We start from the raw sequence: 48466 nt of genomic DNA on the forward strand, positions 1-48466 counted from the left end.
TGGGTGAGTACTGGATCGGATTCAAGGGACTGGCCGAGCGGATGGGTTGTGACGTTGTCGTGCCGCCGAAAATGACCACGCGCACGCTTGAGCTGGGCACCCGCCACAGCCCTGAGTTCGTGTGCGTCCCGTTCAAGTACAACCTCGGCAACTTCATCGAGTCCATAGAGCTTGGCGCGAACACCATAATCCAGGCGGTCGGTGGTTGCCGCTTCGGCTACTACGCAGAAGTCCAAGCGGCGATATTGAAGGACCTCGGGTACGACGTGCAGTTCATCAGGCTTGACGCCGGACGCAACCCGATCGATTTTATCAAAGGCTTCCGAGACAAACTCGGAGCGAACCTCTCTTTGCGCGAAGTCAAAAACGCATTTGTCTATGCGGCCAGACTCGGACTTGCGATCGATGAAGTGCAGGACTACATTCGCAAAAACGGCGGCTTTCAGGTAAACCCGGGAGAGCTGGAGCAGATAGAGGTAAAAACCCTCAGGTTGCTCGTGGACGCAAAGACCACGCGTGAAGTCGACGTGATACGGCAGCAGGCAAAGAGCGAACTGGCCGCAGTCGAACTCGACCGCCCCGAGCACCCCTTGCGCGTCGCGGTGGTCGGAGAGATATACCTTGTGCTCGAGCCGTTTTCGAACTACGACATCGCTCGTCAGCTATCGCTAAGAGGCATTGAGGTCCACCAGCCCATGACGATCACAGAGATGATCAGTCACTCCATCAAGGGTTTCCGGCACGTGGACGAGCTGATAGCTCACTCCGGTGACTGGGTGCGGTATCACATGGGCGCACACGGAACAGAATCGGTATCCGCGTCATACAACTACATGAAGCAAGGGTTTGACGGAGTGATCCATCTCAAGCCTTTCGGCTGCATGCCCGAGGTAAGCGCGATGGCACCCATGCAGAAGCTGTCGCGAGAGCACACCTTCCCGATTTTGTTCATCAGCTACGATTCGCAGACAGCGGAAACTGGCGTGAAAACTCGTATTGAGGCATTTTGTGACATGTTGGAAATGCGCAAGAAAGGGGCAGCGCGTGTCTAAAGGCTACCTTGGCATCGACATCGGTTCAATTTCTACCAAAGGAGTCGTCATCTCGGAGGACGGCTCGATTCTTGCCAGCGCGTATCTGTGGACGGAGGGCAATCCCATCGGAGCGGTCAAACGACTGCTCGAAGAGCTGGAGGAGGGCCTGCCCGATCCGAAGTGTGAGGTCATGGCGGTCGGAACAACCGGCTCGGCACGAGAGCTGATCGGGGCTATCCTCGGCGCGCAGGCGGTAAAGAACGAAATCACGGCGCATGCGATGGGCACACTCTCCTTGCACCCTGATGTTCGCACCATCTTCGAGATCGGCGGACAAGACAGCAAGATCATTATTTTGCGCGATGCGGTACCCGTAGACTACGCGATGAACACGCTGTGCGCCGCTGGAACCGGGTCGTTCCTGTCCTCGCAGGCCAAGAGGCTTGGTATCCCTGTAGAGCAGTTTGGTGATTACGCGCTGCGAAGCCAGCGTCCCACAAAGATCGCCGGCCGGTGCACCGTGTTCGCGGAATCCGACCTGGTTCATAAGGCTCAAATGGGCTACGCGACCGAAGATATTGTGGCTGGCCTTTGTAACGCAATCGTCAGTAACTACCTCAACAACGTGGGCAAAGGAAAGAAAATCGAGCCGCCGATTGTGTTTCAGGGCGGAGTGAGCAAGAACGTCGGTGTGGTTCAGGCATTTCGCGATGCCACTGGTCACGATGTATTTGTCGATGACTGCGGCCATCTAATGGGCGCACTGGGGATAGCATTGCTAGCGAAAGCCTCTGGCCTGGAGGAACCTTTCGACTTTTCGATACGTTCAATGTCTTTCAAGACCACAGGCGTGGAGTGCGACCGCTGCCCCAACAACTGCGAGATAGTCTGTGTACTAAAGAACGAGGAGTTTCTGGCCGGCTGGGGTAATCGCTGCGAGACCGGTTTAGAGCAGGCGAAACAAGCCCGCTAAAAACTTTTTCTTGAGTGTTAGGACTTTGCCGGTTATTGTACTTGGTCAACCACTCAAGGAGGTAAGTGCATGGAAGCATATAAGGTGCTGCCTGGTCCCGAGGGCTACTTGCCGCCCGCTGCAGTTCTGCACGGGGTGCGAATGCCCGAGGTGGGCGAGGCGATCGTAGAGGGCGAATGTGTTCCAGTCGAAGTGGCGGTCCGGCTGATGGCGAGCAAGCTCGTCTCGGCGAAAAACCCCACATTCTTCCCGGGGCCACTGTTGCTCTGGAAGACCACCGAGTACGCGCTTGAGCGCGGGCGACTCATCCGGGAGATCGCTGCCGAGGTAAACGCCAAGGTTATCCCGATGCCCGACTACCGGCCGAAATATCCGATGATCAATCCGGAGGTCGAGATCAATCCGAACCACCCCAACCTCACGATCTGGCACAACAAGATCGATGTCGGGGTCTTCATCGGAGTTCACTGTCACCAGGCGAACCTCGCCCTAAAGATCATTCGTGGCGGCACTGACTGTTTCACGATGGCTCTTTGCGCCGAGGACGGGCACGAGGAAGCCAACGCCTCCTTGCGTGACGCCAACAACGACGCACTGAAAATGGTACTCTCTGCCGTTAGAGAGCTAAAAAGCCAGGGAGGAGAGTAGCCAGATGACACGACCAAAGCCAGAACTCAAGGAAGTCTCCGCCTCTTACATGCTCTTCGAGGCCGAGCGTGAGGAGCGCTTTATCACCGGAAGCGAGGCTGTGCGCGAGGCTGTGCGCCGAGCCAACATCGACCTCGCGATCTCGTATCCGATCACTCCACAAAGCGAAAGCATGCACCTGGTAGGCGACTTGTACGCGGAAGGCTACGTCAAGGAGTACTTCCGGGGCGAAAACGAATTCGCGGTCATGTCGCAGGTGGCAGGCGCCGCGATGGCCGGCGTGAGAACTTTCACCGCGACATGCGGTCCAGGAACCCTTAGGGCATTCGAGAACTTCCCGACGTGGGTCGGCTCACGGTTGCCGGTAGTCATGGCTTTCATGACCAGAGGCATCAACGCGCCTTTGACGATACAGCCAGACACTATCGAGATGGCGTTTCTGCTCGACACCGGCATGATCATGCTCCATGCCGAAAACGCCCAGGAGCTCTACGATTACCTGCTCTTTAGCTTTGAAGTCGCCGAGCAGACCACCGTACACATCCCTATCGGCGTTTTTGTCGACGGCTTTTTCGTCACCCACACCAGCCAGAAGGTCAGCGTGGTAAAGGAGGACGTGAAGCTCAAGGGGTACAATCCGGGCCTGTCCCCCGTTCCTCACATCGACATGGAGACCCCGCCATTTCGCCTGATGCGCGATCCGTTCGTGATGAAGAGTAACTTCATCAGCTACGCGGCGCACGCAAGCTGGCAGCAGGAGACTATGGCCGCCGCAACTCGCGCGAAGAAGCACATCAACAAGTACCTCGGCGGCTTGATCGATCAGGAGAACCCGGACGCAAAGATCCAGATAGTCGCTTGCGGTACTGCTGTCGCGCAGTCGCGTGAGGCAATCACTCTCCTGAAAGAAGAAGGCATCGAAGCGGGCCTCATCAAGGTCAAGTGTCTCCGCCCCTTCCCTGCCGAAGAGATCCGCGCCGCGCTTGCCAACGCCGAGACGATCGTGATTCCAGAGTTCAACCGGGTAGGATGGCTTGCCCGCGAGGTCGCTTCCGTGATTCCCGACAACGACAGGATCGTTTTAGGCCCACGGGTTTATGGTGGTATGACCATGCCGCCGCAAGTCATAGTACAGGTTGTAAAAGACAGAAGCCTGGTGGGCGTCTAACTCGAGTTCCCGGCAGACAGGTATAATTGGAGGCACTAAATGTCCCTTGAGATCACTAAAATCAATCCACACTTCGAAGATGTGATGCCTGCGGAGTACAAGGACCTCGTTGAGAACGGTCCGTTCGGAAACCCGAAAGGCGTCGGTGACCTCGGCAGCTTCAAGGAGCTTATCGAGGAGCACCCGCTGTGCGCAGGCTGCAACCTCGCATTGGCGCTGCGTCTTGTCATCGCTTCGCTCCCCAATCCGGAGGACACGATCATCGTTGGTTCCACCGGATGTAACAGCTTGGCATACACGCAGCTTGCGCTTCACAACGTTCACTCGCTTTTCGGCAACCAGAACGCCGTGGCAACCGGACTGAAGCGCGCTCTGACCCTGAGGTTCCCTGACAAGGTCAAGGATGTCATCGTCATGGCCGGAGACGGCGCGACTGCCGACATCGGACTCGATATGACGCTGCACTCATGGTTCCGCGGCGAGAACATCACGACCGTCATGTTCGACAACGAGCTTTACGCGAATACCGGCGGCCAGGAAAGCGGCATGAGCTTGCCGGGTGCGGTTCTCAACATGGCCCCGACCGGCAAGAAATTCAACAAGGTCAACATGTTTGATCTGGCGGTCGCCTCCGATTGCGCGTATGTGGCACTGGTCTCGACAGCAAAGCCCAGGCAGATTGGCAAGTGCTTCGAAAAAGCGGTGCGCATCGCCCGGGAGGTCGGTCCGACCTACGTGCAAATACACACCCCTTGCCCGACAAACATGAAGATCAAGCCTTCCGAGGGTCTGAACTTCGCCAAGGAACGCCTCAAGACCGACTACGCATTCCGCGAGCATATCTCCAAGGAAGCCGAAGAGTACCTGAAAGTCACTGATTCCGCGGAGGTGACCTCGTGACAAGGAAATACGTCAGAATGTCCGGTCTTGGCGGACAAGGAGTCGTGACCGCCGCCAGCATCCTTGGGAGCGCCGCGGTGCTTGACGGCAAGAACGTCATCGTCAACCCCTTCTTCGGCGCCGAGAAAAGACTTGCGCCGGCCGAGAGCTACGTACGGATCTCCGATGAGAGCATCTTCGACTCAGGCGAGATCCTCTATCCCGACATCATCATGGTCTTCCACCCCGACGTAATCCTGCAGGGCAAGTCGTACACCATGCCCTTTTTCTCCGGAATCAAAAGGGATGGCGTCATCGTGGTCAACTCTGCCTCCGAGCTGAGTTTTACCGATGACGAGAACCATCGCCTCGCCGAGCTCAATGTTTCTGTTCACTTCTTCCCTGCGACCGATACAGCTCGCGAGATCGCGGGCACGGAACTTGCCACAAACGTTGCGATGCTCGGCGCTCTTCTGGGAGTGACCGGCCTCGTGAGCTACGACTCAGTCGAAACCTCCCTGCGCCAGCGCTTCGGCGGCAAGGCCAAGTTTGTCGCTTCCGGAACCACGGCTGCACTCGATGACGCCGTGAAAAAGCAGTACGACAAGATCGAGAAGCTTCTTGATAGCAACAGCAAAGTCTTGAAGGTGTCGTACGACCGCGCTATGAGCTCCGTGGCCGCGGCCACGGGCGCCTAACCTGAGAAGGAGTCGATGAATGTACTCAGCCGGTTTCGTTGATGAAAGCAAGTGTGTCGGCTGCAGGCTGTGCACTCAGGTGTGCCCCGAGCCCAATGCCGTCCGATTTCTTGCAAGCAGAAAGAAAAGCTTTGTAGTGGCCGCCAGATGCAAAGGCTGTGGCCTTTGTGCGGTAATGTGCCCCAAGCAGGCGATAGAGGTTCGTCAGATAACGATGGCCGAAGTCAACGCCTGCGAAGTTTCCTGCATGGAGTAAGCGTTGGTAAGGGGGGCTCGCCTGATCGATCGGCCTGGGTCGCTTGATCAGCCCAGGAAGCGGCGTATGCGAGCCCCCTGCACCACGAGATCGGTGACCTGCTGTTCTCGGCCGGCTTGCCTGGCAGCCGCAATCGCGCGCACCACCTCGAGATGCGCCTCGTTCGGTACCCAATCATGTCCAAGCCGGTGCACAGCCGAGCGCAACCCATCGCTTGCATAGGGACCGTCGAGATCGCAGTAGACAAGCGCATCGGCGATCATCGCATCGAAAGAGGGTAGCGCTTCGCGCAAGTAGCTGACATCATCGCTGCTCAGCGCCTCAAAGCCCAGCAGCTCCGGCGGCATGCCCGCAGAGTGCAGCGCGCAAGTAAAGCCTATAGCCCGCGGCAAAGTAAGTCCTTCTACTTGGCGCGCATAGCCGAAGAGCCCCACGTGCAGCTTCCTCGCCCTCCTTTGTGGCATGAAGCGAGCCAGGGCATTGATGGTGTCCGCGAGCTCGACAACCCTAAGGCGATAGGCCTCACTCGAGCGCTCAATCACGGGCATCGCGCGCTCAGTGTCGACAGGCGGCGCCAGTCCGATCTCTCGGGCCTTCAAAAGCTCGATGGCCGCTCTAACCTCATCAACCGGGTAGTCGAACTTGAATGCCGACTGAATGGTGAACGTTACCACGCTCGGGTAATCTTCTCCGATGCGCTGCGCGGTCCGAGGAGTAAGTCCGCCTCGGAAGGGAGCCGAGCCCATGCCGAGAATCGGATGCAGGCGCACTCCGATGCGACTTGCGAGCTCCTGAAGCCGATAGAGCGCGATCTTGTTGGAAAGAGCCGCCGAGACGAAGCCGTAGTTCATCGCGGTGTCAGAGCGAGCGAGAAACACGCGTTGATCGACGATTTCCTTATTCCCAAGGTACTGCTCGACTATCTCCGCGGCAGAAAGCATGCTGGGCAGGTCCTCGAAGAGCGGAATGACGTCTACGTGATCGGGGGAAAAGTCGCCGATCCACTCGGCGATGCTGATGTCATCGTCGCTGAAGCGAAGCTTCTGGCGCCCGGCGATAAAATCTCGATAGTAACGGTAGACACGCTCGATGCACTTCGCGGACGTGGTCATCGGCAGGATGACCTCGAATATGGGCGACACCTCCCGGTCGTAGAAAAGCCTGGCCGCGTCGTGCGAGCGAGGAATGCTCTCCAGCGTCTCTAGCAGGATCTTGGCCTCGGTCGTCTCGACTGTCGGGTTGGGCACACGTAAGGTCAGCCGAAGATCTTCGCCAAGCACGTTCTCACGAAAGTAGTCCTCGTAGAATGAGAGCAGCTTTTTGACGACATAGGTGTCGATCTCCTTGCCCTCGGCATCCCACATCTGCTCGTCGCAGCCAAGGTGTGAGTAGGCGTAAAAGGCCTCTCGGATTTCATCCTCCCCCGCCAGCACCGATGAGGACGCAAAGAACGGGACCGCCGCGTTGTCCGGATGCTGAGTGCTCATACATCTAGGTATTCTCACCATATTCCACCTGCCTAAACGTCATTTGCTAAGCCACGAGACAGGCCATAGCGATCGGTCTGCCTCTCCCTGATGCGCTTGACTGTCTCGACGTAGCTTCGCTGTCGGTCCAGAAGCTCATTATGAACGTGTACCGCGGCGTTATGCTCCTCAACAAGACGATTGTGTCGTGGCACCAGCTCGTTGAATCCCGCTACGCTCCCCTCGGCGGAGAACTCCTCCATCCGACGCCTCAGGTCGGCGACTTCGCGCTCCCTGTCCTTTAGAGCCATCTCCGAGGATTGCGCTTGCTCGCTCAATGTCGCGGCTTGCGCCAAAGACACCTCAAAAGTCTTGCGGATGGCGTCTACCTCGCGCCCGGAGCCATACGCGCGCGTTCCCTCGCCTATCCTGATCACGTCCGGCTCGGAAGTCAATTGTTGCCCACCGACCAGCTCCTCGGGTACGAAGCCGATGAGCGAGGGCGCGGTCATTTCGACATACATGTAGCCACTGCTTTTGTAGCTCTCGCCATCGCCCCTGATGCCGAGAGCTACGTGTCGTTCCGGCGTGAAGAGCAAGAGTGCGACGTCGTAGCCTTCACGCGCAAGAAGCGCCGCGGCCAGCAGGGACTTGTCATCGCAATCTCCGGCCATGTCGACGACAGTTTCTATCGGGAACTTCGGCTCGAGGTTTACAGGATCCGTCCTGTACTCCAGCGCCTGGGCAAAAGAGATGATGAGCTCCGCATATCGATCGTCATCGAGCCCGAGCGACTCGCGCAAGGCGCGCAGGCGCGACAGGAGGCCATCGTAGAGCGGATCCTGCTGCGGATCGTCGATAAACGCCCTGAAGTACCCAGAGGCCCAATCGCTCTGCTGTTTGTCGCGATCCACAAAAATCGCGGACTTTTGCGCTTCTCTCGCGCCATGGTACACCGCTGAGTCAACGGGGATCTCGATCCTGTGCTTGGCACCCTCAAAGCGCCACTCGATCGCCACAGGGGGCATCGGAGGGCTTTCGGCCTTGGGGGTGATGCTCGGGTAGATAACGCCCTCCGAAAACGGCAGATGGGCAGCAATCTGCTGGCACCCTGTCAACACCAACAGGGTGGCGCACATACAGAGTGCCAGCGCTTTTCCAAGCATAAGGTTAGGCCCCGAGGCGTCTCCTGATCAGCTTTTCAATACTGATGACTGGCAAGATTATAGCTCCGACCGCCGCGCTAAGCAGAATGTCGCTTAAAGCCAACGGCGCTGAGCCGAAGATCGCGTTCATAAACGGCGCGTAGATGAAGAGCGCCTGCAGCAGCAGTATCGAACCTATGCCTATAAATATCGTCTTGTTGCTGAAAACTCCGATCTCGCGAATCGAACCCATCAAAGAGCGGCAGTTCAGCAAATAGAAGATCTGGAACATGATTACCGTAGTGACCGCAACTGTCTGGGCAGTGGCGAGCGCCTCGCTTCCGGAGGCGTTAGCGAGCACATAGCTGAAGAGCGAGACAGCACCAGCGGCCATAAGCACAGCGACCATAACAAGCCGCATGATGACGAAGCCACTGAGCACGGGTGCCTCTGGATCTCTCGGTCGACGGCTCATGATGCCCGGCTCCTTCGCCTCGAACGCCAGGGGCAAGGCAAGGGCAACGGCTGCCACGAGATTGATCCAAAGTAGCTGGGTGGGCGCCATCGGAAGCAGAAGCTCGCGCACGGTCGTTGCAACACCGTCCACTACCTTTGTCACCTCAACGAAGGGGAAGAAGATGACAGCCCAGATGAGTATGAGCGCAAGCCCCAGGTTGGTAGGCAGCACGAAGGCGAGCGACTTGATCAGGTTGTCATAGACCCTTCGGCCTTCCTCTACAGCCGCCGCGATGGAAGCGAAGTTGTCATCTGCAAGCACGATCTCCGAGGCCTCCTTGGAGACCGCGGTTCCGGTGATGCCCATGGCCACTCCGATGTTCGCCTGCTTGAGGGCGGGCGCGTCATTGACGCCATCGCCGGTCATGGCGACGACATGACCGCGACTCTGTAGCGCATTGACGAGATTGAGCTTGTGCTCCGGCGCGACGCGAGCGAAAACATTGCACTCGCTTGCGGCGACCACCAACTCCGCCTCGGACATCTCCGCGAGCTGCAGGCCAGTGATGACTCTGGGAGCGTTCGGGTCTTTCGGAAGAATGTTGATCTCGGCAGCGATCGCCTGGGCGGTACCCTTGTGATCACCGGTGATCATCTTGACATCGATGCCGGCCTGATGACAAAGCGCGATAGCAGCTATCGCTTCGGGCCTGGGCGGATCGATCATGCCTTGGAGGCCGAGGAAGGTGAAGCCCTCCTCCGTATCACTCATCTCGACTGAAGAGCTGCCAGGCACCGCCTTTACCGCGACGGCGAGCACTCGCATGCCCTTTGCGGCAAGTGCCTCGACCTCGTGCAAAACCGCCGAGGGATCGAGCTCTACGCCTTCGGCGACGCTACAGCGCTGGAGCACCACTTCCGGCGCCCCCTTCAGATACAGGCGGCCACCATCCTGTGAGTGTAACGTGGCCATAAACTGGTTCTCGGACTCGAATGGGATGGAGTCCAGGCGCTCAAAGGTACGCCGGACCTCCTCTACCGCCACGCCAGCTTTCTCGGCGGCGACGACCATCGCGCCCTCGGTGGGATCACCATGTATCTTCCAGACGCCTTCGTCGTTTTCGAGTGAAGCGTCGTTGCACAGCGCGCCGGCCAAAAGCAGGTCGGAGACATCCTGGGGAAGTTGCGTCACTTCGGTTCCGGAACGCTGTATGGCTCCGGCAGGCTCATATCCAACACCGGAAACAGCAAGTGCGCCGGTAGCGGGAGTCCATAGCTCCTGCACCGTCATCTCGTTTCGAGTCAGTGTTCCCGTCTTGTCGCTGCAGATCACGGTTGTCGAACCAAGAGTCTCCACGGCAGGCAGCTTACGAACCACCGCATGTCGGGCGGCCATGCGCTGCACGCCGATTGCGAGCGCGATCGTGACGATCGCGGGAAGTCCCTCTGGAATCGCTCCTACGGCCAACGCGATCGCGAAAATAACCGTCTCACGGAAAGCCGAGAACCAATCGGCGCCTGTTTCCATCACAGTTCGCCACGTGCCCACCGCAAGCATAACCACTGAAATACTTACGATAGCAACGGTGATGATATGACCAATCTTTCCGAGATCCTTGGTCAAAGGAGTATCGAGATTCGTGGTTTCCTTGAGCATCATCGAAATGCGGCCAAGCTCGGTGTCGTCAGCGGTCTCGACCACTACAGCTGTCCCGGTGCCGTATGTAACCAGCGTTCCGGCGAACGCCATACAGGCGCGATCCCCGATTCCGGACTCCTCGGAAACAGGCGCGACTTCCTTGCTGCTTGGAACGGACTCACCGGTGAGCGCGGCCTCCTCAATCTGGAGGTTTTTCAGCTGAACCAGCCGCATGTCAGCCGGAACCCTGTCGCCACTCGCCAAAAAGACCATATCTCCCGGAACGAGGTCGATCGCGGGAAGGGTAATCTTTCTTCCCTCGCGCATAACCGAGACATTCTCGGGAACCATACGGCTGAGAGCCTCAATCGCCTTGCTTGCCTTATACTCCTGAACAAAGCCGATGAATGTGTTGATAATGACGACCGCCAGAATTACGAGACCGTTTTTCATGCCATCCTGCGGATCAGCAATCATGGCTACCGCGGCGGCAACGATAAGCACCCATATCAGCGGATTGTTGATCTGCCGCCAGATGAGATCCAGGGCCGTATCGCCCTTGCCGCGCGAAATGATGTTCGGCCCGTGTTTCGCGAGCCTTTCCGCTGCCTCGGCATCAGAAAGCCCTTCCGGATTAGCCTTTACGAGCTCGAGCACTTCATCAGCGGGAATCGCATGCCACAGCCGTTTGCCTGCCACTTCTCCTGAAGCGCTGGAGGTGCCAACGGAACCAGAGTTTCGCTTTACAGACATGTCTTTGCTTCCTTTTGATCGGCAACAAGGTAAGTTTTCCTATGATACCTTATGCTGATATGTGGCGCAAAAAGGGGATATATCAACTAGTAAGCTCCTGATATTTGGTATGCGATGGAGGGGTCAACGATGACCAGCAGTAGCAACCGTGACGCTCCGTTCCCGGATGACAAGGGCATCCACGACCGGCGAACATTCCTCCTAGCACTCGGGGTCCTTGCGCTTGGAGCCACCGGATGCGCGCCGAGGACGCCAGGAGAAGGCGCCACTGCGCCCGTACAGCCGCCCACCCCAACCGCGCCCGCGGCCACAGATGACCTGCAAGCGCCCGAAGCCGACGCCCTGTTCTCGGCGATCGAGCTAAGACGCTCGATTCGCTCGTTTACCGGAGAGGCCGTCTCGGACGAGGACATCATGCGGATGCTTTGGGCGGCGCAAGGAATCACCGCTCCCGAACGCGGATTTCGCGCCTCCCCCTCGGCCGGCGCGCTCTATCCGCTCGAAACGTACGTGGCGACCGCGCAAGGAGTTCGCCGCTATGTTCCCAGAACGCACACGCTGGAAAGTGTAGTCGACTCCGATGTGCGGGGCCGTTTGGCCGTCGCCGCGCTAGGGCAGCGCTTTGTGGCGGAAGCGCCAGCTGTCTTCGTGATCACCGCCGTATACGCGCGCTCCGAGGTCAGATACGGCGACCGTGCGGCACGCTACGTACACATGGAGGTCGGCCATGTGGGGCAGAACATCTCGCTAATGGCGGTACACCTTGGGCTGGGAAGCGTAATGGTCGGCGCATTCATCGACGAAGACGTGCGCCACACCATCGGTGCGCCTGCCGAGGAAAGCGCTCTTTACATCATCCCAGTCGGGACTCCGGGGTAAAGTTAGCGCCGAGGAAACGCGGATGTCTTTACCCAGGAAAAAAGACGGTGTGCTCTGGGTCGAAAGTGACTTTCACCCTCGATCCCTCGGGAATCAACGAAGTTGATGACATCAGCGAATGAAGAAGGATGCCTTCCGGCAACCCCAAGGTATATAGTGCGTCCGCGCCCAAAAATCGCACGCCAGTTACCACCGCTCCTCCATGAGGGTCGGGTACGACCTTCACGTCATCGGGCCTTATCATGAGGTGACCCTGTGTGGAATCTGGGTACTTGAACCCATTCTTGAGAAACCGGCCCAGCGCTGAAACTACCTCCCCTGCCTGAACTTTGGCCGGGACAAAATCTGCGATACCGGTGAACTCGGCGACGAAACGACTGACCGGGTTATGATAAATCTTGTACGGAACGTCCAGCTGTTCCAGCTTGCCCGCATTCAGCAGTCCCACGCGATCCGACAGCGAGAACGCCTCTTCTTGATCATGGGTGACGAGCACCACAGTAGCCCCATTGGCTTTCAAAATCTCCTTGGTCTCGTTGCGCAGGGAAACTCTTAGCTCGGCATCCAGATTCGAGAATGGCTCATCGAGCAGAATCACGCTCGGACACGGGGCTAACGACCTGGCCAGGGCTACTCGCTGCCGCTGACCTCCGGAAAGCTCGTGCGGATATTTCTTGTCCGCGCCCTCAAGTCCAACCACGCCGAGAAGCTCTTTGACCCTGTCGGCAATGAACGTTTTGTTCTGACGATGCAACCCAAACGCGACGTTCTCGAACACGGTCATGTGAGGGAAAAGCGCGTAGTCCTGAAATACTATTCCGACGCCCCTGGCCTCGGCGGGCATCGTTTTGCCGACAGTAGACACAACGTTGCCGGCGATTGATATGGCGCCTCCGGAAAGCGTCTCGAGTCCTGCGATCATGCGCAGAGTGGTGGTCTTCCCGCATCCTGATGGCCCAAGCAGCGAAAAGAACTCTCCCTTGAAGATGGAAAGCGTAACGTCATCGACGGCAACATTGCCGGAAAACTCCTTCCGCAACGCCTTTAGCTCGACAAAGGGCTCGGCCGCTGAATGCGTCTCGGCGGGGCTGGCTTTATCGGTAGTCAATGCGGTCATCATTTAGTGCGCCTCTCGCTTGTCGCCTTCGCCGAGCCTTAGTAGCAGTTTCACCGGCAGCAACCCGACAAGCACTATCGCGATCGCGGGTAAGGCCGTACTTGTCCATAGCGATTCCGCTGCCATCTGCCATACCCATATCGCTAAAGTGTCATATCCAAATGGGCGCAGCATAACAGTGATGGGCAGTTCTTTCATCACATCCACAAACACCAGGATCGCTCCCGCCATGATCCCCGGCATGACAAGCGGAAGCTTGATCTTATGCAGAATTCTGTACGGGCTTGCGCCCAATGATCTGGCCGCCAGCACCGTATTGGGCGATATCTTGTCCATGCTGGCATCCACGCTGCTATACGCCACCGCCATAAAACGAACGGAATACGCGTATATCAGCCCCACCAATGAACCGGTCAAAATCAGCCCCAAGGTGATACCAAACCACTCCTGGGCCATCTGGTTCGCCAGTCTGTCAAACGCGGCCAGAGGAATCAACACACCAACGGCGATGACAGCACCCGGAACCGAGTAGCCCATGTTTGCCGTGCGCGTCGCGTAGCGCAGCAGCCTACCGCCTCCAAGCCGGGCCAGGCCCGCCATCACCAGGGCGAGCAACACCGCAACGAGTGCCGCAAGGCTCGCAAGAATAAGGCTGTTCAATCCTAATTGGACGTACACCTCAAGTGAGCCGGGAGTAAGTATCGAAAGCTCCTTCGCCGCCCATACCAAGAGCTGGATGGCGGGAATGCCGAATGCAGCCATCACCACTCCCAGACACATTCCGACGGCCAGCACGCCTCGCCAGCCAGAGAGCCTCGACAGGAACACCCCTGGCACCTTGCCTTTTGACTGATGATACGCGCGTCTGCTCCTCATGCGACGCTCGACCAACAATACCGCCAAAGTGAGTATCGCCAGCAAACCCGCGATCTCGGAGGCCGCCTGCAAATCCATCATCCCGTGCCATACTCGCAGGATGCCATCGGACACGGTCGGGAAGTTGAAGTATCTCACCGTGGCAAAATCGGCGAGAGCTTCCATCAGCGCAAGCGAGACTCCGGCCGCGATCGAAGGCCGAGCTAGCGGGCCTGCAATCCGGAAGAACAGGCGCCAATCGCCAGCCCCCAACATCTTTGCGGCTTCGTGTGCGGACCTGGATTGCTCCTCAAAACCGGCCTTGGCGAGCAGGTAGACGTAAGGATAGAGAACAAGCGTCATCACGATGATGACGCCTGCTCCTGACCTTATCTCTGGAAACGCGATCTGCCATCCGGCGTCGCGGACCAACGTTTGCACAGGACCCGCAAAGTCGAAAATGGCGATATAGATAAAGCCCATGATGTAAGCGGGAACGGCCATGGGCAAAACCAGCAGCCACTTGAAGATCTTTCTTCCTGGAAAGTCATAAGCGGTGATCAGCCAGGCAAGCCCGGTGCCCAGTACCGCAGTGCCGACGCCTACACCGAGCAGTAGCATCAAGGTGTTTCGCACCATGCCGGGCAAGATCGTTTCCCAAAGGTGACGCCAAATATCCACAGAAGGAGTAAGGAGAGAAAAGGCCACAACGACCACGGGCATCAAAGTGAGTCCTGCTATCACCAACGGGATAGCCTGCAACAACCCGGTACCGTTTGCGACCTTTTCTCGCCGTTCAATCAACCTTACTGTGGACACCTAACCTTCTATCCTGCCGATAGTTTCTTCCTATTGATAGTCAACTCTGTTCATTAGCTCGATGGCCTGAACCTGTAGACGTCCCAGCTCATCCTTGGAGAGGGGATCGGCCTTGTACTCTCCGAACTCCACGATTATTGGATGCGCGGCAACCTCGGGATTAGCCGGAAACTCGTGGTTCGTGCTGGCAAACATCTCCTGGCCGGGACCGCTCAGCCACTCAAGCAGGGCAATAGCGTTCTCCTTGTTGGGCGCATTTGCAGTCACTCCGGCGCCACTGATATTAACATGCGCTCCGCGGTCTTCCTGGTTGGCCCAAAATACCCGGATGGGGAAGTTGGAGTCTCCCTCCAGTAACCTGCCCAGATAATAGTGGTTTGTAATCGCCACGTCACCTTGGCCGGCAGCCAAAGCCTCCAGTATCTGAGTGTCGCTGTCAATATAGATCGGCTCATTGGCTACCCAGCCACGAACGATCTCCTCGGCTCTGGCTGGACCATGCGCGGCGATAAGGCTGGAAACCAGCGACTGTGTGTACGCGTGGGTAGACGGCCTCATGATAAGTCTGCCGCGCCATGCCGGATCCGCAAGTGCCTCATAAGTCGAAAGCTGCTCGGGAGTAACCCGGTCGGGGTGATAGAGAATCGTGCGCACTCTCTGGGTCAGGCCGAACCAGCGGTTTTCCGGATCACGCAAGTTCTCAGGTATGTTGTCTCTCAACGCCTGGGAATCGAGCTCGGCAAGCAGCCCGTCCTCGGCGGCCAGCCAAAGGTTGCCTGCGTCAACAGCCATGAATACATCGGCTGGAGTGTTCGCGCCCTCTGCCTTCAAGCGCTCCCTGAGTAGCGCGTCGGCTCCGGTCGTGAATCTGACTTCGATACCTGTTTCCTCGGTGAATTTGTCAAACACCGGCTCGACTCCATAATGCCGAGAGGTGTAGACGTTTACGTACCCGGGAGCAGCCGCCTCCTCTTCCGGGGCGGCCGGTTCCTGCGCTGCCCGAGGCGCGCACCCGCCCACAGCCAGCGAACCGGCTACCATCAGGGCTGCGAGAGTAATCGCAGCACCCCTTCTAACGGTCGATATCATATCCTTGTGCTCCTTTCGTATGTAAAGCTACTTGTTGTTCTTAGTATCGACTAAGTTCTAGCGGTAGTCTACGCTGCCCTCAAGGCCATGTCAACTATTAGTTGCTCAAGTCACTAACTGGAAGGGTTTTGCCCCGGAATGGCGAACACCACTGTGGGATACTTGCTGCAAACCACTGTTTTGCCGGTATTGCCGAAAAGGTGGGGCGCGTCTAGAATCGCTCAGGACGAGTCTTGACCTTTCGGCGTCAGTGTTTTGTCGCTTCAGGGTAGGGGTATTTCATGTTCTTTCGCATCATAGAAAAACAGCGTCTCGCCGATTTACTGCACGGCCTCATGGCAGACTACGAGGTGATAGGCCCAGTCGCCAAGGGCGATGACTTCATTTTCGCACCCATCGAAGACGCTTCCCTTCTGCGCCTGGATTACGACACGACGCTACTGCCGCCAAAGAAGTACTTCGTTCCGCCAGTCGAAAAGCTGATGGAGTTTTCGCTCGCCAGCGGCGAAGCGGTCTCATCTCTGGAACCGGCAAAGCCTCGAATCCTCTTTGGGCTGCACGCGTGTGATCTCAACGCGCTGATGCTGATGGATAACATCTTCTTGTCCGGCTACGAAGACCCTTATTACAAGTCGCGCCGAGAGAATACATTACTCGTCGGTGTAGGGTGCGTGCCGAAAGAGAGTTGCTTTTGCAACGCCTGGGGTACCGATGAGGTTCACAAGGGGTTCGATATCTTCCTCACAGATTTAGGCGATCGTTATTTTGTATCGATTCGTTCGATTCTCGGCGCTGACCTGATCGACCACCGTGTACAGGCTCGCGAGATCACCCCAGAAGATACTGCTCGCTTTCAAGATGTGACCAAAGCGTTCAAAGAGTCTTTCGCCGAGCCACTCGATACCGCCCAGCTGCCTTTGCTTCTTGACGCAAAGTTTGACGACCCGCTGTGGGATGCTCTCGGCGAGAAGTGTCTTAGCTGTGGAGCGTGTTCCATGGTTTGTCCGACCTGTTACTGCTTCGATGTAAAAGACCGCCTCACCCCAGACGGGGCCGACGGCTCCCGCCTGCGCAACTGGGACAGCTGTATGTTCTCGGAGTTCGCGGAGGTTGCTCAGCGACATAATTTTCGAGGTGACCGAGCAAGCCGCGTTAAATATCGCTATTACCATAAGCATTGGGGCTATCTCTCCAAGTTTGAGCGCGTGCTATGCGTGGGATGCGCTCGATGCGAACGCGCATGCAAAGTTAATATCAGCCCACGCGTCGTAATCGAGGCCCTGCAATCGAAAGGACCTGAATGAGGGATTCCGCAAAGGCCTACCGAAAGCTAAAGGCAAACCCGTATCTTCCCTGGTCCGCTCGGATCACTTCGATAGCCGAGATTACCGAAAAAGAAAAGCTGTTCGAGTTCCGGCTCATAGATGATGAGGTTCGCAACGCGTTTGATTTCGACGCCGGGCAGTTCGTGGAACTTTCGATCTTTGGGGTTGGCGAGGCTCCGATCTCCATATCCTCGGCACCGTCAAAACAAGGGTTTATTGAACTTTGCGTGCGTGAGTCCGGTGACGTTACCGGAGCGCTGCACAAAATGCGATGCGGAGACGTCGTTGGACTGCGAGGTCCTTTCGGCAGAGGATTCCCGTTCAGTGAGATGAAGGGGCATGACATCCTGCTCGTGGCGGGCGGCCTTGGGATCGCGCCGCTGAAGTCACTGATCAATCATATACATGACGAGCGCCATGATTTTGGCAAGGTTATCATCCTGTATGGATCGCGCAACCCCGATGAGGTGCTGTTTCGCACACAGTTCGACATGTGGAAGCATCGCAATGATTTCGAGCTCATCATGACCGTGGACCAGCCGGACGAAACCTGGGACGGCGAAGTCGGTCTTGTAACCAAGCTGTTCGACCAGATCGAGATAAACCCATCGCTCACATATGCGGCAATCTGCGGTCCCCCGGTCATGTATAAGTACGTGATTGAGAAGATGCGCCAAAAAGCCATGGACGTCGATCGCATCTACGTGAGCTTTGAGCGAAGAATGAAGTGTGGCATCGGTAAGTGCGGGCACTGTGGAGTCGGCCATCAGTACGCCTGCATCGACGGCCCGGTGTTCAACTACTGGGAAGCCATGAACCTCCAGGAGGCGATATAGATGCCTCCCCGGGTAGTGGTAATTGGGCTGGCCAGCGACTATGGCTGTCAGGTGCAGATAACGAATACGGAAGACCACCTGCTCGACGTGCTAGGCACGATAGATCTCTCATACTGGCAGCTTGCGCTCTCCGGACACCTCCCGAAAGAGTATGACATCGCAATAATCGAAGGCTCGGTTACAACAGGCGACCATGCGGAGCTGCTCAAAAGTATCCGGACAACGGCACCAACAGTAATCGCGATCGGCGCATGCGCCGTTAGCGGAGGGATTCCCGGAATCGCCTGCCAAGGCGTTCACGAGGATCACCTTGCCCGCGTTTATGACGGCGCGAAAGTGCCCGCCGGGTCCGGGGGCCTCTTTCCGGCGCCGGTCAGCTCCGTGATAAATATCGACTACCAGGTTCCCGGCTGCCCCATTCAGCCAGACGAGTTCATCGCCGTTTTGCAGCGCGCCATGATGGGTCTGGCCAATCGTCCCCCGCGCGAGCCGCTATGCGCTCAATGTAAGATCTCCGAGAACGCATGCTTCTTTGAGAACGGGTCCGCTTGTCTCGGCCTGGTCACGCGGACAGGGTGTGGGGCTCTTTGTGTGTCACTGGGTAAACCATGCGCCGGCTGCCGAGGAATAGCCGATGACGCCAACCTTGCGGCTGCCCGTGAAGTTTTCTCGGCAAACGGAATCAACTCCAACACGCTCGATAGCATGCTTGCCCTGTACAACTCGGCTTCGGAGAGCAGATGAGCACAGTTCGCGTCGAACACGTAGCGCGCATCGAGGGCCATGGAACCATCTCCCTCGATGTCGAAAATGGCGAAGTGCGTGAACTTCGGATGGATGTCATCGAGCCGGCCAGGTTTTTCGAGTCGATGATCGTCGGGCGACGCTACGATGAGGTGCCGTTGATCACCAGCCGAATCTGCGGCATCTGCTCCCCCAACCACGCCATAACAAGCATCAAATCGATCGAGGCGGCGCTGGGTATCGAAGTTAGCGAGCGTACGCGTTTGCTGCGCCAACTGCTCGTGTACGGCTCATTCCTGCAAAACCACGCGACTCACTTATACCTGCTCGCGGCACCCGACTACGTCGGGCTGCCAAGCATTTTCCCACTCGCGGCCACACAGCCAGACGTTGTGCAGCGTGCGCTTCGCCTCAAAAAACTCGGCAACGACCTCACCACGCTCATTGGCGGCAGGCAGGTGCATCCGATTACCGCCACGCTCGGCGGATTCACTGCCGAGCCCTCCAAGCACGACCTGGAGGCAATCGCCGAGCGTCTGCGTGAAGCAGGCCGCGACGCGGCGGACACGATTGAGCTGGTGGCAAGCTTCGACGTGCCCGCATTCGCAAGTTCGGGCGAGATGCTGGCTCTTGTGGCCGATGACACTTACGCGATATACGATGGAGAAGTCGGCGCACTTGACGCCGGCTGGCGCAAGCCTATCTCCAGCTATCGCGAGTTCATCGACGAGGCGACGCACCCTCACAGCAACGCGAAGCACGCGACCGTCGATGGGCGCCCGTTCATGGTCGGAGCGCTCGCGAGAGTGAATCTTTCATGGCGCCACCTTACCTCGGCCGCTCAGACCGTAGCCGTGAAATCAGGCTTCAAGCATATGTCGAGGAACACCTTCCATAACAACTTGTGCCAAGCCATCGAGCTGCTCGACGCGGCTCAGCGCTGCGCCCACCTTTGCGAAGCGCTCATCGAGGACACCGGCTCGAGCCTGCCGATGGCTTTTGATGTTCGCGCAGGCTGTGGGCATGCCGCCACCGAAGCGCCTCGAGGCACGCTCTACCACACCATCGCCATCGACAAAAACGGCCTTGCCGAATCAGGAAACGTCATCACTCCTACCGCTCAAAACCTGGCGAATCTGGAGGCGGACATGAGAGCTTTCGCTCCCACGATAGCTCACATGCCCGAACCTGAGTTCCTTCTAAGGATTGAGCAGCTCGTCCGGGCATATGACCCATGCATGTCTTGCGCCGTCCACTGATTTAGCCACGCCCCTTCAGCGGCATTGCTTCAACGACTAGATCCATCACCGGAACAACCCGCACTCCTAGATCGTGGAGATCGTTTAGCTCTGTGATCTGCAACCGGCAGTTCTCGCATGGGCATGCCAAAATCGATGCTTTTGTCGCTCGGATCTGGGCGATTTTCTCGGCCCCGCTTTTAAGGCGCATGTTTTTGAACTCCTCCATGGCCGCAATCCCGCCGCCGCCGCCGCAACACCACTGCTTTTCGCGGTTTGGGGTCATGTCGACGAAATCCTTCGCGATAGCGGAAACTATATCGCGCGGCTGTTCGAAAATGCCTCCGTTGCGACCTATCTGACAAGGGTCGTGATATGTGACCCGCTCTGTGATCTCGTCCCTATCAACAGTGATAAGCCCTTCCTTTATGTAACGATCGATGACCTCAAGAATGTGCGTGATCTTGAATGGCATCTTCTGCCTAGACCATGCCTCGTAAAACATTTCGGCTACGCGGTAAGCGTGTCCGCACTCGGTGATAACCACTTCCTTGACGCCTAGACGCAAGGCCTCGTCCATAAAGCGCTTGGCGATAAGGCGCGCCTTTTCCGGATCGCCGAAGAAGTAGCCATAGTTCGCCGATTCAAAGAACGACAGCGTCCAGCTTGCTTTCGCCTCATTGAAAATGACCGCGGCGGGCAGAATCGAGTGCGTGCCAGCCAAGGCGACGTAGAGCATGTCGGCACCTTCGCGATCCACCGGAATCTCCGCCTCAGGGTTTCCGGTCAATCGGCGAACCTCCGCCTCGATGTCCTTGAAACCCTCGATGATTCCATCTCTAAACATCTCGGCATTGTCGCCCTTGAAAAGCGCGGCATCGGCGAGTTGCCCGAGCATCTCATGACCGCGGCCCGCGGCGATCAATATCGCCTTTGCGGCCGAGATCACCCACTGGGTGTCTATCGAGAACGGGCAATAGTACATACAGCGCCGGCATCCGGTGCATGTGTAAGTTGCCTCGTAAAGCTCGTCAAGGAGTGATTCACTCGGATCGCGCGCTTCGTAAAGCGAAGGCATGAACTCTCCGGATTTGGTGAAGTACTTGCGGTATATCTCGCGGACCAGCTCCGCGCGCCGCGCCGGCAGGTACTTCAAATCGCCGGTGGCGGAGTACTGATGGCACGCATCTTTGCAAACCGCGCATCGCACACAAATATCCAAATACTGCTTGAGCTGCCGATTCATCCTTTTGTCAAGCACGCCGATGATCGTTGATATCTGCTGTTTGTCCATAGATTACTCAGAGCTCCGCACGAGGTTAGTGGCAAATGCCCCGATGGCATGAGTCAACTTACTAAACGGGAAGTACATCAGGAAGAGTGAAACGAAGAACATGTGCCCGTTTAGCGACCACTTTTCATCGGAGTTGGCCAGCTCAGGCGGAAATGTCGGCTGAAAGCGCAGGACCGACTGGAACCACTCCATATACACCGAAGACGGCACATCGCCGAGAAAACGCATATGGTTGCCCATGATGATGATGCCCAGGAGCAGGGCCAGCAACAGATAGTCCTCCGGAGTTGAAAGCATACGATACGGTCCGAAGGTTCGCCGCGCGATCCAGTAGAGAACCGCGATCATCATGATGCCGCCCGCGATACTTCCAGCCCACGCCGCAAATACGGCCATGCCCTCGTCACCGATCAATGCGACAAGGGGGGTGAACTCGTGTACAAGGCGCAGATGCCCAAAAAATCCCGCGAGTGCCGCGACATGAAACGCCATCGCCACGAACATAAGCCTCGGCTCGATCTCGAAGCTCTGCGGGGCCGCGAAAGTGTCCTTCAGCAGCTTGAAAAAGCGTCCGCCCCGTGTAGCCGGCTTGGGAAACATCCCCAGCCGCACAGGAGAAGCTGGGGTACGACTCCACTGCCAGACTCGCCAAGCCATGCCGATGACAAAGACAGCGATACCGACGTAAACCATCAGGCCGGAGATGATAAAAGAGGTGATGTCCATCTCGGTCCTACTTAGTGCGCCTGACAAGGAACACGTATTCGCTGCCGATTTTTTCGGCTTGCAAGACTTCGTGTCCCGTTGATTTAGCCCAAGCCGTGATGTCCGGAATCGATCCGGCATCCGTGGCCGTCGCCTTCAAGACGCCGCCTACCGGGACCGATCCGATCTGCTGTGAGACTTTAACCATAGGCATAGGGCAAAGCAGTCCTCGAAGGTCAAGATCAATACCAGGGGTAATGTCGCTCATTTATTGCTCCTTTCGGATGAGATCCGCTCTTGATTGGTGTCGCGGATCCTCGGTTACTAAATGAAGAACTGAATCTGAGACTCTCCCGCCTCCGCTAGCATGAAGCCCACGCCGACCGGCTCCTGGACGCCTTCAATGAAGGTATCCCGGGGAATCTCCATAACATCCATGGACATCTGGCAGCCATACATTCGTACGCCGAGCTGTACCGCCAGATCGCGCAGCTCAGGAAGGGTTGCGACGTTATGCGCTCCCATCATCTTCCCGAACATCCAGCGCCCAAGTCCACCGAAACTGAACTTGGAAGGGTTAGCTTTTTCAACGCCGCCGCCATACATCAAGCCGAGCATCTTGCCAAAAAGCGTCTTGCCATGCTTCGCCTCAGCGCGCTTGATTGCGCGCAATCCCCAAAAAGTAAAAAACATGACGACGTTGTAACCCATCGCCGCCGCACCGTTCGCGATGATGAATGCACCGAACACTCTGTCCATGTCGCCACTCATCACCACCAGTGTGATTTTTTTCGGCTTGTCCGGCTCCTTTTCGGCAAGCGCACTGACTTGCTCGAGAGCGGTGTCGATCTCTTTGTTCATCTGCCTTCCTCTCCTGGGTAGTCAACACTTTGCTTGCGATCGTTCATCGACTCGCTCAAAACCTCCGTGATCAAATCGAACGCCTGGATCAACTTTGGATTCGAAAGCGAATAGAGCATTTTGGTCCCCTCGCCGCGAAACTTCACGACTCCGTGTGCGCGCATACGCGCAAGATGCTGAGAAAGATTTGTTTGAGAAATACCGGTGCGCTTGGCTATTTCGGTGACCGAGGCCTCGCCATCGCGCAAAACACCCATGATCATCTGGCGCTTTGCGTTGGCAAGCGTCTTACACAGCTCGGAGTGCAAAAGAAAAAACTCTCTGTCCACGTTTCCTCCATCGGAGTCGTGAAGTGAAACTTCAGTCATCGGCAATAACTATATGCAAATATTATTATATTAGCAAGTTTGCAGCAAAAGAATTTTCAAAACCCCAAAATTGAGTGCCTGGGGCCCACAAACACGGTGTTCGAAGCTGGTTGCCCACTCCCCGCGCATGGAGTAGAGTCCTTGCTGAGACGGAATCACCCTGCGCTCTGTAACAAAAACTTGCCCGAGTCTTACGCGTGCTGTTGTCGGAATCTGCCCCAACTTTTGGATGAAGAAAGTGCGAGCCAGAGTATCGATTCATATAAAGCGCGATCCCGCGAGTGTGTTTGCCAGAGTGGCCGATTTCGCCTCTCATAACTCATGGCGGCCGGAAGTCCTTTTCACAAAGACCTCGCCAGGAGCTTTGCAGCCCGGATCAACCATATTCCAGCGTGTGTCGCTGTATGGCCGAGAATTCGAAATTGAGCTCGAGATCACCGAAATGACCGCTCCCGAACGAGTGGCGCTTCGCGCGCGCGACCCCCACCGCGGCAAAGGCAGCTTCTCTCTGAGACCGGATGCGGGGGGCACCCGCCTGAGCGTAACAGCCGCCGTTGAGCTTGACGGTATAGCGGAGCTAGGCGAGGGCCGTATCCTAGAGAAAGTCGAAGAACATGCTCGCCAAAGTCTTTTGCGACTGAAAAGGCAGCTGGAGGCAGAGCAGTGAGGCTATCGGACTTTCCTTCTTCCGTTATAATACTGCCCGCTGATACCGAAGCAGCTTTTGAGGAAAACTCTAGCTGCTTCTGAGGCGTCCAATATATGGACGCACTGAAACGAAGGGAGGGCTTAAATGCCCGCACAGATCATGGCACTCGCTTTCGCACTCATGTTCGCTTTGATACTGGTGGCTTGTTCCGCAGCCGGGACATCCACCCCGACCACCCCACCGCAACCCGACGGGGGCTCGATCAACGCCGGCAGCGAACTTGCTCCGGGTCTCTTTGAAATGGAAGGCGGAACAGTAAAAGCGATCGGGACGCTCGAATGGGTCGACCTGGAAGGCGGTTTTTGGGCACTGGTCGATAATTCGGCCGCAGGTGGCGAGAGCGGATCGACCATCGCAGTCATCGCAAACGGCGACGAACTTGACTCTGAGCTCAGCCAGCTCGAAGGACAAAGGGTCAGCGTGATTGGTAAGCGCTTCGAGGGTGTTTCCATCAGGATGGCCGGACCCGAAATCGTAGTCGAGACTGTGGAAAAGCTTTAGGACACTGCCAGAATTCAGCTTAGGAGGGGTAAGCATGAAGGTGGCCGGTAAAGCAGTTGTTGTGACCGGTGGCGGAAACGGCATCGGTCGCGAGTTGGCGTTTGACCTTCTTGGCCGTGGAGCAAGTGTAGCCGCGGTCGATATCAGCGAGGCAGGACTGCAGGAGACAGCCAGCCTCGCTGCTGAGCGCAAAGATAAACTCTCGACCCATCTAATCGATATCACCAGCCGCGATGCGGTCGAATCGCTGCCCTCGGCGGTGATTGAGGCTCACGGCAAAGTGGACGGGCTAATCAACTGCGCCGGGATCATCCAGCCTTTCGTGAAGCTCAACGAGCTTGAGTATGAGGCGATAGAGCGCGTCATGAACGTCAACTTTTGGGGCCTGCTGTATATGACGAAGACGTTCTTGCCCTACCTGATGGACCGCCCGTCTGCACACATAGTAAACATTTCGAGCATGGGCGGGTTTCTGCCAGTTCCAGGGCAGACAGTGTATGGTGCCTCGAAAGCGGCCGTTAAGTTGCTGACCGAAGGGCTGCACTCTGAGCTTAGGGAAACCAGCGTGCGGGTAACTATCGCGTTTCCCGGAGCGACCGCAACTAACATATCAAGCAACTCAGGCGTCGACTTTTCAGCATCAGCAGGCTCAAACCAGAAAGCGCCAAAAATTAAAACGACAGAAGCGTCAGAGGCGGCCCGGATCATTATCGACGCGATGGAGCGGGACGCCTATCGCGTCTTGGTCGGGCAAGATTCGAAGATGATGGACTGGCTCTGCCGGCTCATGCCGGAACGAGCAGCAGCCATCATATACAAGCAGATGAGAAGTCTGCTTCCGGGGTAGAATGCAGGCCGATCAGGCCGGGCTTATCTGGATAATGGCGACCAGATAGGCTATGTACACGGCCATCAGTAAGACTCCTCTTCCACGGCCTATGAAACCGCCGCGTCCCGGATAGCTGAGGGCCACCACAGCCAACCCAAAGGCCAGAATCAGCGCCGCCGAGGCGAATCCGATAGTTATTGGGTAAATTATAGCGGCGATACCGATGACCCATAGGCCGTTGAATATGTTACTGCCAAGAATGGTCCCAAGACCGACCTCGTCGTGTCCGCGTAGCTTCGATATGATCACCGTCGCCAATTCAGGCGTACCCGTGCCAAGGGCCACAACAGTGGCAGAAACTATGAACTTGTCTACTCCCAGGTTCGTGGCGATACCTTCCGCACTTGTGACAATAAAGTTCCCAGCAGCGATAAGAAAACCGAGGCCGACGATGCCAGATAGGATCGCCAGCCCGCTTCGGTGCTCCCCGAGCACCTCTCCGGCAGCACTGCGTTCCTTCCTGACCTCTATGATTACCTTGAAAAGCCACATAAAAAAGATCAGAAGCATTATCACGCCGTCGATCCTCGACAACTCGCCATCGATGAAAAGAAGGCCTGTAGCCACAGGAGCCAGCAGTGCCATGGTAAAGTCCCGCCTGATGCTTTGCCGAGAGGCCTGGATCCCAGAGATCACAAGTGCAAGTGCAAGGATGAGAGCGACATTGACGACATTGCTGCCAAGGGCGTCCCCGAGCACAATTTCGGGCTTTTCGGCCCGAGCCGAGGTTATTCCGACGAAAAATTCAGGACTCGAAGTAGCAAACGCCGCTACTGTGGCCCCTATAATGCCGGGAGAAACCCTGGCCCACTCAGCGATGCCAACAGCGCCGCGAATAAACAGCTCGCCACCAATACCGGCAAACAAAACTCCCAAAAGCAACAGCAAATAGTCGTTCATCGCTTTTCTGCTTCCCTTAGCCCCAAGCGCTAAAAATATTTAGCGGATAGTGTAACAAACATACAGGCTACCAAAAAATAAAGTTTCCTGGAAAAAACATGCCGCCGTTCTAGTATCCTTTATACGACGGCGCCCAAGGCCATCGTCACGGTCATCACCGCTGCACACCGAAGGAGCCAAATGCGACCTGTCGTACGTGCCGAAACTCCGCTGGAATGGCTGCTATTGCGCCTCGGCCTGGTACCGACGCCGCTGCTCGACGGCTACTGGGGAATGACAATCAGTCGAAGCCTCATCACCGCGGTTGAGCTCGAGCTATTCGAAGCCCTTGGCGATGGGCCCCTTAGCGCAGCCGAGCTTTCGGACCGGCTGGGCACCGACCGGCACGGTACCGAGATCCTGCTGAAAGCGCTCAACGGAGCACGCTATCTGTCCTGCCGGAATGGGCGATACTCGAACGGGCGCGTCGTCCATCGATGGCTTGTGGACGGAGCGCTCGTGCATCTAAGGGACTCCCTTCTGTTCTACGGCGACCTGTGGGACGTAATGAGCGACCTGACCTCGATGGTTCGATCCGGCGCCGTGACTAATCTCCATTACGAGGGCCGACCTGCCGAGTTCTGGCAGCGCTACCTTCGAGCATTGGCGGCGTTCGCTCCGCTCGTCGCGCCTGAAATCGTCAGCAAGAGCAAACTGCCGAGAAACGCACGCCGCGTGCTCGACGTTGGCGGAGGGCATGGGCTTTACGCTGCCGAATTCGTGCGAAGACGCCCCGGCCTATCGGCGGAAGTGCTGGATCTACCCGAGGCTTGCGCGGTCGGAAGACAGATTATCGAGGCCGCGGGACTGACCGATCGCGTACATTTTCGCGAGGGAGACGTTCGCGATTGTGATTGGGGTACCGGCTTTGATGCCGTGCTTCTTTTCAATCTGCTACACAACCTTACCGAGAGCGAATCGCGCGCCGCCCTTCACGGGGCGTTCGCCGCGCTGCGGCCTGGAGGCAAGGTAATCGTGCTCGACAGCGAGTACCAGTCGAGCGCGGGCAACCTCTCGCTTACCGCGGGCCTCAACGAGATGATGTTCTACCTCACGAGCGGTACAGGCGTATATCCGGAGGAGCGGATGCGTTCCTGGATCGCCGAGGCTGGATTTGGTCGAATTCGGATGCGCCACCTTCTCAGGATGCCGATGGCGGTGCTCATCGAGGCGACTCGGGGGTTGGCGAAGTAAAGAGCGGCCGCACCTCGGCACCCCCATCACGAGCAGCGGGATGTAGCTTGGCGATTCGAACCGCGGTATCCAGGTCAGGTGCAGACAGCACGAAAAACGCGGCTGCCACCAGCTCCGACTCGATGTACGGCCCATCGCTCACCACTTCGCCGCGAATCGCTTTTGCTGTGGTGCTCGGCTCAAATGCAAATCCCCGATCCCCCGAAAAGTAGGAGCCCCCAAGAACCTTGCCGCCAAGCTTTTTGGCTAGAGCTGGATAGCCGTCAATCAGCTCCAGGTATTCGGGGGTAAGCGACATGGGATCGGCCGGCGCCGGTGAGAATACAAGGACTCCATACTGCGGCATTGGGGGCTCCTCTGTCTCGGCATCTGCATGAGCCTAGCATACCGCATGTTTCAGTTTCGGTTTACCGCGACGAACAGCAGCCTGGGCTCTGTAAATAGCGACAGCCCGCAACCGCCAAACCTGCTCCGATGATCGGGGCCAATATATAGATCCAAAGATGCTCGGTATGCCCCGCTACCAACGCCGGCGCGAGCGACCGAACGGGATTCATGGACGCGCCGCTGACAGGGCCAGCAAAAAGGGCTGCGAGGCAGACCATGGCTCCGATCGCGGCGCCGGCCATGACGCCTTTTTCCTTCGCGCCAGTAGAAACGCTGAGGATAACAAGCATGAGGAAGAACGTGAGGATGATCTCGAGCACGAAGGACTGCGCGACGGATCCCGCCGGAATTGTGGCACCTAGCGTAAGGTGTCCTTCAAACAGAAGGCGTAGCATAAAGCTTGCGAGAAGGCCTCCCGCGCACTGGCTCAGGACATAAGGGAAAACTTCGCGCAACGGCAGGCGCTGCGCCAGGTAAAAACCGATCGTTACCGCGGGATTGAGATGCGCGCCGGAAACCTCGCCAAAAGTGTAAATCATTGCCATGACCACAAGCCCGAAGGTAAGAGCTACGCCGAGATGGGAGACCACGCCACCGCTCACGTCGTTTACAACGATAGCCCCTGTTCCTGCGAAAACAAGGCCGAAGGTCCCGATCATCTCGGCGATGTACTTCTTCATGAACCACCTTAGCTTGTGCTTGCGAGCGTCACTCGGCGCTCAAAATGACCTTGAGAGCCTTCTCTTTTGCCGCATTACCGAAAACCTCGTAGGCTTCAAGCATCTCATCGAGCCGGAAGTGATGCGTCACGAGTTGCCCGGCCTCGAGTTTGCCCGATTCCACCGTCTTGAGCAACTGCGGGGTGGTATTTGTGCTGACCAAACCCGTAGTCAGCGTGATGTTCTTGATCCACAGCTCATCGATTTTGAGTGTGACCGGCTTGCCGTGCACGCCGATATTGGCGATATTCCCGCCTGCCTTGACGATGTCCTGGCAGATGTCGAAGGTAGCTGGAATGCCGATGGCCTCAATCGCGACATCGACACCCTTACCGCCGGTGATAGCCATCACCTGGGCCGTTGCGTCACCAGACGCGTTGTCGATCGTCTTCGTGGCGCCGAACTTCTTTGCCACCTCGAGACGGTTGCGGTCCACATCGATCACGATTATCTCGGCAGGCGAGTAGAATTGAGCCGTCAGCAACGCCGAAAGCCCAACAGGTCCTGCCCCGACGATTGCGACAACATCGCCCGGTGATACCTGCCCGTTCAGCACTCCGATCTCATACCCGGTGGGAAGGATATCCGAGAGCATTACGAGCGCGTCTTCGTCCGATCCCTCAGGAATCGGGTAGAGGCTGTTGTCGGCGAACGGGATTCGCGCGTATTCGGCTTGCGTCCCGTCGATGAGGTGGCCCAATATCCAGCCGCCGCCGTTCTCGCAGTGCGCGTAAAGACCCACCTTGCAGTTGCCACACTTGCCGCACGAGCTTATGCACGAGATGAGAACGCGATCGCCGACCTTGAAGTTGGAGACAGCGCTTCCCAATTCCTCGATGACGCCTACTCCCTCATGCCCGAGAATTCTTCCCTCGGCGACAGAAGGGACATCGCCCTTGAGAATGTGCAAATCCGTGCCGCAAATGGTGGTCTTGGTGATGCGCACAAGTGCATCGGTAGGGTCCGCGAGTTCAGGCTTGGGTCTTTCCTCCCAGCGCTTGTCGCCCGGCCCGTAGTAGACGAGAGCCTTCATGCTCCAGCACCTCCTTACCGAAATCAATCCGTTTCCGTCGGCCTTGAACCGACAGCTCACGGCGGGTCATGTTGTCCGGCACGACCCATTGCGCCGCATAGCGCTTGGTGCACTCTTGAGGATAGCAGATTTAGATTGTAACAACAAGCACAAAGTCTGTCTGGGGGCCAAAAGTGGCCGCGGTGGCCGTCGCTATGGTGCCCCGTGCCTGTGCCACTGCGCCATCAGCGAATGAGGCACCTCGAGTCCATGCGCCTCCATCAGCTCCGTGTCCGACATCACCTCGGCCGGCACACCATCGGCCTGAACCCGCCCCGCATCGAGCAGTAGCACGCGATCGCAAGTCTCGAGGACGAACTCAAGGTCGTGCGAGGCGATCATGAAGGTGTGGCCCTCCATCTCCGAGAGCATCCGTATGAGCCGCCTGCGGTAGCGCAAGTCGAGATCGGAGGTCGGCTCGTCGAGGATCAGCAACCGCGGCATCATCGCAAGAACGCCGGTGAGGGCGACGAGGCGCTGCTCGCCGCTTGAGAGCTCGTGCGGCACCCTGTCGAGCAGGTGCGCGATTCCCGTAGCCGCAGCAGTAGCGCTGACTCGCTCGTCGACCTCGTCCTCGGCAAGGCCCATGTTCTGCGGCCCGAAAGCGATGTCTTCGCGCACCGTAGGGCAGATCAGCTGGTCGTTGGTGTGGTGAAACACCATCCCGACCTCGGGCCTGAACGCTCCTGGCTCCACCGGCCGCCCAAAAACCTCGACGCTCCCCGACGTCGGCGCGACGACTCCGCAAACTAGCATAAACAGCGTTGTCTTCCCCGCCCCATTGGGACCGATGATGCCGACCCTCTCGCCAGAATTGAGCCCAACGGTCACGCGATCGATCGCCGGTGTACGCCCGGGATACCCGAAGCCAAGATCGATGGCGTGGACGGCTTTCATCAGATGGTCTCTCTTCCCGCTCGGCGTCTTACCTGCACGATCGCTCACAGCAGCAGGGCCGGGGAGATCAACAGGACGCCTGCTACAGCCACGCACGCGACCAGCCCAATGAAGTCGCGGACCTGAGGGGAGTGACGCGGAGCTCGCGCTCGGGACTCACCATACCCCCGAAGCGTCATCGCGGCAAGAACCCGCTCGGCCTGCCAGTTGCTGCGCACCAAAAGCGATCCGATGATGTAGGCGATCGTCTTGATAGACCTGATTGAGCCGAGGTCTGCGCCGCGCAGTCGCGCCGCGGTGCGCGCCCGGCGGAAATCCTCGGCGAGCTGGAAGATGTAGCGATAAGTAAAGAGCAGCATATCGCCGAGGAGCGAAGGCAGCCCCAGAGAGCTCATCGCTCTTACGAGCGTGGGCATCGGTGTCGTCGCAAAAAGCACGGTCGCCACGGTGATGATGCTCACGAACCGAGCGGCTATCGACATGAATGCCATCGTCCCTTCGAGCCGAAGCGCCATCGGTCCGAGTTGTGCGATAACGGTCTCGCCAGAAAAGAGAGGCAGCACCACCGCGAGCACGATGAGGAAAACGCCGGGAACCTTGATGCGAGAGATAAGGTACGCGAGTGGAAGCGACGAGAGGCGGTAAACCACAAAGGCGGTAACGAGCATCACCGGCAGTATCCTAAGGTCTCGCACCCCCGCGAAAGCGAAAATAAGGCAGAGCAAGCCGATGAGTTTCAGGCGAGCCTCCCACCTGACAAGCGAGGCGGAAGCGGGCGTGGCGGGCGTTGCTCGGGCGATCATCAGAACCTCTCTTCGAGCAACCCAGGCTGCACCCGAAGCAGGAACAGCACCACCATCGCGGCGAATACGCCCTCGACCAGGCCGAGAGGAATGTACGCGAGCAGAAGCGCTCCGACCGCAGCCTGCTCGACTGCGGCGTCAAGATACGCCGGCGCTGTCGTGACGATGAGCAGCGCGGCAGCGGCGGCCCCAAGTCCGACCGCGCTAAGCGCAGCGAGGAAACCTAGTCCTGCGCTTGCCGGCACCCGCCAGGAAGCGCCAAACATGGTTCGCAAGCTGAAGATGCGGTGCGCGAGCAGTGCGGGTATTCCGATGAGACAAGCGTTGACGCCAAGCATCGCGAGGCCTCCGTGCTGGAACATTACCGACTGCAGGAAAAGTCCAACCAGAATCGCAGGAAAGGCGTACCACCCGAGCACAACCCCCATCAAGCCCGAGAGAACGAGGTGCACGCTCACCGGTGGCACAGGCAGGTGTACGAGCGACGCCATGAAGAAAACCGCCGTCAGAAGCGACGCTTTGGGCACGCCTTTTCGGGGGTCGGGCCAGGCACGCTCGATTCGGCGTAGTGAAATCCATGTCACGCCCGCGGCGAGTGCAAATCCGCCTGCAGCGACCGGGAGAGGAAGTACCCCATCGGGAATGTGCATCAGGCGGTCCTTCTCTTGAAGTAGAGTGCCGTTCCAAGTGCGCCCCAGATGACGCAGGCGATCATGAGGGCCCTCTGCAGGGCGGTAAGGCCACCAGCTGTCGGCTGCGCGGCGCCCGTTGGCTCGAGATCGAGACGCGCCTCTGCGGGCGGTGCCGGACCTGCCGCTTCTGTCGCAGGCGCGGCGGAATCCGGCTCAACCTCGATGCGAACGGTGCCACCGTGGCCAGCCTGGCGGATCCGCGCTTCCCACGTTCCAGGAAGAGTGGCATCCGGGACGAAAAAGAAGCGCCCTTCCGCATCCGTGGTGCCGAGAAGCCACGGCTCATCCGGTTCGCCGGGAGCGAACACCGAGACCTGGGCCCCAACCATTGGCTCGCCCCCATCGAGAGCAGCCTTCACCTCGACACCTTCCTGCGGCGTGATACTCAGGTCGACACCGTGAGCAAGAGCTAACTGTGTCGGGCTCGCCACCACCAGAAGCAGCAAGGTCGCAATAAGCATCTGGACTCGCGTGCGCTCACTCACTGACCTACCTCCGTATCACGAATCCTGGAATCATGCCACATTACTCCGAGGAGGGAGTTCTGTCCAGAACATCGTAGGAGGCGAGATCGCCGGAGCGCTCGCGAAGCTCGTTAGCCTCTAATTCGCATCCGGGCCTCGGCCCGAAGCGAATAAGCTCACCGCATCCGCCCGGCGACGCGTCCACTGCCGCCTCGGCGACCGGCACGCGTGCGCTGACGGGATCCCTGCCACACCATGGCGGCGCCCTTAATGCCGCGGTCGGCGGCCGGCACTTGGCGCGGAGAGTAGACGAAGCCCTCGAGGTCCTCACATGCGAGCGTGGAGCCTAGCGTCCGCTCAATCGCGGACAACATCGAAAGCTCCTCGGAGGAAAGAAAGCTGATTGCCGTACCACTCGCGCCAGCTCGAGCCGTCCGCCCGATACGGTGTACGTAGTCCTCGGGAGTATTAGGCATGTCGTAGTTGATGACGTGCGTGACCTCGTCGACATCGATGCCGCGGGAGACCACATCGGTCGCCACAAGCACCGGCGAACGGCCTGCACGAAACGCCTCTAGCGCCCGCTGCCGCTGCCCCTGAGTGCGACCGCCGTGAATGGCCGCGCTCGCAACGCCCTTGTTCTCGAGCTGCTTGCTGAGGCGCTCGGCGCGATGCTTGGTGCGCGTGAAGATGAGTGCGCGTGTGTGATCGTTGCGCTTGAGCAAACTCACGAGCAGGTCGGTTTTCTGGGTGCTGCACACCGGATAGAGGCTTTGCTCGATGCGATCGACAGGCGTGCTGGGCGGCGAAACCTCGATGCGTACGGGCTCGTGGAGCGTCGACTCGACGATCTTGAGCACCTCCCGTGACATCGTAGCCGAGAAAAGCAGGTTTTGACGCTTCTCAGGCAGCAGGCCGAGGATACGGCGCACATCAGGCCAGAAGCCCATATCGAGCATGCGGTCGGCCTCGTCGAGCACGAGCATCTCAACCTTGGAGAGATCCACCGCGCGACGAGAGTGCAGATCGAGAAGGCGACCCGGGCACGCGATCACGACATCGACACCTCGGCGTAGCTTGTCGATCTGCTGCTGCAGACCGACCCCGCCGTAAACGACGGCAGAGCGATGGCCTGTTTGGCGCGAGATGCCGTGAACGACCTGGGAGATTTGGAGCGCAAGCTCGCGGGTAGGTGTGATGATAAGTGCGCGGACACCACGGCGGGTGGGCGTGCGCTGAAGCATCGGCAGCACGAACGCGGCGGTCTTGCCGGTGCCGGTTTGCGCGACGCCGACAACGTCGGTGCCTTGCAAGATGTGTGGGATGGCCTCGCGCTGGATAGGCGTGGGGTCTGCGTACCCCATCTGGGACACGCCGGTAAGCAGGCGCGGCTCAAGGCCGAGCGTTTTGAAAGACATATTTTTTTCTCCTGTACTGTGCGCCGTATTCAGGTCGCACTGCGTTTGCAGACGCAGTCGATCCTTCACACGTACAGCGCTCTTCGCAGCACAGGACAACCGAGTCTTAAATTAAGTCCGCCGTAGTGTAGCACAGCCGAGGCGAGAAACCTAATCACCTCGGCTGCAACCACGGTTTAAGCTACGTCAAAGCGGTCCAGCTTCATCACTCTATCCCACACCGCAACGAAATCATGTACGAACTTCTCGGCGGAGTCCTCGCATCCGTAGACCTCCGCGATAGCCCGCAGCTGCGAGTTCGCGCCGAAGATCAGGTCGACGCGAGTTCCGGTCCATCTCGGCTCGCCCGTCACGCGATCCCGGCTCACGAACACGTCCTCGTCTTCCGGGCTCTTCTCCCACACCGTGCCCATGTCGAGCAGGTTCACGAAGAAATCGTTGGTGAGCGTCTCCGGGCGGTCGGTAAACACGCCGTGCTGAGATCGCTTGAAGTTCGCGTTCAAAACGCGCATACCGCCGATGAGCACGGTCATCTCGGGAGCGGTGAGTGTCAGTAGCTGCGCACGATCGAGCAGCAGCTCTTCCGCCGAGACGGCGTACTTGGCCCGCTGGTAGTTGCGGAACCCATCCGCGGCCGGTTGCAGCACAGCGAATGACGCCGCGTCGGTCTGCTCCGGCGACGCATCTGTGCGTCCCGGCGTGAAGGGAACAGTCACCTCGTGGCCGGCGTTTTTCGCAGCCTGCTCGACTCCAGCGCATCCGCCGAGCACGATCAGGTCGGAAAGCGAGACACGCTTGCCACTCGCTTGAGCGCTGTTGAACTCCCGCTGAATCGCCTCGAGGGCGCTCAGCACAGTCGCAAGCTGCGCAGGCTCGTTGACCTCCCAGTCCTTCTGAGGCGCAAGGCGTATGCGCGCGCCATTGGCCCCGCCGCGCTTGTCAGAACCGCGGAATGTGGAGGCGGAGGCCCACGCCGTGGACACCAGCTGCGAGACGGAGAGCCCGGAGGCGAGGATCCGCTCCTTGAGGGCGGCGATGTCCTGCTCGCCGATCAGCTCATGATCGACCGCCGGCACCGGGTCTTGCCAGATCAGCTCCTCGGCAGGCACTTCAGGGCCGAGGTAGCGCGAGCGCGGACCCATATCGCGGTGGGTCAGCTTGAACCACGCGCGGGCGAATGCGTCGGCGAACTCCTCGGGGTTCTCGAGGTAGCGCCGAGCGATCGACTCGTAGATCGGGTCAAAGCGAAGCGAGAGATCCGCCGTAGTCATCATCGGGCGGTGCTTCGTCGAAGGGTCGAACGCATCGACGACCATGTCCTCCTCGTCGACATCGGTGGCCACCCACTGGTACGCGCCAGCCGGGCTCTTTACCAGCGCCCAGTTGTATTTAAGGAGTACCTTCAGATATCCCATGTCCCACTTCGTGGGGTTGGGCTTCCATGCGCCCTCGATGCCGCTCGTGATCGCGTCGCCCGCCATGCCGCTGCCAAAGCTGCTCTTCCAGCCGAGGCCCTGCTGCTCGATCGGTGCGCCTTCAGGCTCAGGTCCCACATGCGAATCCGGGGCCGCACCATGAGCCTTGCCGAAGGTGTGGCCGCCAGCGATGAGCGCCACGGTTTCCTCGTCGTTCATCGCCATTCTGGCGAAGGTCTGTCTGACATCGCGAGCTGAAGCGACAGGGTCCGGGTTGCCGTTGGGTCCTTCCGGATTCACGTAGATGAGGCCCATCTGCACAGCGGCAAGCGGGTTTTCGAGATCCCGATCACCAGAGTAACGATCGTCGCCGAGCCACTCGTCCTCAGAGCCCCAGTAGATGTCCTCCTCGGGCTCCCAGACATCTTCGCGCCCGCCGGCGAAACCGAACGTCTTGAAGCCCATCGACTCCAACGCGCAGTTGCCCGCAAGAACCATAAGGTCGGCCCAGGAGATGCTGTTGCCGTACTTCTGCTTTATAGGCCAGAGCAGGCGCCGAGCCTTGTCGAGATTCGCGTTGTCCGGCCAGCTATTGAGCGGTGCAAGGCGATGGGAGCCCGAACCCGCGCCCCCGCGACCGTCACCCATTCGATAGGTGCCCGCGCTGTGCCACGCCATCCGGATCATCAGCCCGCCGTAGTGTCCATAATCGGCCGGCCACCACTCCTGCGAGTCGGTCATCAGCGCGCAGAGGTCCTGCTTGACGGCCTGAAGATCGAGTTTCTTGAACTCCTCGGCGTAATTGAAGTCCTTACCCATCGGGTCACTCAAATCGGAGTGCTGGTGAAGGATCCGTAGGTTGAGCTGATTCGGCCACCAATCGCGGTTCGATGTCCCGCCGCCGGCCACCTGCCTGCTCGCCCTGCCCGTCACCGGGCACTTACTCTCCTCGCTCATAACACATACTCCTCTCGCTCTTCCGGATGCCATATCAGGCTCCGAGCTGTTGGGAAACGTCTTATTCGAGCACGGTGGCTTGTGTTGTGCCCCCGGCGAGTTGCCTTTGGTGAGGTGATTTTGTTATATAGGAATTATTCTTATATAGCAACCTTGACAGCCGACCCCCTCGGCATTCGTCGTTTTCGTTTCCATGTCACTATCATACCCATGAACCGCGCGGCTGGCATGCGTCTTGCTTCTCATAGCGATAGATAGCGATATATCGCATTACTTCGAGAAGAACGAAGGCGCGCAACATGCACTCACACCATCATTGGCACCACGGTCACGGCGAGATCCGCCTCCCCGGCCAGCGCGCCAAGCGCGGCGACGTACAGGCGGCCGTGATGGCGCTCCTCAGCGAGCAGGACATGCACGGCTATCAGATCATTCAGGAGCTCTCTGAGCGCAGCGCTGGCGCATGGAATCCGAGCCCCGGTTCGGTCTATCCGGCACTGCAGGCGCTTGAGAGACACGGGATGGTGTCGAGCACGAATGCAGGCGGCAAGCGTGTATTCTCGCTCACGGAACTCGGCTGCAAGCACGCAGCGATGCTGCCAGACCAGGCACCGTGGGAGGGCATGGCCGAGGACTCGGACGGCTCGCGCCGATTGCGCGACGCCTTCCATAGCGTGATGAGCGCAACCGTTCAAGTTGCAAGAACCGGTAACGACGACCACATCGCAAGAACAGCCGAAATTCTCGCCGCCACCCGCAAGAGCATCTACCTGATGCTTGCCGGCGACGAGTAGCCAACACACAGCCACGAAAGGAAATGCCATGAAATGCTGCCACGGACACGCCATAAGGGCAATCGATGATCCCCGCTTCGAGGATGACGTCTTCACGCAAGCCGCTGTGCGAGAGCGCTGCGTCCGCGCTGCGCACGCCCATGCAGCAGCACTACTGATACCGCTAGTCGGCGGATTTCTCCTCTTAGGCCTGATCAAGGCCATCCACCGGCGCACCCGCTAAGCGCACTTTCTGGAGGAGCCCATGTCACGCGTTTCACTCAACACCCCTGCGCCCGACTTTACTCTGCCCGACTTCTCAGGTAGCCCTGTGAGGCTCTCGGACTTCCGCGGGCGCAAGAACGTGCTGCTGGTCTTCAACCGCACGTTTACTTGACCGTTCTGCCGTCGGCACATGGCGCAGTTGCGCCAGGACTACTCCAAGTTCGTGGAGCGTGACGTGGAGGTGGTCGTGGTCGGGCCCGAGGACGCACCGGCGTTCGCGAAGTTCTGGAAGGCCAACTCCCTTCCCTTCATCGGCCTTCCCGACCCGAGCCACAGCGTGCTCAAGCTTTACGGGCAGGAGGTCAACCTCTTCAAGCTAGGGCGCATGCCCGCACAGGTGCTCATCGACAAGGACGGGGTCGCGCGGTTCGTGCATTACGGCCACAGCATGCAAGACATCCCCGAAAACGAGGAGATCCTTGCCCTGGCCGACGAGATCAACGTCCGATAGGCGACGTGGGGCGGGAGCCCTCGAAGAACGGTAGGCATTCGCAGCTCAGGAGCCTACTTCCAAATCGGACATTCTCGCCAGTCATCCGGAAAACCCATGCGGTCATGCGGCAGGTCGGAGCAGTCGTCCAGTAGTTCGAGCAATCTGCCTGTCCAACCACTCTGCGGTGCCACGTCATCAAGCATGCACTTCAGGATGGTCAAGACTCCGAAGATGCGGTTGTTCGTCACAACGACGGGCTCGTGCCACTTCTTGTCCTTACGCGGGATCATTGGCTTGAACCCAAGCTCGCGATTCCACAGGCGTCCGTGGTGAGCGCAGATGTTGCGAATGATGTTGAGCGTCTTCAGCCACGACTCCATGACTACCGCGCTGACACCGAATCGGGCAGCGATCTCACGTTTGATTGGCTTCGGGCTTCCTCGATACAGGCGCAGAAGCGTGCCGAAGGCCATAAGCTCGGTAATCATCCAGTACGGCGGCAGGACGTGCATGTCTCCGTACGAACGCGTGAAGTGCTTGATGAACTGCTCCTGGCTGTTCTCGTGCTCGTCTTTAAGTCGGCTGACGAACTTTTCATACTCGTCGGGTGCGAAGCCTGGAAGGTTGCTGGGGTTTTGATAGCCAAATGCTCCCTGCGCGTGGGCAAGTCGATACACGAGCTCGGTTCGAACGCAGATTTCGACGCGCTCAATAGCATCCAGCACCAATAGCCGTAGACGCCGGTCGAACGCGTAGCGTCTCCAAACCTTGGTCAAAGTGGTTCCCTCTTTGAAAGAGCTGTCATCGTTCCTGAATGGAAACCAGTAGCCGCTGAGCCGATAGTAGCTGACGCTCTTCAGGCAACGTATCAGCTCGTCGCGGTCGCACCCCATGCCACGGGCGATCAGCTGGTCTGCCTGTTGCTCGTACGTCAGAGCAGGCTTGGTGTACTCCATGAAGACCTCCAATAAAAGAAAGACCCGCCGAGTGAGCATCGTTGAGAGGCTTGGCGGGTTTGCTAAATAGATTATACCCACGCCGATTGATTGGCACAAGTCCACGGCGTGAGCCTCAAGTCAGCCGCCGCAGTGAACTCCGGATTGATCCCGAATGTCGCGCGGCGGTGCAGTGTGGCTGTCGGCAGAGCCGATGCCACTAACAGACAAAACGGCGGCTCCTCAGCTCGCCCAGCCAGAGAAGTGCCACAGAGAGCACCGCGTAGGCGACCACCGTGACAAGCGCAGCGGTGCCCCAGGTTGCCGAAAGCACCCGCGCAGCATCGGCGATAGCAGCCTCTGCCGGCGGCATAACCACGAGGCTCACTAGCACCGCGAGCATGAATCCGATCATCCCGGACTGGAACGCGAACGCCGCGAAGAAAGCGAGCGCGGTGACGAAGAGGCAGCGGGCCAGCAGAAGGGGGATCGAATCGTGCGTGAAGAGGAGCGTACCGAGGGCTATCAACACAAAAGGCACCAGCAGCACCCAGTACAGCAACGCCAAGAAAAGAGCGGTCGCGCCCTCCCCCTTCCGCCTGAGGAAATAGATGACCTCTCTGCCGTCTCCTCCGATGCGCTCCTTGAACACAAACGGCGGCCACCACGCCGCCAACATGGGGATCAACAGCCCGACAGCATAGTCGAGATACAAAACGGTGAGCGCCGGAATCCCAGCTCTCTCAACAAATAGAAGTCCTACGGGGAGGAGAAGGCCGACAGCGACCGGCGGTACAACAGCGTACCAGCCAATGTTGGACATCGCATACCAGATGGGAGGCTTGCGCACGCCGGGTCCGCTCACACCATGCCTCTGGTGACGCACAGGTAGCCATCTTCGACGGTGGGCTCTCTGGGCGTAAAACCCTCGTACGGCCTAGGCGAGATCACTCTCGCAAACTGCTGGCCATCCACCTCGGCGTAGCCGTCGATGTAGTAACTCTCGGAGTATTCGCTGATCCGATCCTGCGGCGCCAGATAACACTTGCCGCTGGCCAGATCGGCGATATCCTGTAGCGTGCCTGATGCCCGCACCTCACCTTCGTCGAGCACGATTACCCGAGATGCCAAGGCGACAACGTCCTCCACGATGTGTGTGGAGATCAGAACGAAATGAGCGGCTGCGAGTCCAGCGGCGAGCCGTTTGAACCTGACCCGCTCCTCGGGGTCGAGCCCCGCGGTGGGTTCGTCGAAGATGAGCACTGAGGGATTTCCCAGCAGCGCGGCGGCCAGGCCCACTCGCCGGATCATGCCTCCGGACAGCGCACCGACCCTCGTTGACTTGCTGTCAAGGAGGTTCACTTCGCGCAAGGACTCGTCGATAGCCACATCGACCTCGGCGGCGGGCATCTCCTTGAGCGCGGCGAAATACGCGAGCGCCTCCTCTACTGTCAACTCCTTGAGCAGCCCGAACCTTTGGGGAAGGTAGCCAACTTCGCGATGCTGCTCACGCGAATCATGCGGGAAATGCGCTGTCCCGCCAGAGGGCTTGAGGATGCCGAGCATGCAGCGCAGAAGCGTCGTCTTACCCGAGCCGTTGGGGCCAAGCAATCCGGTCACACCCCGCTCAAGCGAGAAGGTCACCCCCGCAAGCGCCTGCTTCTTGCCGTACGATTTCTTGAGGTCTCGGATCTGGATCACTTCGTTCCTCCGCGGCCGGATCGGGTCAGAAACTCTAACTCGGACAGATCGCTGTCCGATAACAAATACTGGTACGTATCTCTGAGCGCTTCATCCTCGCCTATGGCTTGTATTTTTTCGTTGAAGAGCTGAAAGACCACGCTCCTGGCCCGCAAGACGTACTCTTGCTTAAGCTCTTGGTCGGTCCGCGCAGAGCGCCGGGCGTCCTCAAGTCGGGCAATCTCTTCACTTATTGACACTGCCTCAGCGGATCGGTCGTCAAAAAGGTCCTGCCGAGGATCGCGATGTGCAAAGCCGGGCGAGTCGTTGATGACGTAAAGGAAGGCCGCCCTCAAGTTGGCGCGGTCCAACTTCATCGGCGCGGGCGCGATCAGCACTTCAGCGGCGATCAACTCATCAAACATGCCCACCATCAGCGTGTTTGGGGGGAGAAATGTAGCTGCAAGTGCTTGGAACCCTGACCCTTGTATGACCTGTAAGTCATCAGGAATGGGGCTTTCGGTAACGCCGATCTGCAGCTCAAGCTCCCGCACACGGGCAGTAAGGCTGGTAAGCGCCTCTGGGCCCCGAATGGCAACGGGCAGGTAGATGACACGATGATTCCCGACTTTCCGCTCAGCGACCATTCCACCGATGAAGGTTGGCGCACCACTGCGTCCCTCAAAGCGTCCCTTGCGCATCTCGAGGTCGGAGAAAAGTGGAATCCGGGTTTTAAACCGCACTGAGAACTCAGCCGTCCTAGCATCTGTAACGTCCATCGCAGGAGCTACAGCCTGCTCGTCCCACACCCGCACAAACCCAGGCACCGGATAGTAAGGAAAGTATCCGGGCAGAAACACGCCTTGGCTGTTGGCTATGTTGATGCCCCCGCTGCCGCGGTACTCGAAGGTCAGTCGCTCCTGCCTTGCTTCGGATCGCACAGTGACGTAGTCACCCTCCTGCGAGAAATCCAGGGGACGCCCGGCGGAGTCCCGCACCCGAATAAGATGATAGCCGTGGTAGAGTGTGAAGCGGTATTTGCCTTGTGTCTCGTCATCGGCAATGTGCACCGTGACAACCGCCTCCAACTGCCGCCCCGCAGCCATATCCATCTCGTACCGGTCTATCGCGAATCCGCCGGGCACGTCGCGTTGCGGGTGCTCGTCAGAGCGGATCTGGTAATGAACCTGCTCGGTGACAGTAGAGCCGCCTCCAAAGAACCGAGGGTCACGCCGCAACTCCTGGCTCGGAAGCAAGAAAGCCGCAAAGAGGAGACCAGCAAAGCACCACAACAAAGAAGGGGCGAACCGGCTCCAGCGGACATGACGTGGCGTGAGAGTGGGCGCAAGAATCGCTAGCATGAGGGTGAGCCAGAATCCCGCAAGCCACCATCGCTCCTGCTCCAACGGGAACCCGTAGAGCGAATCGATATACCAGGTCGGATCCGGGGCAAGCACCCCGAAAAAATCGCGCACCGGATAGAGATTCAGAACCGGTCCGCCCCACATGATCCCAGCCTGAGCGACCATAGGGATGATCTCCGAGTACGGCCCCGCCAAGAAAGCGAATACCGCGATAACAGCGTACCCGGCAAACCGCTTGAGGTGTCTTGCCGCCACAAAGCCAAGCAACAGTGCGATCGCGCATGGGGCGAACACGTTGAGCAGAACTGATGTGGCAACATGCCAGCCGAGCAAGTGCTGCATGCCCTGCGTGAATACAGTCACGAGCTTGAACACGAGGAAAATCCCAGAAACGATGACCACGACAACAGCGGGCGGGAGCATCGCTGCGAGCCAGTGTCTGTGCGCGGTTCCTGTGTGAGCGCCTACTGACTCCTCCATGCCGGCAATACGCGCGGCACTAGCGAACTCGAACGAGATGACGAGCACCGCCAGGGGCCACACAATCGATAAGGGTAGATAGTTACCTAAGGTTCCCAGATCCATTTCGCCTTGGCGGTACGTCCAAAGCAGCGCATCACCCATAACCGCAATCGCGAGGACGATCGCCCCTCCCGCGATAAGAGCCAGGGGCCACCTGCGAACGAAGGCTCGCGCTTGTTGCGCTATCAGCACACCCATATTACCTCCGGCCCACCCACAAACTCGCCGCTCACATACTCATTGCAATCAATAAGTTCACTAGCGATCGAACGAGCCCCCATTTCTCCTTAAATACCCATTTGGCGATACCTTTGGAGAAAAATACGCCATCGCGCACAAGCTGAACGTCCGGCTCAGGAAGGCCGTGAGTTGCGATTCAAGCTTGAACTCAGGTCGTTCCCTCGCGGAAACGCTGATCGCCGCTGCAACAGCCTTAATCCGTCTGGTCCACATCCCTACGTGTGGGTAGCCCGAGCGGTGGAGCCCGACTGGGCTCGCGCCGGGTGCTTCACCCCTCCACGCGAGGCCGGCCGGACAGTGACCTCGACTTCGCAATCCATTGCCCCCAGAAGGACGACGAGTTTGTCGACAGACTTGCTGCGATTCTTGACGTCCAGCAATCTCTGAATCTGGGCCGGAGAGGTCCGCGCGCGCCTGGTGATCTCTCGTTGCGACAGCGGACTGGCCTTCATACACTCTTGAGCGGCGATGGTCAGTTTGTACAGAAGCAGATCCCGCATATAGGCAGGGTCTTCGTTGTACTCGAGAACAGCATCGACGTGGACCGAGCCCTCTGCACCAGATTCCAAAACGTAAGTAAATGCCTCGCGGCCGAAGTCTTCGTCAGCGTAGACTTTCACGACGGGATCGTTCTTGCTGGGAGCGGGGTCGACCTTCGCATACGGCATCGGGAAGACACCCCTGCTCAGCGTGACCTCGAAGGCTCGCTTGTAATTGTTCGACTTGACTCGCCTTATCTTCACAGCAGACCCTCCTTCTTCAACTCCTCAATCAGGTCGCGAATCCGCCGACTGGCCGAGCCGACCATCTCGCGCGAGTTGTCTAAATCCCACTTCACGACCAACGCTCCGTCCTTGTAGACGTGCACGTGACGCGGCGAGTGGTCGCCCTTCCACGCGAGAAACACGTATCCGCCTCGCCTCAGCTTTGACATCAGCTAAATGATACCTTACACGGTAGCAGAATTGCAAGCGACATGCTCACACGGCACTTTCTGCTCGACGCCCAGATTATCAGGCTCAAAGTAGCACATCTATGCTACACTTGCCATGACCCCTCGCCCACGGAGGATGAAATGAACCAGGGAGTGAAACTGCGCAAGGCGGGCGGCTCGATCGCCGCCACCCTACCCAAAGACATGGCCGACAGGCTCAAGCTTGCCGCCGGCGATACGGTGATCGCGATCGAGACCGAGCGCGGTATCCTGCTCACCCCTTACGATGCGGAGACTGAAGAAGCGCTTTCGATAGCCGCCGAAGTAGGACGCACCTATCGCAGCGCACTGCGCGAGCTTGCGAAGTAGGCGTTGATGCCCGTTAGCGAACCGAGATGGGTCACCCGCGTCGTCGTCGACGCCATCCAGACCGACATGCTGCTCACCCACGGCGGAATGCCGGGCCTGCGCGACGAGAACCTGCTCGAATCCGCGCTCGCGCGCCCGAGGCAGCTTCTCTCCTACGCGCCTGACGCGGATATCGCCGCGCTTGCCGCAGCTTACGGTTACGGGCTCGCCCGCAACCACCCCTATAACGACGGCAACAGGCGCGTGGCGTTCGTCGTGACGGCGGTGTTCCTGGGACTCAACGGACTCGAGTTCACTGCGAGCGAGGCCGACGTGGTCACAACCATCGTCGCACTCGCATCCGGGGAAATCGAGGAAGACGCGCTCACCGACTGGATCAGACTACATACCGCCGAGCGGAGCAGCGACTCGCGCTAACGCGCTTGGCATGAGCTGCAAGCCGGCCACTGTGCCTCCCTTGTTGCGCGCAACCGTGACGTGCGATAGGCTTCTCTAACGCGAATGTGGTGGGTGTAGTGTGCGTTTCTGCGAATGGGGGAACAAGTGGGGGAACAAGCTCAGAACCGGTGTTCATGCCCTGCTTCCACCGTATCCGAGTATGAGGGAGAATCGCTGCACACAGACCACCTTACGCTCGTGCACGGTGCGTTGAGGGTCTGGCAGATCAGAGGTATCCTTGGTGGCCTGATTTTGGTGGCACTGATTGTTGCTGCCTCCTGGCTACCCTTCGCTCCGGAGCTGCTCACCTCGAACCTGGCCATCATCTTTCTGCTCTGTCTGGCCCCCCCTGTACTTGAGGCCCTGTTCCTTGACCCGCTTAGGCACAAGCGCTACTCACTTCGCATCCATCGAGAGCGACTGGTCATCAACCAGGGCGTGATATTCCTCCAGAAGACCGTCATCCCCCGGAGTAGCATCCTGAATATGCGGCTCCGGCGAGGTCCTGTGCTGCGAAGAATGGGGCTCACGGGCGTGTCGATCGTGACCATTGCGGATCATCACAATATAGGCCCCTTCGATGCTGCGCAGGTCGAGATGATCGAGGAGTTCATGAACGGAACCCGGCGTGAGCCACTCTCGTAACAGCCCCTGGATGATCATAGTGAACGGGATCGAGGCCGCGCAAAACTATGTGCCCTTCTTGTTCTTATACTTCCTCTCTCAGCCGAGACTTGATTCCTCGATTGGTCTTGTGGTGACCGTCCTGTTTGTATTCTTCTCCTTCGCGACGGCTTACTCCGTCATTGGACATTGGCTTACACGATCCTATGCGTTCGACGCGGAAGGAATCAGGTATCTGCAAGGGCTCTTCATCAAGACCGAGACCCTTCTTCCATGGTCGGCTGTGGCTGCAATCGAGGTCCAGAGGGATCCTGTTCGCAGCATCGCCGGTTGCTGCAGGGTGGTGGTAAGTGCATCCGCAGGGGCCGACCAAAAGATCATCCTCGATGTCGTCAAGTGTGAGCTGGTCGACGCGCTTCAGCTATCCTCGGGAATACCGGTTTCGCGGGAAGACCCCAAAAGCCTTAGCACGGAGACACAGCCGAAAGCGGCGGAAACGGAAGGACACATCTTCAGCGCCTCACAGCGCGATCTCTTGGTGATGTCACTTGCATACGGCAGGTTCGCACTATTCGTCCCGGTTCTTGCGGGAACCTATCTTGAGCTTGCTGCGTTGCTGCCCGCGCTACCTGATCCTGAACGGATCATTGATCGCGGCGTGTCCGGCAGCACTATGGTCTGGGTGGCCTTGATCAGCATACTCGTGGCGGCCTCGGTTGCGTATGGATACGCCGTTACGTTTCTGCGATTTTGGAGGTTTCGGGTTCGCCTCATCGGAGAATCCCTGCAGCTCGAGGGCGGACTGATGCAGCGCAACCGAAGGACCATACCTCTTGACAGCGTTGTGGGAGTCTCGCTTCGGAGGAATTCTTTCGATCTCCTGACCGGACGAGGAAGACTTGCCCTGCTTACAAGAGACGCCGGTCAGGTACTCGGTAAAAATGTGGTGTTCCCGGCCCTGAAGATCAGCGACATAGAGGCTCGGATGGATTCGCTTGATGCTAACGCCGGGGCACTTCTCGCTTTCGAGCGGACTCCCGGGAATCCCCCGGGCGCGTGGCTGCTTGCGGGTATGCGCGTGCTTGTGACCGTCTCGCTCGCGACCGCGATGCTCGCGGGGTCGGGCATGTGGCAACACGCCGAGATCGTACTCGCATTCGTGATTCTACTGTCTGTAATGATCGCGAACTCATCTTTCACAACACTGATTCGAGACGGAGACGGGAAGGGAATACTCTACCGTCGCGGACTGCTGTGGAGATCCTCCGTCTATCTTCCGATTACTGAGGTTCATGTGTTTCAGAGTGAAGTCCGTCCGTGGGACCACTGGTTGGGCTTGCGCCGCACCTCGCTTCACTACTTCGCAGGCGGAGCTCGCAGGCTCTTGGCATGGCAGACGGCTAGCAGCGACATCGTCATCCAGCCAGAGGCGGACGCCGCTTAGGAGGAGATGAGTTTTTTAACCGTGTGGTTCAGCTGACGACCGAGACCTGACCACGGCTTGATGTGCTTTAGCGTATCGCGTAGTTCATCCTGGGCGACCTCCGTATCATAAGCCGCCTGCGCGCGGAGCCAGTAGCCGTCCGAGAGACCGAAGAACTTGCAGAGGCGCAGGTCCGTGTCCGCAGTGATGGAACGCTTGCCCGCTACGATCGCGCCGATGCGCTGCGCCGGCACACCGATCTCTTTCGCGAGGCGGTACTGCGAGATGCCCATGGGCTTCAAGAACTCCTCCGAAAGGAGCTCGCCTGGGCTGACTGGCTTGAGTTTGGTCATCGTCATCACGTCCTAGTGGTAGTCCACGACCCGCGATCTCGAGTTGCCGGAGCTTGCACCTTGCGACCGACTCGATGTTGACAAACCGACGCACGCGGATGCCCCGAGTCAGCTTCTCAGTATCAGCATCTTTGAACGAAACGATCATGGCCTTATAGTAACGTGCGCGTTACTAACGTCAAGCGTTACCAGTGAGCGCCGCGAGCGCGCGCTCCACAACTACTTGACGAACGAGACCATTAGATTCCAAGCCATATGCAACACAATGCCAGGCACGATACTACCGAGACGCTGATACATGAAGCACAGGTACAGTCCCAGCGGGAACGTTGTCAAAAATACCACGGGCGACAGGTGTAACAGCGCGAAGATGACCGAGGAGATCAACGCGGCGGTGACAAATCGATGACGATGACGGAGGAAACCAAATATTATCCCGCGGTGGATAAACTCCTCACCAATAGGCCCCACGACGACACCTCCCACGAGCAGCCAGATCCACGTGGCAGGGCTCCGAGCGGAACGCACCACCGCCTCCGGCTCGGGCACCTGCAATGCGAGCAGGGCCTCGCCGAGCCCCACCACCAGAAGCGCGGCCAGCATGAAGAAGCCGAATATGTACTTGAGACTGCGTCCGAGCGGTGCCTTGCGCACGCCTAGATCCTCCCAGGTCAGGCCGTGAAAGCGGTTGCGTGAAACGACGTACGCCAGGGCCAGCAGCGTGGCCGGCAGGGTGATCGCAGAAGCTATTACCAAACCTGCTGTAGCTTCATCCGCAGTGCCTAATACGACCTGTCGGAGACCGACCTCATCTAGCAGAAACCAGACAGCCCCGATAGCAAGCAGCAGAACTAGGGGCGCATAGTAGAGCGCAAGTATCTTGACGACCTCCGGCCACGCGTATGCTCGTGCGATGCCAGATTGCCCATCGCGAGCGTTCTCGATGTCTTCCGCAGGAACTGCCTCATTCCCCAACCCCATAGTGCCCCCCTGTCCTGTCGAACGGCCGAGGCATAAGCTGCGCGCCTCAGTTTTCCCAGAATAGCCGATGCCTCAGGCGCGTCAAGTAATCTAGGGTTAGAACCCTAGTGAGTGACGAATGTGTTCCAGCCCCCGTTGCTAAACGATGTGTTCAACTCCAGAGCACAGTAGGCCCACGGAAGCTGCCCCATCCTCACATACTACCTTGACAGTCATAGTAGCTTGACAGAGAATGTTCCTGAAAGGAGGTGCCCAATGGGTGAAGCGCCAATCTCAAGTGACCTGATTCGCGGCCACATCGATACCGTCGTCTTGGGGCTGCTGAACACCGAAGACCGCTACGGCTACGACATCTGCAAGCGAGTGTCAGCGCTCTCCGATGGCGAGTACGAGCTGAAAGAACCCACGCTGTATTCGGCCGTGCGCCGCCTTGAACCGCAGGGTTTCGTTCGATCGTACTGGGGCGAAACGGGTCCGGGTGCACGACGGAAGTACTACACGATAACCGAGAAGGGTCGCGCAGCTTATCGGCAAAACCTAGAGGACTGGAAGCGTGCACGTACGTTAATTGATCGCCTGGTGTCAGGCACGGAGCAGGAGGGGTGATCGTGGAGGCAATAAGGTATTACGTCAAGGGCGCCTTCCAGGGCGTCAAGGAGACACCGCAAGTTCTTGAACAGCAAGAAGAGCTAATTGCGGACATCTCCGCCAAGGTGGAGGACTTGGTGTCAGAGGGCAAAACACGCGAGGAGGCTTTAGGGGCGGCAATCGCGTCCATGGGCGAGTTGTCCGCTCTCGTAGACGAGTTCAG

Annotated in this window: 56 protein-coding genes; 26 read left to right on the forward strand and 30 right to left on the reverse strand. The window is 58.4% G+C overall.

All coding sequences use genetic code 11. The features are described from left to right. The 7 genes from KGZ89_01555 to KGZ89_01585 form a co-directional block, all read left to right on the forward strand. A partial coding sequence (locus tag KGZ89_01555; GenBank protein MBS3973540.1) for a hypothetical protein occupies positions 1–1052 on the forward strand: 1052 nt, incomplete at its 5' end. After that, complete coding sequence (locus KGZ89_01560; protein ID MBS3973541.1) at positions 1045–2007, forward strand: 2-hydroxyglutaryl-CoA dehydratase; 963 nt, start codon at positions 1045–1047, stop codon at positions 2005–2007. The genes KGZ89_01555 and KGZ89_01560, both read left to right, overlap by 8 nt. Before the next feature lie 69 nt (positions 2008–2076). Continuing rightward, a complete protein-coding gene (locus KGZ89_01565; GenBank protein ID MBS3973542.1) occupies positions 2077–2655 on the forward strand; it encodes a carbon monoxide dehydrogenase in 579 nt (192 codons plus the stop codon). Positions 2656–2659: 4 nt separating this feature from the next. Then, on the forward strand, positions 2660–3823 hold the full coding sequence (locus KGZ89_01570) for a ferredoxin oxidoreductase (protein ID MBS3973543.1): 1164 nt from the start codon (positions 2660–2662) through the stop codon (positions 3821–3823). 39 nt (positions 3824–3862) lie between these two features. After that, positions 3863–4723, forward strand: a complete 861-nt coding sequence (locus KGZ89_01575) for a ferredoxin oxidoreductase (protein ID MBS3973544.1) — start codon at positions 3863–3865, stop codon at positions 4721–4723. A 17-nt stretch (positions 4724–4740) separates the two neighbouring features. Beyond that, positions 4741–5400 carry a 2-oxoacid:acceptor oxidoreductase family protein gene (locus KGZ89_01580; GenBank protein ID MBS3973545.1) on the forward strand — a complete coding sequence of 220 codons (660 nt, stop codon included), beginning with the start codon at positions 4741–4743 and terminating at the stop codon, positions 5398–5400. Positions 5401–5419: 19 nt separating this feature from the next. After that, positions 5420–5656: a 4Fe-4S binding protein gene (locus tag KGZ89_01585; GenBank protein ID MBS3973546.1), complete on the forward strand. Its 237-nt coding sequence runs from the start codon at positions 5420–5422 to the stop codon at positions 5654–5656. A 47-nt stretch (positions 5657–5703) separates the two neighbouring features. Here the strand turns inward: KGZ89_01585 and KGZ89_01590 are convergent, their stop codons facing one another. Genes KGZ89_01590 through KGZ89_01600 form a run of 3 tightly spaced genes read right to left on the reverse strand, consistent with a single transcriptional unit; the run spans position 5704 to position 11115 of the window. Next, positions 5704–7164 (reverse strand): phosphoenolpyruvate carboxylase, encoded by a 1461-nt coding sequence (locus tag KGZ89_01590; protein MBS3973547.1) that lies wholly within the window; start codon positions 7162–7164, stop codon positions 5704–5706. A gap of 11 nt (positions 7165–7175) precedes the next feature. Further along, positions 7176–8288 (reverse strand): hypothetical protein, encoded by a 1113-nt coding sequence (locus KGZ89_01595; protein ID MBS3973548.1) that lies wholly within the window; start codon positions 8286–8288, stop codon positions 7176–7178. Between the two features lie 4 nt (positions 8289–8292). After that, positions 8293–11115: an HAD-IC family P-type ATPase gene (locus KGZ89_01600; protein ID MBS3973549.1), complete on the reverse strand. Its 2823-nt coding sequence runs from the start codon at positions 11113–11115 to the stop codon at positions 8293–8295. A 129-nt stretch (positions 11116–11244) separates the two neighbouring features. Between KGZ89_01600 and KGZ89_01605 the strand changes: the two genes are divergently transcribed. Beyond that, positions 11245–11994, forward strand: coding sequence for a SagB/ThcOx family dehydrogenase (locus KGZ89_01605; GenBank protein MBS3973550.1), 750 nt, complete (start codon positions 11245–11247; stop codon positions 11992–11994). A gap of 28 nt (positions 11995–12022) precedes the next feature. On the opposite strand, the gene KGZ89_01610 is transcribed toward KGZ89_01605, so the two are convergent. The 3 genes from KGZ89_01610 to KGZ89_01620 are packed head-to-tail and all read right to left on the reverse strand — an operon-like array spanning position 12023 to position 15874. Further along, entirely contained in the window at positions 12023–13114 is a 1092-nt protein-coding gene (locus tag KGZ89_01610) for an ABC transporter ATP-binding protein (protein ID MBS3973551.1), read from the reverse strand. After that, entirely contained in the window at positions 13115–14785 is a 1671-nt protein-coding gene (locus KGZ89_01615) for an iron ABC transporter permease (GenBank protein ID MBS3973552.1), read from the reverse strand. It lies immediately after the preceding gene. A 30-nt stretch (positions 14786–14815) separates the two neighbouring features. Beyond that, complete coding sequence (locus KGZ89_01620; GenBank protein ID MBS3973553.1) at positions 14816–15874, reverse strand: extracellular solute-binding protein; 1059 nt, start codon at positions 15872–15874, stop codon at positions 14816–14818. A 281-nt stretch (positions 15875–16155) separates the two neighbouring features. Between KGZ89_01620 and KGZ89_01625 the strand changes: the two genes are divergently transcribed. Genes KGZ89_01625 through KGZ89_01640 form a run of 4 tightly spaced genes read left to right on the forward strand, consistent with a single transcriptional unit; the run spans position 16156 to position 20038 of the window. After that, positions 16156–17178, forward strand: coding sequence for a 4Fe-4S dicluster domain-containing protein (locus KGZ89_01625; GenBank protein ID MBS3973554.1), 1023 nt, complete (start codon positions 16156–16158; stop codon positions 17176–17178). After that, entirely contained in the window at positions 17175–18035 is an 861-nt protein-coding gene (locus KGZ89_01630; protein MBS3973555.1) for an FAD/NAD(P)-binding protein, read from the forward strand. The genes KGZ89_01625 and KGZ89_01630 overlap by 4 nt, the downstream gene beginning before the upstream one ends. Beyond that, entirely contained in the window at positions 18036–18779 is a 744-nt protein-coding gene (locus KGZ89_01635) for an NADH:ubiquinone oxidoreductase (protein MBS3973556.1), read from the forward strand. It abuts the gene before it with no gap. Beyond that, positions 18776–20038: a Ni/Fe hydrogenase subunit alpha gene (locus KGZ89_01640; GenBank protein ID MBS3973557.1), complete on the forward strand. Its 1263-nt coding sequence runs from the start codon at positions 18776–18778 to the stop codon at positions 20036–20038. The genes KGZ89_01635 and KGZ89_01640 overlap by 4 nt, the downstream gene beginning before the upstream one ends. Before the next feature lies 1 nt (position 20039). Here KGZ89_01640 and KGZ89_01645 read toward each other — a convergent pair whose 3' ends face one another. From KGZ89_01645 to KGZ89_01665, 5 genes are read right to left on the reverse strand one after another with little or no spacing between them, the layout of a single operon-like run. Continuing rightward, entirely contained in the window at positions 20040–21311 is a 1272-nt protein-coding gene (locus KGZ89_01645; GenBank protein MBS3973558.1) for a (Fe-S)-binding protein, read from the reverse strand. 3 nt (positions 21312–21314) lie between these two features. Beyond that, a complete protein-coding gene (locus KGZ89_01650) occupies positions 21315–22037 on the reverse strand; it encodes a respiratory nitrate reductase subunit gamma (GenBank protein ID MBS3973559.1) in 723 nt (240 codons plus the stop codon). Positions 22038–22044: 7 nt separating this feature from the next. After that, positions 22045–22284, reverse strand: coding sequence for a sulfurtransferase TusA family protein (locus tag KGZ89_01655; GenBank protein MBS3973560.1), 240 nt, complete (start codon positions 22282–22284; stop codon positions 22045–22047). A gap of 56 nt (positions 22285–22340) precedes the next feature. Then, positions 22341–22877: a DsrE/DsrF/DrsH-like family protein gene (locus KGZ89_01660; GenBank protein ID MBS3973561.1), complete on the reverse strand. Its 537-nt coding sequence runs from the start codon at positions 22875–22877 to the stop codon at positions 22341–22343. Further along, positions 22874–23206: a winged helix-turn-helix transcriptional regulator gene (locus KGZ89_01665; GenBank protein ID MBS3973562.1), complete on the reverse strand. Its 333-nt coding sequence runs from the start codon at positions 23204–23206 to the stop codon at positions 22874–22876. Before KGZ89_01665 ends, KGZ89_01660 begins: the two co-directional genes overlap by 4 nt. Before the next feature lie 277 nt (positions 23207–23483). On the opposite strand from KGZ89_01665, the gene KGZ89_01670 reads away from it, so the two are divergent. The 3 genes from KGZ89_01670 (at position 23484) to KGZ89_01680 (ending at position 25302) form a co-directional block, all read left to right on the forward strand. Next, entirely contained in the window at positions 23484–23912 is a 429-nt protein-coding gene (locus tag KGZ89_01670) for an SRPBCC family protein (GenBank protein MBS3973563.1), read from the forward strand. Positions 23913–24038: 126 nt separating this feature from the next. After that, complete coding sequence (locus KGZ89_01675; GenBank protein ID MBS3973564.1) at positions 24039–24455, forward strand: hypothetical protein; 417 nt, start codon at positions 24039–24041, stop codon at positions 24453–24455. Between the two features lie 34 nt (positions 24456–24489). Further along, positions 24490–25302, forward strand: coding sequence for an SDR family oxidoreductase (locus tag KGZ89_01680; protein MBS3973565.1), 813 nt, complete (start codon positions 24490–24492; stop codon positions 25300–25302). Between the two features lie 12 nt (positions 25303–25314). Here KGZ89_01680 and KGZ89_01685 read toward each other — a convergent pair whose 3' ends face one another. Beyond that, positions 25315–26244, reverse strand: a complete 930-nt coding sequence (locus KGZ89_01685; GenBank protein ID MBS3973566.1) for a sodium:calcium antiporter — start codon at positions 26242–26244, stop codon at positions 25315–25317. Positions 26245–26424: 180 nt separating this feature from the next. Between KGZ89_01685 and KGZ89_01690 the strand changes: the two genes are divergently transcribed. Further along, the gene (locus tag KGZ89_01690) at positions 26425–27477 is read left to right on the forward strand and encodes a class I SAM-dependent methyltransferase (protein MBS3973567.1); all 1053 of its coding nucleotides are present in this window, start codon (positions 26425–26427) and stop codon (positions 27475–27477) included. Here the strand turns inward: KGZ89_01690 and KGZ89_01695 are convergent. The 10 genes from KGZ89_01695 to katG form a co-directional block, all read right to left on the reverse strand. After that, positions 27446–27823: a hypothetical protein gene (locus KGZ89_01695; protein ID MBS3973568.1), complete on the reverse strand. Its 378-nt coding sequence runs from the start codon at positions 27821–27823 to the stop codon at positions 27446–27448. The two genes, KGZ89_01690 and KGZ89_01695, sit on opposite strands and share 32 nt — an antisense overlap. Positions 27824–27884: 61 nt before the next feature. After that, positions 27885–28544: an aquaporin gene (locus KGZ89_01700; GenBank protein MBS3973569.1), complete on the reverse strand. Its 660-nt coding sequence runs from the start codon at positions 28542–28544 to the stop codon at positions 27885–27887. A 28-nt stretch (positions 28545–28572) separates the two neighbouring features. Continuing rightward, positions 28573–29616, reverse strand: coding sequence for a zinc-dependent alcohol dehydrogenase family protein (locus KGZ89_01705; GenBank protein MBS3973570.1), 1044 nt, complete (start codon positions 29614–29616; stop codon positions 28573–28575). A 192-nt stretch (positions 29617–29808) separates the two neighbouring features. Continuing rightward, complete coding sequence (locus tag KGZ89_01710; protein ID MBS3973571.1) at positions 29809–30552, reverse strand: ABC transporter ATP-binding protein; 744 nt, start codon at positions 30550–30552, stop codon at positions 29809–29811. A gap of 44 nt (positions 30553–30596) precedes the next feature. Then, complete coding sequence (gene cbiQ / locus KGZ89_01715) at positions 30597–31355, reverse strand: cobalt ECF transporter T component CbiQ (GenBank protein ID MBS3973572.1); 759 nt, start codon at positions 31353–31355, stop codon at positions 30597–30599. Further along, positions 31355–32005, reverse strand: coding sequence for a cobalt transporter CbiM (cbiM, locus tag KGZ89_01720; GenBank protein MBS3973573.1), 651 nt, complete (start codon positions 32003–32005; stop codon positions 31355–31357). The genes cbiQ and cbiM overlap by 1 nt, the downstream gene beginning before the upstream one ends. Next, positions 32005–32490, reverse strand: coding sequence for a carboxypeptidase regulatory-like domain-containing protein (locus tag KGZ89_01725; GenBank protein ID MBS3973574.1), 486 nt, complete (start codon positions 32488–32490; stop codon positions 32005–32007). The genes cbiM and KGZ89_01725 overlap by 1 nt, the downstream gene beginning before the upstream one ends. A gap of 82 nt (positions 32491–32572) precedes the next feature. Further along, positions 32573–32716 carry a hypothetical protein gene (locus tag KGZ89_01730; protein MBS3973575.1) on the reverse strand — a complete coding sequence of 48 codons (144 nt, stop codon included), beginning with the start codon at positions 32714–32716 and terminating at the stop codon, positions 32573–32575. Next, on the reverse strand, positions 32688–33929 hold the full coding sequence (locus KGZ89_01735; GenBank protein ID MBS3973576.1) for a DEAD/DEAH box helicase: 1242 nt from the start codon (positions 33927–33929) through the stop codon (positions 32688–32690). Before KGZ89_01735 ends, KGZ89_01730 begins: the two co-directional genes overlap by 29 nt. A 176-nt stretch (positions 33930–34105) precedes the next feature. Next, the gene (katG, locus tag KGZ89_01740; GenBank protein ID MBS3973577.1) at positions 34106–36301 is read right to left on the reverse strand and encodes a catalase/peroxidase HPI; all 2196 of its coding nucleotides are present in this window, start codon (positions 36299–36301) and stop codon (positions 34106–34108) included. Between the two features lie 389 nt (positions 36302–36690). Here katG and KGZ89_01745 point away from each other — a divergent pair, with 389 nt between their 5' ends. From KGZ89_01745 to KGZ89_01760, 4 genes are read left to right on the forward strand one after another with little or no spacing between them, the layout of a single operon-like run. After that, entirely contained in the window at positions 36691–37095 is a 405-nt protein-coding gene (locus tag KGZ89_01745; protein MBS3973578.1) for a helix-turn-helix transcriptional regulator, read from the forward strand. Between the two features lie 28 nt (positions 37096–37123). Then, complete coding sequence (locus KGZ89_01750) at positions 37124–37318, forward strand: hypothetical protein (protein ID MBS3973579.1); 195 nt, start codon at positions 37124–37126, stop codon at positions 37316–37318. Positions 37319–37339: 21 nt separating this feature from the next. Continuing rightward, positions 37340–37471, forward strand: a complete 132-nt coding sequence (locus KGZ89_01755; protein MBS3973580.1) for a redoxin domain-containing protein — start codon at positions 37340–37342, stop codon at positions 37469–37471. Positions 37472–37489: 18 nt separating this feature from the next. Then, entirely contained in the window at positions 37490–37810 is a 321-nt protein-coding gene (locus KGZ89_01760; protein ID MBS3973581.1) for a redoxin domain-containing protein, read from the forward strand. 53 nt (positions 37811–37863) lie between these two features. Here KGZ89_01760 and KGZ89_01765 read toward each other — a convergent pair whose 3' ends face one another. The 6 genes from KGZ89_01765 to KGZ89_01790 all read right to left on the reverse strand — a co-directional run bounded on the left by KGZ89_01765 (position 37864) and on the right by KGZ89_01790 (position 43467). After that, the gene (locus KGZ89_01765; protein MBS3973582.1) at positions 37864–38748 is read right to left on the reverse strand and encodes an Abi family protein; all 885 of its coding nucleotides are present in this window, start codon (positions 38746–38748) and stop codon (positions 37864–37866) included. 199 nt (positions 38749–38947) lie between these two features. Then, positions 38948–39592 (reverse strand): hypothetical protein, encoded by a 645-nt coding sequence (locus tag KGZ89_01770; GenBank protein ID MBS3973583.1) that lies wholly within the window; start codon positions 39590–39592, stop codon positions 38948–38950. Then, the gene (locus KGZ89_01775; GenBank protein MBS3973584.1) at positions 39589–40428 is read right to left on the reverse strand and encodes an ATP-binding cassette domain-containing protein; all 840 of its coding nucleotides are present in this window, start codon (positions 40426–40428) and stop codon (positions 39589–39591) included. The genes KGZ89_01770 and KGZ89_01775 overlap by 4 nt, the downstream gene beginning before the upstream one ends. Next, positions 40425–42491 carry a hypothetical protein gene (locus KGZ89_01780; GenBank protein ID MBS3973585.1) on the reverse strand — a complete coding sequence of 689 codons (2067 nt, stop codon included), beginning with the start codon at positions 42489–42491 and terminating at the stop codon, positions 40425–40427. The genes KGZ89_01775 and KGZ89_01780 overlap by 4 nt, the downstream gene beginning before the upstream one ends. 257 nt (positions 42492–42748) lie before the next feature. Further along, positions 42749–43276, reverse strand: coding sequence for an XRE family transcriptional regulator (locus KGZ89_01785; protein ID MBS3973586.1), 528 nt, complete (start codon positions 43274–43276; stop codon positions 42749–42751). Next, positions 43273–43467 carry a DUF4160 domain-containing protein gene (locus KGZ89_01790; protein MBS3973587.1) on the reverse strand — a complete coding sequence of 65 codons (195 nt, stop codon included), beginning with the start codon at positions 43465–43467 and terminating at the stop codon, positions 43273–43275. The genes KGZ89_01785 and KGZ89_01790 overlap by 4 nt, the downstream gene beginning before the upstream one ends. Before the next feature lie 141 nt (positions 43468–43608). On the opposite strand from KGZ89_01790, the gene KGZ89_01795 reads away from it, so the two are divergent. From KGZ89_01795 to KGZ89_01810, 4 genes are all read left to right on the forward strand, one after another. Continuing rightward, positions 43609–43836: an AbrB/MazE/SpoVT family DNA-binding domain-containing protein gene (locus KGZ89_01795; protein ID MBS3973588.1), complete on the forward strand. Its 228-nt coding sequence runs from the start codon at positions 43609–43611 to the stop codon at positions 43834–43836. Between the two features lie 6 nt (positions 43837–43842). Then, a complete protein-coding gene (locus KGZ89_01800) occupies positions 43843–44253 on the forward strand; it encodes a type II toxin-antitoxin system death-on-curing family toxin (protein ID MBS3973589.1) in 411 nt (136 codons plus the stop codon). A 126-nt stretch (positions 44254–44379) separates the two neighbouring features. Continuing rightward, positions 44380–44919 carry a PH domain-containing protein gene (locus tag KGZ89_01805; GenBank protein ID MBS3973590.1) on the forward strand — a complete coding sequence of 180 codons (540 nt, stop codon included), beginning with the start codon at positions 44380–44382 and terminating at the stop codon, positions 44917–44919. Further along, positions 44903–46342 carry a PH domain-containing protein gene (locus KGZ89_01810; GenBank protein MBS3973591.1) on the forward strand — a complete coding sequence of 480 codons (1440 nt, stop codon included), beginning with the start codon at positions 44903–44905 and terminating at the stop codon, positions 46340–46342. The genes KGZ89_01805 and KGZ89_01810 overlap by 17 nt, the downstream gene beginning before the upstream one ends. Here the strand turns inward: KGZ89_01810 and KGZ89_01815 are convergent. Both KGZ89_01815 and KGZ89_01820 read right to left on the reverse strand, forming a co-directional pair. Further along, positions 46339–46674 carry a HigA family addiction module antidote protein gene (locus tag KGZ89_01815; GenBank protein ID MBS3973592.1) on the reverse strand — a complete coding sequence of 112 codons (336 nt, stop codon included), beginning with the start codon at positions 46672–46674 and terminating at the stop codon, positions 46339–46341. The two genes, KGZ89_01810 and KGZ89_01815, sit on opposite strands and share 4 nt — an antisense overlap. A gap of 219 nt (positions 46675–46893) precedes the next feature. After that, entirely contained in the window at positions 46894–47655 is a 762-nt protein-coding gene (locus tag KGZ89_01820; protein ID MBS3973593.1) for a CPBP family intramembrane metalloprotease, read from the reverse strand. A 255-nt stretch (positions 47656–47910) separates the two neighbouring features. On the opposite strand from KGZ89_01820, the gene KGZ89_01825 reads away from it, so the two are divergent. Beyond that, a complete protein-coding gene (locus tag KGZ89_01825; GenBank protein ID MBS3973594.1) occupies positions 47911–48261 on the forward strand; it encodes a PadR family transcriptional regulator in 351 nt (116 codons plus the stop codon). Beyond that, positions 48258–48466: hypothetical protein (locus KGZ89_01830; protein ID MBS3973595.1), on the forward strand; the 209-nt coding region annotated here is incomplete at its 3' end. The genes KGZ89_01825 and KGZ89_01830, both read left to right, overlap by 4 nt.

Source organism: Actinomycetota bacterium (genome assembly GCA_018334075.1).
In the GTDB taxonomy this organism is placed as follows: domain Bacteria; phylum Actinomycetota; class Coriobacteriia; order Anaerosomatales; family UBA912; genus JAGXSC01.

Excerpts from the sequence above, each read along its gene's own strand:
- KGZ89_01760 (MBS3973581.1), top strand. The coding sequence starts at position 37,490 with ATGGCGCAGTTGCGCCAGGACTACTCCAAGTTCGTGGAGCGTGACGTG.
- KGZ89_01645 (MBS3973558.1), bottom strand. The coding sequence starts at position 21,311 with ATGGACAAACAGCAGATATCAACGATCATCGGCGTGCTTGACAAAAGG.
- KGZ89_01680 (MBS3973565.1), top strand. The coding sequence starts at position 24,490 with ATGAAGGTGGCCGGTAAAGCAGTTGTTGTGACCGGTGGCGGAAACGGC.
- KGZ89_01700 (MBS3973569.1), bottom strand. The coding sequence starts at position 28,544 with ATGAAGAAGTACATCGCCGAGATGATCGGGACCTTCGGCCTTGTTTTC.
- KGZ89_01565 (MBS3973542.1), top strand. The coding sequence starts at position 2,077 with ATGGAAGCATATAAGGTGCTGCCTGGTCCCGAGGGCTACTTGCCGCCC.
- KGZ89_01595 (MBS3973548.1), bottom strand. The coding sequence starts at position 8,288 with ATGCTTGGAAAAGCGCTGGCACTCTGTATGTGCGCCACCCTGTTGGTG.
- KGZ89_01640 (MBS3973557.1), top strand. The coding sequence starts at position 18,776 with ATGAGCACAGTTCGCGTCGAACACGTAGCGCGCATCGAGGGCCATGGA.
- KGZ89_01800 (MBS3973589.1), top strand. The coding sequence starts at position 43,843 with ATGCCCGTTAGCGAACCGAGATGGGTCACCCGCGTCGTCGTCGACGCC.
- KGZ89_01825 (MBS3973594.1), top strand. The coding sequence starts at position 47,911 with ATGGGTGAAGCGCCAATCTCAAGTGACCTGATTCGCGGCCACATCGAT.
- KGZ89_01790 (MBS3973587.1), bottom strand. The coding sequence starts at position 43,467 with ATGTCAAAGCTGAGGCGAGGCGGATACGTGTTTCTCGCGTGGAAGGGC.
- KGZ89_01580 (MBS3973545.1), top strand. The coding sequence starts at position 4,741 with ATGTCCGGTCTTGGCGGACAAGGAGTCGTGACCGCCGCCAGCATCCTT.
- KGZ89_01630 (MBS3973555.1), top strand. The coding sequence starts at position 17,175 with ATGAGGGATTCCGCAAAGGCCTACCGAAAGCTAAAGGCAAACCCGTAT.
- KGZ89_01695 (MBS3973568.1), bottom strand. The coding sequence starts at position 27,823 with ATGCCGCAGTATGGAGTCCTTGTATTCTCACCGGCGCCGGCCGATCCC.
- KGZ89_01690 (MBS3973567.1), top strand. The coding sequence starts at position 26,425 with ATGCGACCTGTCGTACGTGCCGAAACTCCGCTGGAATGGCTGCTATTG.
- KGZ89_01605 (MBS3973550.1), top strand. The coding sequence starts at position 11,245 with ATGACCAGCAGTAGCAACCGTGACGCTCCGTTCCCGGATGACAAGGGC.
- KGZ89_01735 (MBS3973576.1), bottom strand. The coding sequence starts at position 33,929 with ATGTCTTTCAAAACGCTCGGCCTTGAGCCGCGCCTGCTTACCGGCGTG.
- KGZ89_01660 (MBS3973561.1), bottom strand. The coding sequence starts at position 22,877 with ATGAACAAAGAGATCGACACCGCTCTCGAGCAAGTCAGTGCGCTTGCC.
- KGZ89_01585 (MBS3973546.1), top strand. The coding sequence starts at position 5,420 with ATGTACTCAGCCGGTTTCGTTGATGAAAGCAAGTGTGTCGGCTGCAGG.
- KGZ89_01815 (MBS3973592.1), bottom strand. The coding sequence starts at position 46,674 with ATGACCAAACTCAAGCCAGTCAGCCCAGGCGAGCTCCTTTCGGAGGAG.
- KGZ89_01780 (MBS3973585.1), bottom strand. The coding sequence starts at position 42,491 with ATGGGTGTGCTGATAGCGCAACAAGCGCGAGCCTTCGTTCGCAGGTGG.
- KGZ89_01705 (MBS3973570.1), bottom strand. The coding sequence starts at position 29,616 with ATGAAGGCTCTCGTCTACTACGGGCCGGGCGACAAGCGCTGGGAGGAA.
- KGZ89_01745 (MBS3973578.1), top strand. The coding sequence starts at position 36,691 with ATGGCGCTCCTCAGCGAGCAGGACATGCACGGCTATCAGATCATTCAG.
- KGZ89_01755 (MBS3973580.1), top strand. The coding sequence starts at position 37,340 with ATGTCACGCGTTTCACTCAACACCCCTGCGCCCGACTTTACTCTGCCC.
- KGZ89_01575 (MBS3973544.1), top strand. The coding sequence starts at position 3,863 with ATGTCCCTTGAGATCACTAAAATCAATCCACACTTCGAAGATGTGATG.
- cbiQ (MBS3973572.1), bottom strand. The coding sequence starts at position 31,355 with ATGATCGCCCGAGCAACGCCCGCCACGCCCGCTTCCGCCTCGCTTGTC.
- KGZ89_01600 (MBS3973549.1), bottom strand. The coding sequence starts at position 11,115 with ATGTCTGTAAAGCGAAACTCTGGTTCCGTTGGCACCTCCAGCGCTTCA.
- cbiM (MBS3973573.1), bottom strand. The coding sequence starts at position 32,005 with ATGCACATTCCCGATGGGGTACTTCCTCTCCCGGTCGCTGCAGGCGGA.
- KGZ89_01625 (MBS3973554.1), top strand. The coding sequence starts at position 16,156 with ATGTTCTTTCGCATCATAGAAAAACAGCGTCTCGCCGATTTACTGCAC.
- KGZ89_01650 (MBS3973559.1), bottom strand. The coding sequence starts at position 22,037 with ATGGACATCACCTCTTTTATCATCTCCGGCCTGATGGTTTACGTCGGT.
- KGZ89_01590 (MBS3973547.1), bottom strand. The coding sequence starts at position 7,164 with ATGGTGAGAATACCTAGATGTATGAGCACTCAGCATCCGGACAACGCG.
- KGZ89_01750 (MBS3973579.1), top strand. The coding sequence starts at position 37,124 with ATGAAATGCTGCCACGGACACGCCATAAGGGCAATCGATGATCCCCGC.
- KGZ89_01635 (MBS3973556.1), top strand. The coding sequence starts at position 18,036 with ATGCCTCCCCGGGTAGTGGTAATTGGGCTGGCCAGCGACTATGGCTGT.
- KGZ89_01610 (MBS3973551.1), bottom strand. The coding sequence starts at position 13,114 with ATGATGACCGCATTGACTACCGATAAAGCCAGCCCCGCCGAGACGCAT.
- KGZ89_01655 (MBS3973560.1), bottom strand. The coding sequence starts at position 22,284 with ATGAGCGACATTACCCCTGGTATTGATCTTGACCTTCGAGGACTGCTT.
- KGZ89_01620 (MBS3973553.1), bottom strand. The coding sequence starts at position 15,874 with ATGATATCGACCGTTAGAAGGGGTGCTGCGATTACTCTCGCAGCCCTG.
- KGZ89_01795 (MBS3973588.1), top strand. The coding sequence starts at position 43,609 with ATGAACCAGGGAGTGAAACTGCGCAAGGCGGGCGGCTCGATCGCCGCC.
- KGZ89_01710 (MBS3973571.1), bottom strand. The coding sequence starts at position 30,552 with ATGAAAGCCGTCCACGCCATCGATCTTGGCTTCGGGTATCCCGGGCGT.
- KGZ89_01570 (MBS3973543.1), top strand. The coding sequence starts at position 2,660 with ATGACACGACCAAAGCCAGAACTCAAGGAAGTCTCCGCCTCTTACATG.
- KGZ89_01685 (MBS3973566.1), bottom strand. The coding sequence starts at position 26,244 with ATGAACGACTATTTGCTGTTGCTTTTGGGAGTTTTGTTTGCCGGTATT.
- KGZ89_01765 (MBS3973582.1), bottom strand. The coding sequence starts at position 38,748 with ATGGAGTACACCAAGCCTGCTCTGACGTACGAGCAACAGGCAGACCAG.
- katG (MBS3973577.1), bottom strand. The coding sequence starts at position 36,301 with ATGAGCGAGGAGAGTAAGTGCCCGGTGACGGGCAGGGCGAGCAGGCAG.
- KGZ89_01820 (MBS3973593.1), bottom strand. The coding sequence starts at position 47,655 with ATGGGGTTGGGGAATGAGGCAGTTCCTGCGGAAGACATCGAGAACGCT.
- KGZ89_01675 (MBS3973564.1), top strand. The coding sequence starts at position 24,039 with ATGCCCGCACAGATCATGGCACTCGCTTTCGCACTCATGTTCGCTTTG.